Origin of the sequence: Paenibacillus polymyxa, assembly GCF_018614975.1 — a bacterium.
In the GTDB taxonomy this organism is placed as follows: domain Bacteria; phylum Bacillota; class Bacilli; order Paenibacillales; family Paenibacillaceae; genus Paenibacillus; species Paenibacillus polymyxa_E.
This window is the reverse complement of sequence record NZ_JAGGNR010000027.1, coordinates 1-57,644: the sequence shown is the minus strand read 5'-3', so window position 1 is coordinate 57,644 and position 57,644 is coordinate 1. Positions and strand designations below refer to the sequence as shown.

Here is a 57,644-nt window from a genome sequence, read left to right as displayed (position 1 = left end):
CAACCACTCTGAAATGTAAGCACAGCTATGCGTTTGGTGGCGATGGCGGAGGGGTTCCACACGTACCCATCCCGAACACGACCGTTAAGTCCTCTAGCGCCGATGGTACTTGGACCGCAGGGTCCTGGGAGAGTAGGACGCCGCCAAGCAATAGGAAGACACACTTGAATGATTTCGAGTGTGTCTTTTTTATTTTTCCTAAATGCTTATATAAACCTTAACAGCCTTAGTTATTTACCAGGGCTGTTTTTTTTACAATATTTATGAGAATGTTAAGAATGAGCTGTCTATAAAAAACGCATTTAATTAAGGCATTCTTCATGTTAGTCAAGGGATGTCCACAATTCTTCATCAAAAATGCATGCCATCGTTTGTATTACTCTGGGTAATAGAATGAAGTGATCGCTTAAAATAAACAACTAACGAAAAAATAAATATTTTATAAAATTAGTACCAAGTACTAATACTTAGTGCTATAATAATAAAAAACAAATGAGGTGACTACCGGTATGAATCATCAATCAAAGGCAACCATTACGGCAATGGGGACGTATGTACCGGATCGAATATTAACGAATGCTGATCTGGAGAAATTAGTCGAGACAAGTGACGAATGGATTGTGCAACGTACAGGCATGAGAGAACGGCGAATTGCAGCGGAAGATCAATTTGTATCTGACCTGGCTACGAAGGCTGTAGAAGATATGATATATCGTTATGAAGTAACTGTAGAAGATGTGGATATGATCCTTGTGGCTACCAGCACACCTGAATATGCTTTCCCAAGTACCGCATCCAGAGTACAGGCTAATCTTAAGATCCCACACACGGGCGTACTGGATTTAAATGCGGCATGCGCAGGTTTTACCTACGGGCTACAGCTGGCTGACAGTCTGGTGACCAGTGGAATGTACCGCAAAGTACTGGTTATAGGAGCAGAGACATTATCCAAAATTACGGATTACACAGACCGTACGACTTGTGTACTGTTTGGGGACGGAGCCGGAGCCTTCTTGGTGGAGAGATCAGCAGCTGGAGAAGGTGACTTTATGGCAGCCATATCAGGTACACATGGAGAAGGCGGTGTACATCTCTATAAGAGTGGTCTGTCTTCGGAGATGAATGGTGTGCCTTTACAGGGCGAAGGTTGTTTAGTTCAGAATGGGCGAGAGATTTATAAGTGGGCTGTACGGACGATTCCAGATCAATTGGATAAGCTGATAACAAAAGCTGAATTAAGCCGTGACCAGATTGACTGGTTTGTCCCGCATAGTGCCAACATGAGAATGATTGAGGCTGTTTGCGAACGTGGTCCGGTTCCTTTGGAACGTACTTTAACCAGTGTGGAGTATCGTGGTAACACATCTGCTGCTTCCATTCCGCTTGCTTTACAGCTTGCAGTGGATGAAGGGAAATTAAAAGAAGGACAGACTGTAGCTCTCTTTGGTTTTGGTGGTGGTCTGACTTACGCAGGTCTGGTGCTGAAATGGGGCGTGCCGGACAAGGTTCAGGAATGAGTAACATACGAGTGTATCCAACACCAAAATAAATAGAGAAATTAAAAGAGACCACCCAAACTTCATGCAGTCATGAAGAGGGTGGTCTCTTTAGTGGGTTAACTCGTTTCAAAAAAGTGATATGATTGCATCTATTTTTGTGTTAACCGGAATTTCTTAATCCCGTAAATATTTTACGGCGTAAGCTTAGGCGCTTGGCGGTGATGAGTTCCTTGTTCGTAGCTGTAAGCCAGCTTGATCAAGGTTCCTTCATCAAAGGCACGACCCAGGAATTCCATACCTACAGGCAGACCATCAGATGTGAAACCGGCAGGTACAGTGATCGCCGGGAAACCGGAGAAAGGACTCAGACGGTTGTTACCACCGGATGTTTGACCCTCGCCGATTACGCCAGCGGCCTGTGTAGATGTAGGATAGATGACGGCATCCAGATTATTGTCTGCCATAACTTTCAGCAAGGACTCACGGGTTACTTTAGTACGTTTCAGGACGATGTCCTTATATTCGGTAGTCTCGAGGGTTTGGCGTGCATCCCGCGTTTTCATGGATTGCTCCTGAGACTTGTCGAACTCTCCGGAAGCGATGATCTCAGACAAACTGTGATATGGAGCATCTGCACCCAATGAGTCCAGATAGTCATTCAGTTGGAACTTGAATTCATATCCACTAAGGCTTGGATATTTGTTGATCTCAGCCAAGTTCGGGATGGAAATGGGAACTGCAGTAGCGCCCAGTGACTTCAATTCTTCCACAGCGGTGTTGATCACGTCAGCTACGGCTTTTTCTTCAGCTTTGGTACTTGGGATGAGTTCTGTGGCCACACCAATGCGTGCACCTTTCAACCCGTTTACATCCAAGAAGTCCTTATAGCTGGAAGGTATTTTCCCAACTGCGTAAGCTGTAGCAACATCCTTTTTGTCATATCCGGCTGTAGCATCCAACATGATTGCAGCGTCACTAACCGTACGAGCCATAGGTCCACCTACATCCTGTGTCAAAGCCAATGGGATAATGCCTTCACGGCTGGACAGTCCGATGGTTGGGCGGATACCCACAAGGCTGTTGAAGCTGGATGGGATTCGGATCGAACCGCCAGTGTCTGTACCCATGCCGGCTGCGGCAAAGTTAGATGCAATGGCTGCACCTGTTCCACCGCTTGAGCCACCTGGATAGTGATCCAGGGCGTAAGGATTCAGTGTTTGTCCACCCAATGAGCTGGATGTCGTGATGCCAAATGCGAATTCATGCAGGTTTGTTTTACCCAAAATAATGGCGCCAGCTGCTTTGAGCTTCTTCACTTGTTCAGCATCATGGGCAGGAATGGAATCTTTCAGACAGATACAGCCTGCGGTTGTTGGCATGTCATTGGTATCGTAATTGTCTTTTACCAGGACCGGAACGCCGTGCAGAGGACTGCGAGCACCTTGAGCTGCACGTTCTTCATCCAATCGCTCCGCAATTTGGAGCGCATCCGGGTTCAGGGTTAATACGGCGTTGATGCTTACACCTTGATCATCGTATTTTTCAATGCGGTCCAGGTATTTCTGAACCAGCTCTTTTGATGTCAGTTTTCCTTGCGTCATTGCGGCCTGAAGATCCATAATAGTTGCTTCCTCCAGGACAAACGGTTTTATGTAGTTATAAATGCGGTCTTTCAATACAGATAGATCATTCTCCGTAAGTACAGCGTTTGGAAGGAAGAGGGATTCCGTATAACCTTTCATCAATCCCGCAGTGTTCAATGCACCAACAGCACCTGCGAAAGTGGCTTTATCCGGGACATCCTTGAATGATTCGGTAGTCGAATCCAGCTTGAGCCATTGTTGCAAGGCGACCGCAGCATCTTTACGTTGTACGGTTGTGCCGGAGAGCTTGTCCATTTTAAAAGGAACACCAGCAAGTGTTGCCGCTTCTTCCATAGCCTGAATAAATGCAGTCGGTGTAGCAGGCGCTTTGCCTTTGGATACAGCAGCTACTGTTGTTTTACTCGTAGGCGTTGCCGTTGCGGCTGATGCCGAAGGTAACGTTCCTCCCCATGTTGTGGCAACAACAGCTCCCGCCAGTAACAAAGCCCCACTTTTTTTCAATACAGATCCATGATAAGTCATGCATCCACGCTCCCTTCCTGTGTCTCATTGATGTGTGTTAGCAGCGATTCTGTTTCTATGCTTTTGACACATTGTATAGTTATGTCAGGTAATCTTACAAGGTTTATATTTATCCAAAAAAACGTATACATCAATACTGCACAGTATTAATACTTATTCATGCTTCTATTTACATGTACTCAGAAAAACTATTACATATTTTAATGTGAATAAATATAACATCACTTTGATAAGTTGATTAAACATGAGGTTACAGGATGCGAGTAGATTAGGAAGTAGAGATGACAGAGCATACCTTTAGTGTGAAATGATATAATGAAAAGATAGGAATAAAAGAGACATAACGTTCTACCAGAGAGGAAGAGATATGAAGTGAAGACATTGGTGCTCGCAGAAAAACCATCTGTAGCACGCGAAATAGCCAGAGTTATGGGTGCGCGTGATAAACATAAAAGTTATATGGAGGGCCCGAAATATATCGTTACCTGGGCGCTTGGACATCTGGTTGGATTAGCTGAACCCGAGGATTACGACAAAAAGTATGCAACATGGAATCTGGAGGACCTGCCCATTCTGCCAGATCGTACGAAACTGAAAGTACTTAGAGAGACCAACCATCAATATAAAGCGGTGCAGCAGCTGATGAAGCGTCAGGATGTGGGTGAGCTGGTCATTGCGACGGATGCGGCCCGTGAGGGAGAATTGCTGGCCCGTTGGATCATGCAGATGGCGGGGTGGAAAAAACCTTTTAAACGCCTGTGGATTTCATCCCAGACAGATAAGGCGATCAAAGACGGATTTGCTTCGCTGAAACCAGGCGGTCAGTTTGACCGTCTCTATGAATCCGCGCGTTGCCGGGCAGAGGCCGACTGGATGATTGGACTTAACGTGACCCGTGCGTTAACCGTTCGTTTCAATGCGCAGTTGTCTGCTGGACGGGTCCAAACGCCGACCTTGGGCATGATTATGGATAGGGAAAATGAAATTAATGGTTTCCGCTCGCAGGAGTATGAGACGTTAACGGCAGATTTGGGAGGTTTTCAGGCTGTGTGGCGGGCAGCTGGGGGAGATTCACGAATTTTCGACCCTCAAGAAACGCAAAAATTGAAGGAACGGGTAGACGGGCGCAAGGGCGCGATTGCCCAGGTGAAGAAAAGCGAGAAAGTAGAGCCGCATCCACTGGCATATGACCTGACGGAGCTGCAAAGGGATGCCAACCGGAAATATGGTTTCTCTGCAAAGCAAACATCAAATGTCCTGCAGCGTCTGTATGAACAGCACAAACTCGTAACGTACCCACGTACGGACAGCCGATACCTGACTTCCGATATGACAGCTACATTGAAAGAACGTCTGGACAGTGTAGCCATTGGGCCTTATGCGTCTTTGGCACGTCCTTTGCTACGCAAAAATCTGAATATCACCAAACGTATTGTGGATGACAGCAAAGTTACGGATCACCATGCGATTATCCCCACGGAGCAAACAGTGCTTCTGAATCAACTGAATCCGGAGGAACGCAAACTGTACGATCTGATCGTACGTCGTTTTATCAGCCTGTTCTATCCGGCAGCGAAGTACGATTCGGTTGCGATCACGGTTCAGGTAGGGAATGATTCCTTCCATGTCAAAGGTACAACGGTGAAAGAAAGTGGATGGCGTGAAGTATACGGCGGCGATTACAGCGATGATGACGATGACCGTGCTGACGATGCAGCAGACCATGAGCGTGCGCTTTTGCCAGATGTGCAGCAAGGACAGTCGGTGACGGTTCAGCGTTGCCATATTAAAAGTGGACGGACGATGCCGCCCAAACGGTATACCGAAGCTGCTTTGCTTTCCCAGATGGAAAAGCATGGACTCGGCACTCCGGCTACACGGGCGGATATTATCGAGAAGCTGGTCAGTTCCGATACAATAGATCGCCAAGGTAACAGTATGCATCCGACCGGTAAAGGTAAACAGTTGATTGAACTGGCTGCTCCGCAGCTTCGTACACCAGATCTGACTGCTCGCTGGGAGGCTGAGTTGGAGCGGATTGCCCGTGGGCAAGGGAAACCGGGACCGTTCCTGGATGGTATTCGTTCAATGGCCAAAGAGCTGGTGTCTACAGTCAAAGGCAGCAAAGCAGAGTACAAGCCACATAATGTGTCCAATAGCCATTGCCCGGACTGTAACGCACGGTTGTTGGAGAAGAAGGGCAAGCGCGGCAAGTTTCTTGTATGTCCTACGGAGGACTGTGGATATCGTCGTTCTGCAGAGAAAAGATTGTCCAATCGTCGTTGTGCGCAGTGTCACAAAAAGATGGAAATCAAAGAAGGCAAGGCGGGGCTATACGTACAATGTCTACCTTGTGGTATTACAGAAACGTTGGATAAGGACAAACAGCATGTGAACAAACGCGATCAGCAAAAATTGGTGAAACAATATGCGAAGCAAGAGTCCATTGGGTCTAACCTTGGAGATTTGCTGAAGGCGGCTATGGAGAAAAAGGGAGAGTAACACGCTTGAGGTAGTTGAAGTCGTATAAGATCCTCCGTTTTCAGGCAACGTAAGCCAAGGAGGTGATACCTATATGCCGCATAACAAACCAGAGAAAATCCATAACCAGCAAAACAAAGACAGTATTCGGGAAGAGAGTATCGCTGTGCGCCCGGACAAAGCAGCCAAAAGAGCACCAAGCCTGAACGGTATTCCAAAACAGGAGTCCTAGGTCAGAGCTAGGTTAGTGTTATTACACAAATTTCCGGTTCCCTACCCGGTGCGTTGAACATGTCTCTGATGAGGACTATAATGGAGACAGGGAGATGTCCCGGGACAGGGGGATCGCTAGAATTATATGCAAACCGGACTTATATTGTGGTTTCTATTTATTAATGTAGTTGGTTATCTGGTGATGTCGGATGATAAGAGGCGTGCACAACAGCGTCGTGACCGTACACCCGAACGGACGTTATTTTTGCTTGCGTTTATTGGCGGTGCTTTGGGAGTCTGGATCGCGATGTATCGGAAAAGGCATAAAACCAAACATCCCAGCTTCACCATTGGCATTCCGTTGTTGTTGTTCCTGAATGCGGTAATCTATGGTTACTTTATTCAATGAATTCATGAGATGAATGTTAGTTGAAGTAAAATGGTAGTCGTTAGCCTGCAAAATATGTAAATATATTCGTATAAATGGTTCATGGTGGCTCCCGAACGTTTAAGGAGTTATATGGTTCTGTTATTTTATCTGTTCGTTTATTGGATGTCAGACCGAAGCTTGCTCCGCGTGTTCTACATATAAAGGAAGGGACGGGATTCACATGTTATTTTCCAAAATACTAGTCGCTTATGATGGTTCCAAAGCTTCAAATAAAGCACTTGATCGCGCAATTGAGCTAGCCAAAGTGTCCCCGGACGCTGTATTGGATGTCATTCATGCTTTTGATTTCCCGCGTGTATTCATTGGTGAGGGGCTGGCTCCACTACCACCTTCACTTAATAATGATTATTACAATCTGGCGGTGCAGACGACAGATGAAGCGAAAGAGCGAATTCAGGCTGCTGGTGTATCGGCCAATGTGGATCTGATTCAAGGGGCGGCTGCAGAAGTGCTGCTTGATTTTGCCAAAGAGAATGATTCCGATATCATTATTATTGGTAGCCGCGGACTGGGTGGTATTCGGGAATTTGTCCTGGGTAGTGTCAGTCATAATGTGGTGCAGCATGCTCGGGTTCCAGTGCTAGTTGTAAAATAATGGATGAAGTGTGTGTAGACACACTAAAAAGCAGGAAGCCGGTTGTCTTCGAGAGATTGAAGAGGAGCCGGCTTTCTTTTATGGAATGAAATGGATGGTTACACGAATTTAAAGAAGTAATTCCCGAACATTATATTTGTCAATATGTTAAATGTTCGTCTTTAAGTTGACATTAGCTGTAGGGGATTGTTAGAATGTTAGATGTGTCGATCAGGTAAGAATAAGGTCGAGTAGGAACGAAATGTGTAACAAGATAGAACAAAACGAATCAAGATGGTTTGAATAGATGTTTGCTCGTATAACGCCGGGAATAGGGCCCGGAAGTATCTACCCGGGAACCGTAAATTTCCGGACTACGAGGAGATACGGCTGAGAGTCGCATGCAACCAGATGCGGACAGCAAGCCCCCTTTTGGTATGCCCAAATGAGGGATACGTATTTCTTGGAGTCCGGTGTCCGAAGAAAATGTGATGTTTTCGCGGGTAGCGGATTTTTTCATTTCACACGTAAAATGAATTCATTAATACCAGATGTAATCAAAAAAGCTCAGACGGGAGTTGGATGTATTCATGTCACTGCAAGTCGCTGTAATTATGGGCAGCAAGTCGGATTGGGAAACGATGAAACATGCGTGCGAGGTACTGGATGAACTGGAAATCGGATATGAGAAAAAAGTTGTCTCCGCCCATCGTACACCGGATTTGATGTTTGAATACGCAGAGCAGGCGATTGATCGAGGATTCAAGGTGATCATTGCAGGGGCAGGCGGGGCAGCACATCTACCCGGTATGGTTGCCGCCAAAACGATGCTTCCGGTCATTGGTGTTCCGGTTCAATCCAAAGCATTGAACGGCCTCGATTCCTTGTTGTCCATTGTTCAGATGCCTGGCGGAATTCCCGTTGCAACCGTTGCAATTGGTAAGGCGGGGGCTACCAATGCAGGGCTGCTCGCAGCTCAGATGATCGGTGCTTTTGACCCAGATGTCCAACGTCGTTCTGAAGCTCGAAGAGAGCGCATCAAACAAGAAGTACTCGAAAGCAGTGAAGAACTATGAGTAGAGCCGGGAACCAATCCGGTATAGCAGGAGAGTTGAAAAATGTCTTGCTGCCCGGGAAAACAACCATCGGCATTCTTGGAGGCGGACAGCTCGGACGTATGATGACGCTCGCAGGAACGGCAATGGGGTATCGATTCGTTACTCTTGATCCCGCTGCGGACGCACCTTGTGGTCAAGTTGCTCGTCAGATTGAAGCTGGATATGACGATGCCAAAGCTGCACTCGAACTGGCTCGGCAATGCGATGTCATTACGTATGAATTCGAAAATGTGGATGCAGAAGTCGCTGGATTGCTCGAACGTGAGTCCTACGTTCCGCAAGGAAGCGCGTTATTGTACACCACACAACATCGGTTGCGTGAAAAACGTGCAATCGAAGCTGCTGGAGTAAGAGTCGCGCCTTATCGTGAGATCACAAGTGCGGATACGATGCTTGCTGCTGTAAGCGAACTTGGAGTGCCATGTGTACTGAAGACGGTGACTGGAGGTTACGATGGCAAAGGTCAACGGGTCATCCGGGAAGCAAGTCAGGCTGTTGACGCATACGAAGAACTTGCAGCTACTGGTGCGGAACTGGTGCTGGAACAATTCATCAAGTTTGAATGCGAGATATCAGTCGTTGTAGCGCGTAGTACAAACGGGGAGATCAAAACGTTCCCGCCAGCGGAGAACATTCATGTGAATAACATTTTGCATGCGTCAATTGTACCGGCTAGAGTTGCCGCAGACATCCAGATTGAAGCGCAAAAGCTGGCAGCAGCAGTGGCAGAATCGATGAAGGCTGTTGGGCTGCTGGCTGTGGAACTGTTTGTAGCGGCGGATGGAAGACTGTACGTCAACGAACTGGCACCAAGACCGCATAATTCTGGTCACTATACGATGGAAGCCTGTGCGACTTCTCAGTTCGAACAACATATCCGTGCCATCTGCGGATTACCACTCGGGGACACTTCGTTATTGAGTCCGGTTGTTATGGTCAATGTGCTTGGAGAACATCTGGAAGGCATTATCGCCAGAACAGGGCAACCTGATGCGGAAGCGATAGAACTCGGTGTGATTCCCAAGCTTCACATATATGGTAAAGCCGAAGCGAAAACAGGACGGAAGATGGGGCATGTGAATCTGCTCTGTCAGGATGTTGAAGAAGGATTGCAATGGATTGAACAAACTAATCTCTGGAGGAATACAAATTCATGATTGAACGTTATAGCAGACCCGAAATGAGAGCCATCTGGACCGAAGAAAACAAATTCCAATCGTGGCTGGAAGTTGAAATTTGTGCATGTGAGGCGTGGGCCGAACTGGGTGTGATCCCGAAAGAGGAAGCAGCATTGCTTCGTCAGAACGCATCTTTTGACATCGACCGTATCTATGAGATTGAAAAAGAAACACGTCATGACGTGATCGCATTTACACGTACAGTATCTGAAAGTCTGGGTGCAGAGCGGAAATGGGTGCATTACGGACTGACTTCCACAGATGTTGTGGATACGGCTCTGGGTTATGTACTGCGTCAAGCGAATGAGATTCTGGAAAAAGATATCGTGAATTTTATTGAAATTCTTCGTGAAAAAGCACTAGCTTATCAGCACACACCAATGATGGGACGTACGCACGGCGTGCATGCAGAGCCAACAACATTTGGACTGAAAATGGCGTTGTGGCATGAAGAGATGAAACGGAACCTGGAGCGTTTCCGCCACGCGGCAGACAATGTGCAATACGGCAAAATTTCAGGCGCAGTAGGAACGTATGCGAACATCGATCCTTTTGTCGAAGAGTTTGTCTGCGAGAAGCTGGGCACAAAGCCTGCGCCAATCTCGACTCAAACATTGCAACGTGACCGTCACGCGGAGTATATGGCTACTCTGGCGTTGATCGCAACTTCCCTGGACAAGTTTGCTACAGAGGTACGTGCGCTGCAGAAGAGTGAGTTCCGTGAAGTGGAAGAAGCTTTTGCTAAAGGTCAAAAAGGATCTTCCGCGATGCCGCACAAGCGTAACCCGATTGGTAGCGAAAACATCTCCGGCCTGTCCCGCGTCATTCGCGGACACATGGTATCGGCATACGAGAACGTAACGCTCTGGCATGAGCGCGACATCTCGCATTCTTCCGTAGAACGTATCATTCTGCCAGATGCAACGATGCTGCTGAACTACATGCTGAACCGGTTTGGTAACATCGTGAAGAACCTGACGGTATTCCCTGAGAACATGAAACGCAACATGGAGCGCACCTACGGGGTACCATTCTCCGGTCGCATCATGACAAAGCTGATCGACAAAGGTTTCAGCCGCGAGCAAGCGTACGACACCGTTCAACCACGTGCGATGCAAGCATGGGAAGAACAACGCCAGTTCCAGGATATCGTGAAATCCACACCGGAAATTACGGAAGTGCTTAACGAAGAAGAAATCGCAGATGCGTTCAACCCGTCATGGCACCTGAAGCACGTAGACACCATCTTCAAAAAGCTCGGCTTGAACGACTAATATATAAGGCTTTGAATTATTCTACTCCCTAAAAGTATAGGTTGATTATGTGTTCACGCTGGAACGGAGAAGGCAGAAAAAACCTGAAGAAGCAAAGCGCTCGCCTTTATCCCCGGATTTTCACTTTGCAAAAGTGGAATCAAAAAATCTGGGGATAACAGCGATCGGAAGGTTGTTCTGCATTCGTAGTGGACCCGCGTGAAGAGGGGAATTGGACGTATACTTTACATCTCCTGAAAGAAGGTGAGCCCATGGCACTGTCCACTGCGGCAGATCTCGTTAAAGCACCTCTGTTATATAAAGGAAAAGTACGTGAATTGTATGATCTGGGTGAACATTTTCTGATCGTGGTTACCGACCGAATCTCGGCATTTGATTACGTGCTGGACCCGGCGGTTCCCGAGAAAGGAAACGTACTGAATAAACTCAGCAGTTTCTGGTTTGAACTGACAGGTGACATGATGGAGAACCATGTCGTTCATACCGATGTGAATCAACTGGGTGATCTCATCACAGACCCTGAATTGCTCAAAGACCGCATCATGGTAACCCGCAAAGCAGAACGCATTGATATTGAATGTGTCGTACGTGGTTACATCACTGGTGGTGGATGGAGACAATATGAGACAAGCGCTGAAGTCAACGGTATCAAGCTGCCTGAAGGACTTCGCAAAAACGCCAAGCTCGAAGTTCCCATTTTCACCCCGGCAGCCAAAAACGATGTAGGGCACGACGAGGACATTCCAATGGATCGCATGAAAGAACTGGTGGGAGACGCACTCGCAGTTGAGCTTCAGGAAAAAAGCTTGCGCCTCTACGAATTTGCCCGTGATTACTGTGATCAGCGTGGCATCATTCTGGCAGATTGCAAATTCGAGTTCGGCATTGTGGATGGCAAGGTCATCCTGATTGACGAAATCTTCACCCCAGACGCTTCACGCTTCTGGGCCAAAGAGAATTATGAGCTGGATATCGAGATCGACAGCATGGATAAAGAGCCAGTGCGCACCTATCTCGCCGGAACCGATTGGGACAAGAACAGCAAACCTGATCCACTCCCACAAGAGGTAGTGGAGGCAACAACCGCAAGATACGTCGATATTTATAACCGTTTAACGAGATAATAAAGTGTAACGTTTGAGCGCCGGCTACGGGAAAGTTTGGCTTTCGATCGCTGTTGCCCCCGGAATGTTTTGATTGAATCCTTTTTTCAAAAGGAAACATTCCGGTTGCAAAGGCGAACGCTTCGCTTCTCTAGCTCAAATCTTTCCCTCCGCCAGTGTTCAAACTGGTGGGTGAGGCAATTAAAGAACAAAGACTTCTATTAAACAGGAAGTCTATAAATAGTAAAACAGTATAGTTACTCATGTAACGTAAAGACCATTCACCGTTTTCACGTAATGGTCAGGCTAGACCATTACCCACCGTGCAACGTAAAAGGTTTAGGCATTTAAAAACGTCGTATGGACTAGCGGAGAGGCGGAATTGTTCTTAAAGGAGCGAAGCGTTCACCTTTGTCCCCGGGTTTTGACCGCAGAGCGGACCAAAACAATCAAAAAACCTGGGGACAGCAAGCGACCGGAAAGAACAATCCGCCCCGGAGCAAGCACTAGACCATTACCCACCGTGCAACGTAAAAGGTTTAGGCCTTTAAAAAAACGTCGCATGGACTAGCGGAGAGGCGGAATTGTTCTTAAAGGAGCGAAGCGTTCGCCTTTGTCCCCGGGTTTTGACCGCAGAGCGGGCCAAAACAATCAAAAAACCTGGGGACAACAAGCGACCGGAAAGGACAATCCGCCCCGGAGCAAGCTCCAAAAGCCCCTTTTTAACAGCATAAAGCATTTATCCCGTTCATTACTGAGGAGGAACATAAGGATCATGATCAAAGCAACCGTATATGTCACTATTAAGCAAAGCGTACTCGACCCGCAAGGCGTAGCTGTTCAAGGAGCCCTGCATTCCATGGGATTCAACGAAGTGGAAAGTGTACGGATCGGTAAAGTCATGGAATTGAACCTGGATACAACAGATCGTGCGGAAGCGGAGAAACGATTGAAAGTCATGTGTGAAAAGCTGCTGGCCAACACCGTTGTTGAAGATTACCGCTACGAATTGGAGGGTTAATCTCATGAAATTTGCAGTTCTTGTGTTCCCTGGCTCCAACTGCGACATCGACTGTTACAAGGCAGTGGAAGATGCGATTGGACAAGAGGTTGACTATGTATGGCACACGGCTACAGATCTATCGGCTTATGATTGTATTTTAGTTCCGGGTGGTTTCTCTTATGGTGACTACTTGCGTTGCGGAGCGATTTCCCGCTTTGCACCGGTAATGAACGAGGTAGCGAAAGCTGCTGAACAAGGTAAATATATTTTGGGTATTTGCAACGGATTCCAGATCCTGACGGAAGCAGGATTGCTTCCAGGCGCATTGATCCGTAACACTTCCTTGAAATTCCGTTGTCACGATACGGTATTGAAAGTGGCAAACGCAGATACACCATTTACACGTGACTATGCACTGGGCGAAGAGATTATCATCCCGATTGCTCACGGTGAAGGAAACTATTATTGCGATGAGGAGACGCTGGCGAGTCTGCAAGCGAACAACCAGATCGTATTTACTTACGGGACTAACCCGAACGGCTCTCTGGGTGATATTGCAGGAGTATGTAACGAGGCTGGAAACGTGGTCGGCATGATGCCGCATCCAGAGCGTGCAGTGGATTCACTGTTTGGTTCGGAAGACGGCAAACGTATGTTTACATCTATTTTGAAAGCATGGAGGGATCGGCATGACGCAGCAGCTATCCGCTAAGGAACCAACAGCAGAACAGGTCGCAGAACATAAACTTTACGCACAAATGGGCGTATCTGACAGCGAGTATGAGCTGATCTGTGAGTTCATGGGGCGTAAGCCAAACTACACGGAAATTGGTGTGTTCAGTGTAATGTGGTCCGAGCATTGTGCTTACAAAAACTCCAAGCCATTGCTGCGCCGTTTCCCAACCACTGGACCACGTGTCCTGATGGGACCTGGTGAAGGTGCCGGTATCGTGGATATCGGTGATAACCAGGCCGTTGTTTTCAAAATTGAAAGCCATAACCATCCTTCCGCCGTTGAGCCTTATCAAGGTGCGGCAACAGGTGTGGGTGGCATTATCCGTGATATTTTCTCCATGGGCGCAAGACCGGTTGCATTGCTGAACTCCCTTCGTTTCGGCAAGCTGGAGAGCGATCGTGTTAAATATTTGTTCGAACATGTGGTAGCAGGTATTGCCGGATACGGGAACTGTATCGGTATTCCTACCGTTGGTGGCGAAGTGATGTTTGATGAGAGCTATGAAGGCAACCCGCTGGTTAACGCGATGTGTGTGGGTCTGATTGATCATGACAAGATCCAGCGCGGTGTGGCCAAAGGTGTAGGTAACCCTGTGTATTATGTTGGGCCACCTACAGGCCGGGATGGTATTCATGGAGCAACCTTTGCATCGGTGGAACTGACGGAAGAATCCGAGTCTCAACGGACAGCGGTTCAGGTTGGTGATCCGTTTATGGAGAAACTGGTGATGGAATCCTGTCTGGAATTGATTGATACGGGCATCGTGCTCGGAATTCAGGATATGGGTGCTGCGGGTCTGACATGTTCTAGTGCGGAGATGGCAAGTAAAGCGGGTAACGGTCTGGAGCTGTATCTGGATCAGGTGCCACAGCGTGAAGAAGGCATGACGCCTTACGAGATGATGTTGTCCGAGTCCCAGGAGCGGATGTTGTTCGTTGTTGAGCCGAAGGATGAGGCGCAGGCGATGGAAATCTTTGAACGTTGGGGAGTCATCTGTGCCAAAGTCGGTAAAGTAACGGATGACGGTCGTCTGAAATTGATCCACCACGGCGAAGTGGTCGGAGATATGCCGGTAACGGCTTTGGTTGACGAATGCCCAGTGTATGACAAACCTTCTTCTGTACCTGCTTATTATGAGCAAAGTGCTTCCATCGACACGCTTCGTTACGACGAAGTGTCGGATCTCGGCGGAGCGCTGAAACAAGTGCTGGCTTCACCAACAGTAGCAAGTAAAAAATGGGTGTACGATCAATATGACTACATGGTGCGTACAAGCACTGCCGTTCGTCCAGGTTCGGATGCAGCCGTAGTCACGATTCGTGGAACACGCAAAGGCCTTGCGATGACAACGGACTGTAATGGACGTTATGTGTACCTTGATCCTGAAGTTGGTGGACGGATTGCCGTAAGTGAAGCAGCGCGTAACATTGTATGTTCCGGAGCAGAGCCGCTGGCGATTACGGACAACCTGAACTTCGGTAACCCGGAGAAGCCGGATATTTTCTGGCAAATGGAGAAAGCGGTAGACGGTATGGCGGAAGCTTGTCGTGTGCTGGATACGCCGGTCATCGGTGGTAACGTAAGTCTGTATAATGAAAACGCCAAAGGCTCCATCTATCCAACGCCAGTTGTCGGTATGGTAGGTCTCGTTCATGACACGGATCATATCACGACGCAAGCATTCAAATCCGAAGGTGATGTTATCATCCTCCTCGGTGAAACAAAAGCTGAACTGGGTGGCAGCGAGCTGCAATACGCGGTTCATGGTGAGACGGAAGGTCGTCCACCAGAACTGAACTTGCAAACGGAAAAAGCGTTGCTCAGCACCGTGCTGGAAGCTATTCAATCCGGTCTCGTTCGCTCTGCACATGACTTGTCTGAAGGTGGCTTGGCTGTAGCACTCGCAGAGTCTTGTATCAGCGGTAACGTAGGAGCACAGGTGAATGTGGAGACTGCACTACGCGGCGATCATGCCTTGTTCAGTGAGAGCCAATCCCGTATCTTGCTGTCGGCTTCTCCGGAGCAAGCGGGTAAGCTTGAAGCATTTGTACGTGAGCGCGGTGTACCTGTAGCTGTAATTGGACGTGTAGAAGGACGTAACCTGACGATTGAATTAAACGGAACATCAGCCGTGAGCGAACCAGTAGGAGGCTTGGCTCAGGTCTGGGAGGATGCGATTCCATGTCTCATGAACTGACGACAGGACCGTTGTGGACAGGCGATTATTATAATGAAGGGTCCGGTAAGGAAGGACTCGACAAATTGAAGGAAGAATGCGGCGTGTTCGGGGTGTTCAGACACCCTGACGCGGCTTCGCTCTCCTATTATGGACTGCATGCGCTGCAACATCGGGGCGAAGAAAGTGCAGGCATGTGTGTGAGTGATGGCAGCCAGTTTAACTATCACCGCGGCATGGGTTTGGTGAAGGAAGTGTTCACCAAAGACCTGATGCAGACATTGACCGGGGATATTTCCATTGGACATGTCCGTTATTCAACAAGTGGTGACAGTAAACTGACAAACGCCCAGCCATTGGTATTCAAATACCGTGATGGTGATCTGGCAGTAGCGACTAACGGAAACATTGTGAATGCACCAACGATTCGGCGTGAGCTGGAGCAGAGCGGTTCCATTTTCCAAACAACGAGTGATACCGAGGTTATTGCGCATCTGATTGCACGATCCTCCAAAGGGCTTGTGGAAGCGGCAAAAGAGGCATTCCAGCGCATTGTGGGCGGTTATGCATTTTTGATCATGACCAATGACAAGCTGATCGTGGCTTCCGATCCGCACGGACTTCGTCCGCTGACGATGGGGAAGCTGGGAGATGCGTATCTGTTTGCATCTGAGACCTGTGCACTGGAAACAATCGGCGCAGAGTTGATTCGTGATATTGAACCGGGTGAGCTGCTTGTGCTTGATGCAGAGGGTCTACACGAGGATCGCTTTGATCATCACAAACACCGCAAGGCATTATGCGCGATGGAATATATATATTTTGCTCGTCCGGATAGTGATATGAATGGTGCGAATCAGCATGCTGCCCGTAAACGGATGGGAAGCCGGATGGCGATTGAGTCGTTTGTGGATGCGGACTTGGTTACGGGGGTACCAGATTCCAGCATCTCGGCGGCGATTGGATACGCTGAACAGACAGGTATTCCGTATGAGATGGGTATGATCAAGAATAAATACACCGGACGTACGTTCATCCAGCCAAGCCAGGAATTGCGCGAGCAGGGCGTCAAGATGAAGCTGAGCGCAGTGCGTCGTGTTGTGGAAGGCAAACGTGTGGTTATGATTGACGACTCTATCGTACGGGGAACAACCTCCCGGCGGATCGTGAACATGCTGCGTGACGCAGGAGCAACGGAAGTTCATGTCCGTATTACATCGCCACCGTTCAAAAACCCATGTTTCTATGGCATTGATACACCGGATAGCCGCGAATTGATCGCCTCACAGCTGTCGGTGGAAGAAATTTGCCGTGAAATTAATGCAGATTCCCTGGAGTTCCTCAGTCCCGATGGACTGATTGCATCGATTCAGGGAGATAATCAGGATGATCCTAAGGGCGGACTATGTCTCGCATGTTTTGATCATGATTATCCAACCCGCCTGGACTTCAACGGCGAAGAAAAATTTGGCTGCAGCTGTTAGCCCTCAAGCCCCGCCTTGCGGAGCAACAGGGGCAAGAACAGCCGAGCGAAGCAGCTGCCCCCGGGCATAGCCCGAGCCCTTAAGCCCCGCCTTGCGGAGCAACAGGGGCAAGGGCAGCCAGGCGAAGCAGCTGCCCGCGGGCGCAGCCCGAGCCCTTAAGCCCCGCCTTGCGGAGCAACAGGGGCAAGAACAGCCGAGCGAAGCAGCTGCCCGCGGGCGCAGCCCGAGCCCTCAAGCCCCGCCTTGCGGAGCAACAGGGGCTAGGCAGCCAGGCGAAGCAGCTGCCCCGGGCACAGCCCGAGCCCTTAAGCCCCGCCTTGCGGAGCAACAGGGGCAAGGGCAGCCGAGCGAAGCAGCTGCCCCGGGCACAGCCCGAGCCCTTAAGCCCCGCCTTGCGGAGCAACAGGGGCAAGGGCGGCCGAGCGAAGCAGCTGCCCCCGGGCGCAGCCCGAGCCCTTAAGCCCCGCCTTGCGGAGCAACAGGGGCAAGGGCAGCCGGGCGAAGCAGCTGCCCCCGGGCGCAGCCCGAGCCCTCAAGCCCCGCCTTGCGGAGCAACAGGGGCTAGGCAGCCAGGCGAAGCAGCTGCCCAGCGGGCTTGCCCCGCAGCGTAGCTGAGCGGGGTTCGCCGACCGATGGCTTGCAGCCAACGGAATCGGCGAACCATCCCGCGAGATCACGCACGAATCAACCATAGCAAGATCACACCAACCACCTCTGCACCGCTTTTTTGGCGGGTGTCCAGAGGGCCTGCCAAGGTCCTCTGGGGTCCTCCCGGGCGGGAGGATTTAGGTGGGGCGAAAAAAAAGGAGATGATTCCACTTGTCTGAAGCATATAAAAAGGCCGGCGTCGATATCGCGGCAGGTAATGAAGCGGTTGAACGGATGAAAAAACACGTGAAGCGTACCTTCCGTCCGGAAGTGATGACAGATCTGGGTGGATTTGGTGCCCTGTTCGGTTTGAACAAAGATAAATACGATGAGCCTGTACTTGTATCCGGTACGGATGGCGTAGGCACCAAGCTGAAAATTGCATTTGCCATGGACCGTCACGATACCATCGGAATCGACGCGGTAGCGATGTGTGTGAACGACATTGTGGTACAGGGTGCAGAACCACTCTTCTTCCTTGACTATCTGGCATGTGACAAAGTCATTCCTGAGAAGATTGAAGCTATTGTTGCGGGTATTGCTGAAGGCTGTCATCAATCTGGTTGTGCGCTGATCGGTGGCGAAACGGCGGAGATGCCGGGCATGTACAGTGAAGGCGAATACGATATTGCCGGATTCACGGTGGGTATCGTGGACAAAGCAAAGATCATCAACGGCACAACCATCGCCCCTGGCGACACAGTAATTGGATTGGCCTCTAGCGGTGTGCACAGTAACGGATTCTCGCTGGTACGCAGACTTTTGTTGGAAGATGCGGGACTTGATCTGCATGATGAAGTAGCCGAACTGGGTGGTAAGCTGGGTGATTCCCTGCTGGAACCTACGAAGATCTATGTTAAACCTCTGTTGTCCTTGCTGGAAAAGGTAAAAGTAAAAGGCATGGCACACATTACAGGTGGTGGATTCATCGAAAATATCCCACGTATGTTGCCGAGCAACGTGAATGTGGATATTGACTACGGCTCTTGGCCGATCCTGCCGATCTTCAACCTGTTACAGGAAAAGGGAACTGTCTCGAACCGTGACATGTTCACCACATTTAACATGGGTGTCGGACTTGTACTGGTCGTTAATGAAGCAGATGCAACGGAAGCTCTGCAACAACTGAAAGCATCTGGTGAAGAAGCGTATATCATTGGCCGTGTTACTGAAGGAGATGCGCGAGTAACCTTCACGGGAGCGGATGTTTAATGGCGAACTACCGCATAGCTGTATTTGCCTCGGGTGAAGGGTCTAACTTTCAATCATTGGTCGATGCAGTACGGAACGGTGGGCTGGATGCATCCGTTGATCTGCTCGTGTGTGATAAACCATCTGCACGTGTTGTGCAGCGGGCACAGGACGCAGGCGTGGATTGTCATCTGTTTACTCCGAAAAATTATGCTTCCCGTGAAGCCTATGAGGCAGAGATCGTGGAAGTGCTTGAATCCAAAAAGATCGACCTGGTTGTTCTTGCGGGATATATGAGATTGCTGACTTCGGTTATGGTGGATCGTTACGCAGGGCGGTTGATTAACATTCATCCGTCCTTGCTACCGGCATTTGCAGGTAAGGACGCGATTGGACAGGCACTTGACTATGGCGTGAAAGTAACGGGCGTGACTGTGCATTTTGTGGATGGAGGCATGGATACTGGACCGATTATTGCCCAGCATCCTGTTCCCATTTTGCCAGAGGATACGCCTGAGTCAATCAGCCGCTCCATTCATGCAGCCGAACAGCAGTTATACCCTGAGGTTGTTTCGTGGTTCGCTCAAGGTCTGGTTCAATTAGACGGACGTCACGTCACTGTTAACAAGCCGGTTTGATATAGTTTTAAACTTTTTCACACATTAACGGAGAGGACAGAAATAAGCTGGAGAAGCAAAGCGCTCGCCTAAAAGCTTTCTGAAAGAAAGCTGCTTCGGAAGCATAGGCTATTACTGGATTTTTACCATTGAGAAATTGTTCAAAAAATCTTGGAATAACAGCGATCGGAAGATTATTCTGGACTCGTAGTTTTTTAGTGTGACAATCCATTTATCAACTGTATAACAGAAGTCGAATATTGGTACGCATTTTGTGATATTTCTCGGGAAATAAATCGGCTGTGTTTCGTCAGGAAACGCGAAGCCATGGGACATTAAAGGAGGAGCATATTGTGAGTATCAAAAGAGCGCTGGTCAGCGTATCGGATAAAACAGGCATCGTGGACTTTTGCCGCGAGCTGTCGCAAATGGGTGTGGAGATTATTTCGACAGGAGGTACAAGCAGCCTGTTGTCGAAGGAAGGCGTACCTGTCATCGGAATTTCGGATGTGACCGGATTCCCGGAAATTATGGACGGACGTGTAAAAACACTTCATCCGGCGGTTCACAGTGGATTGCTCGCTGTGCGTGACAACGAAGAGCACACACGCCAGATGGAAGAACTCGGTCTCGGCTATATCGATCTGGTTGTCGTGAACCTCTATCCATTCCAAGAGACTATTGCGAAACCGGACGTGGAATACGAGGATGCCATCGAGAACATCGATATTGGCGGTCCAACGATGCTTCGTTCGGCAGCCAAAAATCATGCTTTTGTCAGTGTCGTTGTAGACGCATCTGATTACAGCCAAGTGCTGGAGGAAGTGCGCAACAGTGGCGATACCACCCTCGAAACACGCAAACGGCTTGCGGCAAAAGTGTTCCGCCATACAGCGGCTTACGATGCACTCATCTCCGACTACCTGTCCAACGTAAATGGCGATCCATTGCCAGAGCGTCTGACGGTTACTTACGAAAAACTCCAGGATTTGCGTTACGGCGAAAATCCACACCAGCAGGCGGCATTCTACCGCAAACCGCTGGCTGCTCAAGATACGTTGACAACAGCCGAGCAATTGCATGGCAAAGAGTTGTCTTACAATAACATTAATGATGCGAACGCAGCATTGCAGATTGTCAAAGAATTTGAAGAACCGGCGGTTGTCGCGGTTAAACATATGAACCCATGCGGCGTAGGCATTGGCGCAAGTATCTATGAAGCCTACAGCAAGGCATATGCAGCAGATCCAACGTCTATCTTTGGTGGCATTGTGGCAGCGAACCGCATTATCGACAGCGATACAGCAGCTAAATTGAGCGAGATTTTCCTGGAAATCGTACTTGCTCCTGACTTTACACAAGAGGCTCTCGATATTCTGACGAAGAAGAAAAACATTCGTTTGCTCAAAACAGGCGAACTGAATGCTGCTCGTAAACGGGAGAGCCAATTCGTGGTTACGTCCATCGACGGCGGTATGATCGTGCAACAGTCCGATGTTCACTCCATTGAAGCGAGCGAGCTGAACGTGGTAACGGATCGTGCGCCATCGGAAGAAGAACTGAAACAGCTGTTGTTTGGCTGGAAAGTAGTTAAACACGTGAAATCCAACGCGATTGTACTTGCTGCGAATGACATGACGGTAGGTGTGGGCGCTGGACAAATGAACCGTGTAGGTGCAGCCAAAATTGCGATTGAACAAGCTGGCGAGCAAGCAAAAGGTGCTATCCTAGCATCTGATGCGTTCTTCCCAATGGGGGATACACTGGAACTGGCAGCAAAAGCCGGAATTACAGCAGTGATTCAACCTGGTGGTTCGATCAAAGATGAAGAATCCATCAAAGTAGCCAATGAATACGGAATTGCCATGGTCTTCACAGGCGTTCGTCACTTCAAACACTAGAGCGAAAAAGGTTTATATAAGGGGTGTCGCCAGTCATACTTATGACTTATGGTACACCCCCTCTTTTTTAGGTTTTTCAACACGCATTAACGTAACAAATCCAGTTATGCACGGAGGGGGAACAGAACGAATGGATATTCTAGTAGTAGGCGGCGGTGGCCGGGAGCATGCAATCATCTGGGCGCTGGCAAAGAGTCCAAAGGTAGACAAGATTCACTGTGCACCGGGAAATGCAGGTATTGCTCAGCTCGCTGAGTGTCATGCCATTGCGGTGAATGAATTCGATAAACTAACGGCGCTTGCCGTGGAACTTCAAGTGGGTCTAGTGGTGATTGGGCCAGATGATCCATTGGCAGACGGAATTGTGGATGCATTTGACAGGGCAGGCATCCCGGTATTTGGACCCCGTCGTAATGCAGCAGAGATCGAGGGAAGTAAAACGTTTATGAAGGATCTGCTGCACAAATACAACATTCCAACCGCAGCCTATGAGAAATTCGACAATTACGAGCAGGCTCAAGCATACCTGAGTGAGCAAGCGATTCCGGTTGTCATCAAGGCAGATGGACTGGCAGCGGGCAAAGGTGTGACAGTAGCATACTCCCGTGAAGAGGCTGATCAGGCACTTCGCAGTATCATGGTGGAGAAAGTATTTGGTGAAGCAGGAGCCAAAGTGATCATCGAGGAATTCCTCGCAGGACAGGAAATGTCGATTTTGGCCTTTGTCGATGGTGAGACAGTTCGTCCAATGGCCGCAGCACAGGATCATAAACCTGTATTCGATAATGACCAGGGGCCAAACACAGGGGGGATGGGGACATATTCACCATTGCCACATATCCCTTCATCCATTATTGAAGAAGCCGTGGAGACGATCATCAAACCAACAGCCAAGGCAATGGTGTCCGAGGGACGTCCATTCCAGGGTGTATTGTTTGCCGGGCTGATGATATCACCCGATGGTAAACCCAAAACGATTGAGTTCAATGCACGTTTTGGTGATCCCGAGACACAGGTTGTTTTGCCACGGTTAAAGAGTGACTTGTTTGATATCTTTTGGGCGACTGTTCATGGCAAGCTGGCTGATATTGAGATTGAATGGAGTAATGAAGCCGCAGTATGTGTGGTGCTTGCTTCAGGAGGTTATCCGGGTCCTTATGCCAAAGGCGTAGTCATTGAAGGTCTGGATCAAGTGCAAGATGCCGTGGTATTCCACGCAGGTACAGCGCGTAGTGAAGCAGGAGACTGGGTCACCAATGGTGGACGGATCCTGGGCGTAGTTGGCCTTGGTGCGGATATTGCCGAAGCTAGAAACAAAGCCTATGAACAGGCGGAGCGTATCCATTTTGATGGTAAACATCAGCGTTCAGACATTGCTGCCAAAGCACTCGTATAGAATGAATATAAGAGCTCGTAGAGATGTATACCAGAAAGGTATTTGCATCTTGCGGGCTCTTTGCTACATATATAGATGTATCTTGTGCAAACGGCCGGACTTGTCTATACGAGAAAGAACATGGGAAAGATACGAAACAGGATTAAATCAGGCATGTTTAATGCCCTAAAGTAAGGGGGAGTATTTTTATAAATTGGACTATACTAAACATGTGAACAATATCCCATTATGAGGTAATATCAATCATATTATATAAAGTGTTTAACATACATAGAGACTAATTTGTGAACATTATACTATAAGCTTATGGCAAACCATAACGTGAAACTGGATGGTTGAGCGGGAAACATGGTATACTTTTCGGAAACAGGAATGAGTACGAGGGGAGGTGGATATCTATTGGGTAGGCGATATTGTAAATTGTCCAAATGGCGAATCTAGGTGGAGTTAAGCAAGGAACAATTGACAGCATGAGGGGTAACCCGATTTGAATGAAGAAGTTTCTGCATGTCATTGACTTCATCTTGAATTCCTGTTTTGGTTTTACAAGGTCAAACACGTACAACATATACAAATAGGATCATTATTCGATTTCATATAAGGCATACGCCATGATGAACGACAAACAGCGGATGAATGGTTAACGTAGTTAACGGATCACGCTGTAACTATCTCTGGAGGTGAATCCCTGAGAACCGGGGAAATCATTGGACATAATTACCATATTGAATATCGTTTTACTTATTATCTTGATTGCATTGACTGCATTTTTCGTAGCATCGGAGTTCGCTGTAGTCAAAATTCGTACATCAAGAGTAGATCAACTGGTTGCCGAAGGCAATAAAAAGGCTGTACTCGCTAAAAAAGTTGTCTCGGACCTGGATTATTATCTGTCAGCCTGTCAGCTCGGTATTACGGTCACTGCTCTAGGACTGGGAGCGCTCGGAAAGCCGACCGTTGAGAGGTTGTTATACCCGGTATTTGAATACCTGAACGTATCATCATCAGTCTCATCAATTGCTTCCTATGCGATTGCCTTTATCCTCGTCACGTTTTTGCACGTTGTTGTTGGTGAGATGGCACCGAAAACGCTGGCGATTCAATTTTCAGAAAAACTGACATTAATGCTTGCCCCATCACTATACTGGTTTGGTAAAATCATGTATCCGTTCATCTGGGCGCTTAATGGAACCTCTCGTGTCCTTCTGCGAGGATTCGGTGTAAAGCCTGCCAAACATGATCAAGCCTACTCGGAAGACGAGATCAAAATCATCATGAACCAGAGTTATGAAGGTGACGAGAACAACAAGACCAAGCTTTCATATCTGGAAAATGTATTTGTGTTCGATGAACGTGATGCCAAAGACATCATGGTCCCGCGTACGGAACTGGTGACGTTAGATCAGGAAATGACCTATGACGATATTATTCCTATATTGGATGAACATAACTATTCACGTTACCCTGTTATCGAGGGTGGGGACAAGGACCGCATTGTTGGCCTCGTGAATGTGAAAAAGATTTTGCCTGACATGGTTGCCGCAAGATCGTATCAATTGAGCGAGTTCGTTCGTGAGATCCCGTTCGTTTCTGAAGTTACAAGTATCCAGGATGCGATGATTAAAATGCAGCAGGAACGTGTACACATGGCCGTGGTCGTGGATGAATACGGCGGTACTTCGGGAATCATTACGATGGAGGATATTCTGGAGGAACTTGTCGGTGAGATTCGTGATGAATTCGATGCCGATGAGGTGGCTGATATTCAGGAGACCGGAGAGAATCAATATCTCATCAACGGCAGGGTACTTTTGGATGAAGTGGAGCGGCAGTTCGGGCTTATCTTCGAAGGTAATGAAGAGATGGATACCGTGGCCGGATGGATTCAGTACCAGAAGGGTGTAGGTGTGGAAAAAGGAGACAGGGTAGAACACGGCGATTATGTCTGGACCGTTGTGGACACTGAAAACTATCACATCAAGCAAGTTCTTCTGGAACGCATAAGCGGGGCTCAGGTCCAGGAAGCTACTAGCGATCTGGCATGATCTTGTCCGGAAATCTTTTAAAAATTTAAATATTTTTGCGATAACGGAGAGGGCAGAATAGACTGAAGAAGCGAAGCGTCCGCCTTTATCCCCGGATTTCCCCCTTTTATATAAGGAATAAAAAAATCTGGGGATAACAGCGGTCGGAAGGTTATTCTGTCATCGGAGTGGTCTGAGCAACCTTAATATAAATTTTACTTGGAGGTGAATCCCTCAACCTGAGGGAAATCATTGGACGGAATAATAGCCTTGAATTTATTTTTAGTAGCCGTATTTATAGGTCTGACAGCCTTTTTTGTTGGAGCCGAATTTGCAATTCTTAAAGTACGGATGTCCCGAATCGATCAATTGATCTCGGAAGGGAACAAAAAGGCAGTACTAGCCAAAAAAGTGGCGCACAACTTGGATTATTATCTGTCAGCATGTCAATTGGGGATTACGATCACGGCGCTGGTATTGGGAGCCTTGGGTGAACCTACTGTTGAGAAAATGCTGCATCCGCTGTTTGAGCGATTGGAAGTGCCGGCGGCATTGTCTACCGTGCTGTCCTATGGTATTGCTCTAGCGATTATTACGTTCCTGCACGTGGTTATTGGTGAATTAGCACCAAAAACACTGGCGATTCAGTTTGCAGAAAAAATGACGCTGTTGCTGGCACCACCACTGTACTGGTTTGGTAAAATCATGAATCCGTTCATTTATGCATTAAATGGAGCTGCTCGTCTGTTGCTTGGCATATTTGGTGTAAAACCTGCCGGGCATGATACCGTTCACTCCGAAGAAGAGCTGAAGCTGATTATGGCACAGAGCTTCGAGAGTGGCGAGATCAACCAGACGGAGCTGGACTATCTCAAAAACATTTTTGCTTTTGATGAGCGTCTGCTTCAGGAGATCATGATTCCACGAGATAAAATCGTTACGCTGAATAAGGAAATGCCGCTTGATCAGATCATTGAGATACTGAATCGACACGAATACACGCGATACCCTGTTATTGCGAATGGGGATCAGGCTCATTTTGTCGGCTTCATTAACACAAAAGAAATGCTGACGAGTGTGGCTGCGGGCAGAGACTTTAATATGGAGACTTTTGTTCACAATACGCCGAGTTTCTTCGAGCGTTCTCCAATCAAGGATGTACTGATCCAGATGCAGCAAAGCCGTGTACACATTGCAACCGTGAAAAACGAGGCAGGTGCTACGGTAGGTATGGTTACGATGGAGGATATCCTTGAAGAGATTGTCGGAGATATCAAGGATGAATACGAGCATAAAGATTTGGTGAATCCACCAAAAAGAATGAAATTGGTTTAAGAGTAGTAATACAAAGGTAATGCAGATTAACGAAGCTACGTAATCGTTCTAATGCTAAGCAGGTTCCCGATGTGATTGGGGCCTGCTTTTTGTATTAAATCTTAATTTTAAAATAAAAGCTTGCATAATGTAGTCCAATCGACTAATATAAATTTAAAGAATCTTAATTTAAAGATAGATGACGAAAATTAAAACAATAAAACAAGCTAAATAAGTCGAACTTATAACTTACACGTAGAAGAGGACAGAAAAGGGAGTGGAGATTATGTTCAGAACTTCAGGGATTCATCATATCACAGCTTTTGTTGACGATGCGCAGAAAAACGTTGATTTTTACGCAGGCGTGTTGGCGCTTAGACTGGTGAAAAAAACAATTAACTTTGATGCACCAGACGTGTATCACTTGTATTATGGGAATGAGCAGGGTGCACCGGGCACAATTATCACCTTTTTCCCACAGCAGAATTCAAGAAGAGGTGTTATTGGTTCAGGTCAGACTGGAGTTACCGTATATGCGGTACCTGTAGGAAGCCTGTCTTTCTGGAAAGAACGTCTTGCTTCCTTCGACATTCCATATGAAAATAAAACCAGATTTGGTGAGCAGTACATTCGTTTCTTCGACAAAGGGGGTCTGCTGCTTGAACTGGTTGAGCGTGAAGGCGGTCAGCCAAGCAACTGGAGTTTCAACGGTGTGACCCCGGAGCATGCCATCAAAGGATTTGGCGGAGCCGTATTGTTTAGCCACGTTCCTGAAAAAACCATGGACGTCTTGGTGAGCAAACTGGGTCTGGAGCAGGTCGGTGAAGAGAACGGACTCCTTCGTCTTCAGGCAAGCGGCGATATTGGTCAGATCATCGATATTCAGTCTACAGGCATCCAACGCGGGATTGGCGGAGCCGGAACGGTTCACCATATTGCATGGCGTGCGAAAGATTACGTGGAGCATGAACAAATTCAGCAGGATCTTGAACAATCCGGGTATCATCCAACGCCAGTCATTGACCGTCAATACTTCAACGCTGTGTATTTCCGGGAGCCGGGAGGTATACTGTTCGAACTGGCTACGGATCCTCCGGGATTTGCACGGGATGAACCAGCAGAGAGCATGGGTGAGAAGCTGATGTTGCCTGAATGGTATGAACCACAGCGCGAACAGATTGAACAATTGTTGCCACGAATTGAAGTACGTGAATGGAAAGGGGAGTCCAAATCATGACCACAACCAATACAATGAAACATATCTATAAAGCAGGTGCTCAGCCGGATGCGCCAACAATCCTGTTGCTTCATGGCACAGGGGGAACCGAGAACGATCTGATCGGTCTGGCGGAGATGATCGCACCAGGAGCCGGCATACTTGGGGTGCGGGGTAATGTATCGGAGAACGGGATGCCCCGTTTCTTCCGCCGTCTAGCCGAAGGCATTTTTGACGAAGAAGATCTGATTGCTCGTACGGCAGAGCTCGGATCTTTTGTAGATGCAGCTGCGGTGGAATACGGTTTTGATCGGTCTAACGTGTACGCACTGGGTTACTCTAACGGTGCCAACATTGCGGCAAGTTTGATCTTCCATCAAGCAGATGTATTCAAAGGTGCAATTCTGCATCATCCAATGGTACCGCTGCGCGGACTGGAATTGCCAGATCTGAAAGGTCTGCCTGTGTTCATTGGTGCAGGCGAGAACGATCCGATTGTACCAAGACGTGAAACGGAGGAACTTGCTTCGCTGCTGAGCGGTGCAGGTGCCGATGTAAACACGCATTGGGAGCGTCAGGGTCATCAGTTGACTCGTACCGAGGCAGAGGCTGCGGCAGCTTGGTTTAAGACACAGGCGTAAGTTGGTTGTTTCCTTATTGAATGAGCGGTATGATTAATCCAAAGTATTATGAAGCTAAAGCATTTAAAAACAGCCCTGATGGAAATTGAAATCGGGCTGTTTTTTTATATTTTTTATTGTTGGGTTGTGAAGCAAATAAAGAGCCGCTGTTATGTAAGCGTGACGAGTGGGGTAAACATTTGAATATGCAACAGTTGACGATGTATTCTTGTTATATTACTTAAATCCAACTAAAGATTTACATGATAACGGAGAAGACAGAAAAAAACTTGAAGAACGAAGTGTTCTGTCATCGGAGTGAAGTGTAAATTGTACTAACATCATGAACTGGAGGGGTTAATGTGGAACGTAACATTAAGGAACTGGTACAGCGGATGACACTGGAAGAAAAAGCGGGTATGTGCTCGGGACTGGACTTTTGGCATCTGAAAGGGGTGGAGCGTCTTGGCATTCCTTCCATCATGGTGACAGACGGACCTCATGGACTACGCAAGCAGGATGGAAGTGCAGATCATCTGGGTCTGACGTCGAGTGTTCCTGCAACCTGTTTCCCGTCTGCGGCAGGACTGGCTAGTTCATGGGACAAAGAGCTGGCGCGTCAGGTTGGGGTGGCCCTGGGTGAGGAATGTCAGGCCGAGGATGTAGCGGTATTGCTTGGTCCGGGTGTGAATATTAAACGTTCCCCACTGGGCGGACGTAATTTTGAATACTTTTCCGAAGATCCGTTGTTATCCACGCAGATGGCTACCGGTCATATTCAGGGTGTGCAGAGTCAGGGTGTGGGTACATCTCTCAAGCACTTTGCAGTCAATAATCAGGAAGAACGGCGCATGTCGATTGATGCGGTAGTAGATGAACGGACGCTTCGTGAGATCTATCTGGCGAGCTTTGAAGGTGCGGTGAAGGATGGACAGCCGTGGACGGTGATGTGTTCTTACAATAAGGTGAACGGTACGTATGCTGGTGAGAATGAATGGTTGCTTACCGACATCCTGAAGGACGAATGGGGACACGAAGGTCTTGTGGTATCAGACTGGGGCGCGGTCAATGAACGTGCAGACGCCCTTGCAGCAGGACTGGAACTGGAGATGCCAACAAGCGGTGGAATTGGTGAGCGTAAAGTGATTGACGCCGTGGAGAGTGGACAACTGCCGCTGGACAAGCTGGATCGGGCGGTGGAGCGTCTGCTTACGCTGATCTTCAATGCCGTTGATCAAAAGCAAGAAGGGGCTACATATAATAAGGAAGAGCACCATCAACTTGCGCGCAAGGTGGCAGCCGAGAGTATGGTTTTGCTGAAAAATGAGGAAGGTCTCCTGCCGCTGGGGCGTGAAGGCGAAGTGGCGTTAATCGGGGCATTTGCGCGGAAACCCCGCTTCCAGGGTGGCGGCAGTTCCCACATTAATCCGACCAAAGTGGATGATATTGTGGAAGAGATGACACAGGTGGCTGGCGAAGGTGTAACATTCTCCTATGCCCCAGGTTATCGGATTGAAGCCGATGATGTGGATGAAACGTTAATGCATGAGGCTGTTCAGGCAGCGCAATCAGCAGATACCGCCGTAGTGTTTGTTGGATTGCCGGATCGTTATGAATCCGAAGGGTATGATCGTGCCCATCTGCGTCTGCCTGACAATCATATTCGACTGATTGAAGAGATTGCGAAGGTTCAATCCCGAGTGGTCGTTGTGCTGAGCAACGGATCTCCAGTGGAGATGCCTTGGCTGCCTCAAGTACAAGCCGTGCTTGAAGCTTACCTTGGTGGACAGGCCGTTGGTGGAGCGATAGCTGATCTGTTGTATGGAGAGGTGAATCCGTCCGGTAAGCTGGCGGAGACGTTCCCTGCCAAGCTCAGCCATAATCCATCCTATCTGAATTTCCCGGGCGAGGGCGATCGTGTCGATTATCGGGAAGGCATTTTTGTCGGATATCGCTACTATGACAAAAAAGAGCTGGAGCCCCTGTTCCCGTTTGGCTATGGACTGAGTTATACAACATTTGAATATGCTGACTTGAAGGTAGACCGCACGGAACTGACCGATCAGGATGAAGTGAATGTACATTTCCGGGTCACCAATACCGGAGACAGAGCGGGCAAGGAGATTGTACAGCTGTACGTCAGCGACGTAGAGAGCACAGTTATTCGTCCCGTCAAAGAACTGAAAGCTTTTGCCAAAGTTGCTCTTGAACCTGGAGAGTCAAAAGTAGTGAGTTTTACACTGAATAAGCGTTCATTCGCCTATTACAATGTAGATATGAAGGACTGGCATGTGGAGACAGGGGAGTTCGAGCTTCAGGTGGGCAGCTCTTCCCGGGACATTCATGTGCATACACGTGTGAATGTCGAGTCTACAGCGACAATCCTTCCAACTTATACGCGTAATAGCACATTGGGTGATATCCAGCGTGATCCAGCCCATAAGAAGCTATTGGAACAGGCTCTGCAACAGTTCCAGGAAGCCAGCGGGTTCGGTGGTGAAGATGCCGGTGATCATGCGGATATGATGGATGCAATGATGAAATATATGCCGCTGCGTGCACTGGTTGCGTTTAGCGGTGGGGCCATGACGGAAGAAGCGATGAATGAACTTCTGGAGCAGCTGAACAAGAAGGATCATGGTATTCGGGGATAAGGCGCTACAGCCTTAAACCGAGTATTTGTTCTTCCTTGGATTAAGCGATTGTGCAATCCGTGCAGGAACTGCGCACGAAGCAACAAAATGTATATATGAGGACCAGCCGTATAGTGGCTGGTACAGTTACCCGATCTAATTATGGATCGGGTTTTCTTTTTGCATAAGGGAAAAGAGGGAGAAAGAACGGTGGGATGGGTGATGATCCTTGCAACGTGACATAAAGCGATAGAAACGACAGGACGGCTGTAATTTGATGAAGCAACATGGTTGTCGTAAAGGATGGATTATTCTATAATGAAGTAATTGATAATCATTTTCAATTAGATTCGGTGAAAGATGTCTATGCACGTAATCAGGAGGGGAATATGAATCCTAACCCTAGCTCACATACATTTGGTTCAAGTGCGTTTGTTCAGACCCGCGATGGTCGCAAACTACATTATATGTCCAGAGGAACAGGGGAACTTACGGTTGTATTTGAATCCGGCATGGGCGCCTCCAGATCGAACTGGGGACTGGTTGCACCCGCCATTGCTGAGCATGTACGGGCAGTTGTGTATGACAGGGCAGGGGCGGGACGAAGCGATGTGGACTCGGCTTCACGCAGCCTTGAACGCATTGCAGGGGACCTTGGGGAACTGCTGACAGCTCTGGGCCCGGGCCCATTCATTCTGGTTGGACATAGCTGGGGCGGTCCGATTGTACGGGCTGCGGCAGCTGCACATCTATCTCGATTACGTGGCATTATCCTGGTAGATCCATCAGACGAGCATTGTGAATTGTATTTTTCCAAGCTTACTAGAAAGAGCTTTGCCATCAATGGTTTCATTATTCCAATCATGGTGCGTACAGGCTTATACCGGTTGCTCGGCAGCAAAGCTGGACGTGTTCAGCCTGACGATGTGGCGGCGGATCACCTCAAGGAGGATTTCACTGCACAGGCAGCCAGCACGATGCTTGCGGAAGGTAAAACATTTCTGAATGACATGGCAGCGTTGTTGGAGCATCCCCCAGCTCTGGGAGATCTGGAAGTTAGCGTGATCTCGGGTACGAAACCGGGTAAGGGAGAGGGGAAAATCAGACCTGCCCTCATCACGGCGCATCGCCAGACGGTGAGCAAGCTATCCAATGCAAGATGGATTGGGGCTGATCAATCGGGACATATGGTTATGTATACAGACCCTCAGGTCATTATTGATGAGATTTTACGAATGATAAATGATGTGAGCTCAGGCGCAAGAATAGATCAAAAGTGATACAATACAAAGAAAAGCAGTGCGCGACATTGCTAGATAAGTTGAATTAATGATTTACACGATAACGGAGAGGACAGAAAGAACCTGAAAAAGCGAAGCGTGCGCCTAAAAGCTTTCTGAAAGAAAGCTGCATCGGAAGCATACGCTATCACCGGATTTTCCCCTTTAGAAAAGGGAATCGAAAAATCTGGGGATAACAGCGATTGGAGGGTTATTCTGTCATCGTAGTGTCAGTGTAAATAAACTTTAGTTCAACTTATTAACTTATATAGACCATAAAAGCGGAGTGTGGAGACAACATGAAACCAGTTGAACAAGAACCAACGGGAACCACAAGTCCCGGTCGTGCCAGTGTTGGCATGGAAGATATCGTGCGCGCACATCATGTGCTGCGTGAGGTCATTGTAAGAACGCCGTTGCAGCGGGACGCTGTATTGTCGGCCAAATATAACTGTAATGTGTATCTGAAAAGGGAAGACCTTCAAGTGGTGCGTTCCTTCAAAATACGGGGCGCCTATAATATGATTCGCAGTCTGACACCAGTCGAGATGGAGAAGGGGATTGTCTGTGCAAGTGCGGGCAACCATGCTCAGGGTGTTGCTTTTAGCTGTAATGCGCTCGGAATTAACGGCAAAATCTTCATGCCGAGTACCACGCCGAACCAGAAGGTGAAGCAAGTGAGACGTTTTGGCGGCAGCAACGTTGAAGTGGTGCTGATCGGAGATACGTATGATGATGCTTATGCAGAGGCCATGCGTGCATGTGATGAACAGGGCATGACGTTCATCCATCCTTTTGATCAACCGAAGATTATTGCAGGTAATGGTACGGTAGCGATGGAGATCATGGAAAGTCTCGATGAGAATGCCGACTATGTATTCGTGACGATTGGTGGCGGAGGGCTGGCAGCCGGCGTGGGAACCTACATGAAGACCGTGAGTCCAGAGACACGCATCATTGGAGTTGAGCCACTTGGGGCAGCTTCCATGAGTGAGGCGATGTTCCGCAAACAGGTTGTGACGTTGCATGATATAGATAAATTCGTGGATGGCGCAGCGGTGAAACGTGTTGGTGATCTCACCTTTGAGATCTGCAATAGTATACTTGATGACATTGTGAAAGTGCCAGAAGGCAAAGCCTGCACCACTATTCTGGAGTTATATAATGAAAATGCAATCGTGGTTGAGCCTGCCGGTTCCTTGGCTGTTGCGGCGCTGGAGCAGTACCGTGAACAAATTGTGGGCAAGACGGTGGTCTGCGTTATTAGCGGCGGGAACAACGATATCGACCGGATGCAGGAGATCAAGGAACGTTCCCTCATCTATGAAGGTCTGAAGTATTATTTCATGGTTAATTTCCCGCAGCGTGCAGGAGCTTTACGTGAATTCCTGGAGGAAGTTCTAGGGAAGAATGATGATATTACCCGATTTGAATATACGAAAAAGCATGATAAGGAAAATGGCCCTGCCTTGGTGGGGATCGAACTGATGTACAAGGAAGATTACCAACCGCTCATTGAACGCATGAACCGCAAAGGTATCGCCTATACCGAGCTGAACAAAAATTTAAATCTGTTCAACATGTTAATCTGATGAAACATTCCAGTATGCAGTCAGATCACCAAGAAACATCTCCTCTGATCAGACCTGCGCGCATAGAAGATGCAGATCAGGTCATTCCGTTACTGTATCAGGCGATCGGGGACATTGCTTACTCGCTAGCGGGTGAGGCGGATCATGAGAAGGCGATGCAGATTTTGCAGGAGTTTTATGTGCAGGAAAACAACCGGATTAGCTATCGTCATGTGACGGTAATGGAGCAGGATGGGCTGATTGCGGGGATTCTGGTAGCCTATGATGGCGGAGAAGCAGATCGTCTGGACCAGCCGATTCTGGATCGACCTGGACGAAGCCGGGAAGAGAAGTATGCATTGGTCAAAGAGACCCGTCCGGGTGAGTATTATCTGGATACTCTCTCGGTAAGTGAAGCTTATCAGGGGCAGGGCATCGGCCGGGCATTGATGGCTGCTTTTGAGCAGCAGGGCAGAGATCTGGATCACTCGCAGGTATCCCTGATTGTAGAACGAGACAACGGCCGTGCGCTAATGCTGTATGAACGGCAGGGATATGTCAAAGACGATGTGATTGTCATCGCAGGACATGAGTACAATCATATGGTCAAGCCACTTCAATAGAGCAAGGAGCTGACGGGTTAAGTCAGTTTTTACGATTGAAGCAAGAAGAAACCGCGACAGGGGTGAATCCTGTAGCGGTTTTTGTCGTGGTTAACTGTTGGAATGTAGCCTGAATGCTGGCCCTTATTAACTCTGGGAACAGATTAACTTAATAATTCGCATAGTCGCTGACCGGCACATTCTGCTCAAGCCACTTCTCGACAGCGGGCGTTTTCTCGAATTTGGCTTCGGTTACGATGTCCATGAACTTTTCGAGTTTGGTCAGGAAGGCACTGTCTTCGGATGAGTTACGTTGTAAGACAGCTTTGTAACCTTTCTGGGCATTGGCTGTCATTTTGTTCGTTTCATAGTCAAAAAGAGGTGTGTTGTTCAGGCCATAAAACGTATACAAGGTATAGTTATTCATCAGGTTGTTCACTTGTTTTACCCGATTGGACTTCGGATATTCGTTCAGGAATCGTTCCTGATTCAAAGCGCGATTGAGTATATCCTGATAGCCAATGACCAGTGCACCATCATCGGCGGCAAGGTTGCTGGTTTCGACTGCCATAATATTAATGTATTGTTTGATGTCTGGTTTCACGTACGAGATATATTTTTGAAAAGCCATATAATTCATGATCGGATAGAGGGAACCTTCCAGCATAACCAGGCGATAACCGCTATCCCGTGCCTGCTGGAGCAGTGCACGCAGACTGGTGTCGTTGTTGCGAGACATGAGTTGGGTGAAGCTATCATTCAACTTGTAAGCCTTGATCATCTTGTCCTGAACATTAGGAACGAGCAGGCGGTCTGTCATGGCGCTTAGCGCCTTCAGGCGAGCATTCTCCAATTGAAGCACCATCAGGGTGGCGTGATGCTTTGTTACTTTTTTGATATGAGATTCGAGATAAGTATCCGCGGCAGGCAAGCCGTTCTTTTTGTAGAGCATGGACTGAAATGTTTTATATATCGTTGTTGAACTGGCAGTCGTGACTTTGGGTTCTGTACTGGAAGATGCGGCAGCAGCGACTCCGGATAATGGAGCGATAGCCGTTTGGAGCAGCATGAGGATGGCGGTGGCTGTAATGAAGGTGCGCATGCCTTTACGTGTGACAGAGTGGAACGATGATGTCATAGATATGAACCTCCCGTAGTTAAGAAAATGATAGGCGTTGTTCACTAGTCACTATACATTAACGCAATTGGGGCAGGATGTGGTTGCGGAATGATGACAAATTCTTCTGTTATTTTTAACTTTTGGAGGGTGGAAGATAGAGGGAGATTTCTGAGAAAATATTTTTTGTACAACTGGAAACTTTTAAGCTGATCGGAACGTCTTAAATGTGCATAGGTAAATACAGGAATTAATGAAAAGAACAGCGAATCTATTTCGATGTTAACTACAGGTGAGAATGGGGATATGGGATATGAGGAAAGCGGGAGGAAAACAAGTGAAGAAGGTCATGTCAGCGCTGGCTGTATCGGCCATGCTGATGTCCGCACTTCCAACGTCGGTTATGGATGCAGCTGCGAGGATCAGCATATATATTAATGATGCAGAGTTATCATCTGCTCAGGCACCTGTGATGAAAGGTGGACGCGTACTGGTTCCGCTTCGGTCGATTTTTGAAGGATTGGACGCGAAGGTACAGTACACGAACAGAACCAAAACGATTGTTGCAACTCGCGACGATCAGGAAGTTACTTTGAAACTTGGTTCCAAAACGGCATACATCAACGGGGAAGCGATATCGCTGGATGTACCTGCGAACACGATTAAGGGCAACACGATGGTTCCGATTCGTTTTGTCAGTGAAGCTTTTGGAGAAAAAGTATTCTGGAACTCACGTAATCAACGTGTAGATATCAAGACAACGGCCACACCTCCAGTGGATGAGACACAATATGCTGCATGGAACATCTACGGGGCGGTATCTGGAAGTAATGGAGATGGTCGTGACCTGACCGTGAGCTTCACACGTCCAACTTCAGAGAAGGCGGTATCTGCTTACCGGATTATGCTGGTGAAGACTCGCGATGTGAATAGCTTTACGGAGTCCTCAGCAACTGCCGTACCTTCTGCGAACTATACATCTGTTACACCAAATGGCAGCAACCCGAAACTGACACTTAACGCACAGACACGTGACGTGAACGGGGATCTGCTCAATAGTAATGAAACGTATCGTCTGTATGTACTGACTGTTGGAAACAGCAGCAATAATTATAAAAATGCATTGAATTGGTCTTCCCAAGCCTTGAAGCTCAATAATGTGAAATCCACAGTACAGGCGGTTACAAGTCTGCGTGCCGCAGATATTAGTGACTATGGCGATGGCCGCGATCTGGAGATTAACTTCACGCAGCCGAGCACGACATCGAACATTACATATTATCGTGCTTTTGTTGTTAAAGCGAAGGACTCTTCTGCGTTTAATCTGGCTGCAGCGAACAAAGTATCCAGTGCAAACTCCACGATCATATACAAAGGAAACAGTACCGCAGTGAAAAGCCAGCTAACTTCTTCGACACGGGATACGTCCGGCGAATTGATCAAAAGCGGTACAGCATATGTAGTGTATATCTTGTCGGTAAGCACTAATACAATAACAGACAGCAAGCTGTCCGCAGCATCATCTTCACTTACGCTGTCCGTGAACACAGCAACGTCTCCAGTAATTACGCAAGTGAGAGACAACTCGGATTATGGAGATGGTCGTGACATTCAGGTGAGCTTCAACCGTTCATCGGATGAATCCAAGGTGGCGAATTATCGCGTCTTTGTGGTGCGCAACTCGGTTGCCAGCAGCTTCAATCTGACAAACGCGAGTAACCTGTCCTCCAGTCTGTACTATACGGTGAATAAAACAGGTAACAATATTACAACGACTTTGCCTTCATCCATGAAGGACACAAGTGGTTATAATGTAACGAATCTGCAAGATTATCGCATCTTTGTGATGGCGGTGGGCAATCAGCAAAATGGATACACCAATGCACTGTCAGCTTCCTCCACTGTGCTGAGACTGACAACGAACGGTAACGCGGGAGTTATTAGTAACCTGGCTGTTGCGGATATTGGTGACTACGGTGATGGGCGCGATCTGAGGGTTTCGTTCAACAAAGCCGCGGATGAATCTAAAATCTCTGCCTACCGAGTATATGTAGTTCGTTCCGCTAACGTAGGTAGCTTCACGCTGAGCGCCGCTAATGCGTCGAACAACTATACACAGGTGAACAAAACGGGTGGTAACCTGTCCGTGACGCTTCCAAACTATGCGGTAGATACCAATGGTTACACCATTACCAATAACGTTGCTTATCGGGTATTCGTGCTGTCGGTGAACAACAACGGAAACTCCAGTCAGAATGCTTTGTCTGGTTACTCTTCCCAAATTACGCTGACACAAAACGCGGCTGTTACGGCTCCGAGCAATGTAGTACCATCTGATATTGGGGATACTGGAAATGGTAGTGATCTGCGTGTGACGTTTAATAAATCCGCAGATGAGACAAATGTAAGAGAATATCGATTGTTTGTAGTGAAGGCGGGTAGCACGTTTAATCTGAACACAGCGAATGCAGTGAACAGCGCGTATTACAGAACCGTCAGCAAAACGGGAGCTAATCAGACTGTTAATTTTACAAGTACTTCGAGAACAGTGAATAACGAACCGATTCTTAATGATGTGGCATACCAAGTATATGTAATGGCTGTGAATAACAATGCTTCTCTGACGAATGCATTGTCATCGCCTTCCGGTGCCATTACTCTAACTTCAGCTACTGCCGTGGCAGCAGTGAGTAATGTGAATGTGACCGTCAAAGATCAGGGACAACAGGCAGGTAACCCTTCCGATGTAACTATCAATTTTGCCAAAGCATCGAATGAAACGGGAATTGCTAAATATCGTATTTTCATCGTGCCCACAAATCAGGTAAGTGGTTTCACTACAAGTACAGCACTTGGCATTAATTTCTATACTGATCTGGAGACAAGTAGTGCAGGTACTTCAATCGTATTGAACAGTGGATACCGTGATATTAACGACCGTGCGCTTTCCGTTGGACAGAAATACAAAGTGTTTGTTATGTCGCTGTCCAATAGTACATCTCGCGCATCCAATCTATCACCAGCTTCCAATGAGTTTAATATCTTTGCACAAGCAACTGCGGTTCAAACTGCCACTATAACAGGCCTTCAAAATACAAGTACTGTAGACGAGGCAAGTTATAAGCTTACCTTTACTAAACCATCTCCTGAAACTGGAATTTCTGAATACCGACTCTTTATTGTTAAAGGAAAAGATAATTTGGATATTACTACAGCAAGCTCTAACACTAGCTACCCAATTGGAAATCCTGCAGCGGTTGAAGTTACTTTAACGAAATCAGCTATAGATTCAACTGGAGCCAATCTGGTGGAAGGAGGCGAGTACAAGGTGTATATTCTTTCAGTTGCTGCAAATACAACAACGAATAAACATACACCTTCAGGCCCATCGGATACATTCAAGCTTGAAAAAGCTCAGCCTACGCCTACACAGGAGCAGACGTCTACTACCAATCCACCAGCCTCAAGTGAGGGGCAAACACCTCCACAGGGGTGAATATAAAAATTTACACTGAAACAAACTCGAACACCCTTTCCATCCGGAAAGGGTGTTTTCATTATGTATGAACGACAATCGTCTGGCGTGAATTTCAAACTCGCTTTTTGAAAATCTTGTCGTCAAAAAGGTTCCTTAGACCAATGTTGCATTTGAACCAATTATTGGATAATAAAGGGAAGTTGGCTATATAGATTGAACTAACATTTACATGAAACGGAGTGGCCAGTGTAAATATCTTTAGTTCACCTTATGTAGAAGCCTATGAGCCGAAAGGAATGATGGAATGCTTGCGTTTCGTTTGACGGGCCTGCCGGATTCCCGGTTGCCGTTGTACCTGTATTGTGTGGGCACGCAGGAAGAGAAAGTTCTGCATAGACCGGATGGATTTCCGGTGTATCAGTTGTTTTTGTCACGCCATGGAGAAGGGCAGTTCAAGATACCGGGAAAAGGGACATGGACGATGGGAGCAGGGCAGTTATTCATCGTGGAACCTGAGATTGCGCATGAGTATGTGCCTCATTCCAAATCCAAAGGAGAACTGGGTTATATCGGTATTGGCGGTGCATCGGCTGGATCAGTACTACAATCCACGGGTTTGCTTCAGAACGAGGCGTACCATATCTCAGGTTTTGAAATCATCTGGTCACGCATGACCAATCTCTGGCATGCGCTGGATCAAGGAGCAACGGAGATGTGGAACACATCAGCCCTCATCTACCAGCTCATTTTGGATCTAGCACAATCGAAAATACCATCTGATGTCGGCATCGGAGGTATTGGATCATCTAGGGCACAGGACGGCACTGTAACACGTTCTAATCGGGAGACCGATCCGAGCAAGGATGCACTCGTCCGAGCAGTAGCATTGATGCATACTCACTACCAGGACGATCTGTTATTGAAGCACATCGCTGACGCAGTGGGATATTCGGTGCAGCATCTCAACCGACTATTTCACCAGCATTATGGCGTGACAGGACATCAATATATGCAGCGATTACGTTTGCAGAAGGCTTCGGACTGGATGGACAAGCATCCACGAGCAAGTGTACGAGAGGCGGCAGAGACCGTAGGCATGGAAGTGAACTATTTTATCCGGATGTTCAAGCGGGAGTTTGGAGAGACACCGGGCAAAGGAATCAAACATCGGAACCAGCTCCAAATGGAAAAAGACCTCACGAGTTCGTGAAGTCCCTTAATCGATTATATAACGTGTTATGCTGTTTTCTTTTGTCCAAATAAAGGCCTTAACGTTGCAAGCCCGAAAATGCCGATCACCGCACTCACCCACGGAGCCAGTGCAAATACCGGAAGATTATCACGAAGTGGATACCCTACAAACAGCACAAGGACTACGATGACGATGTAGATGATGATTCCCTTAAGGTTAACCTTAGGTACGGTGTTCTTGTCTGTTCCTTCATCGTCCGGTCGCTCAGCAAGGCGGCGAAGCATTTCCACCAATGCAATCCCGCCAACTGCCGCAACGATCAGAGAGAACAGACTGATGTGTTGGAACGGTTCCGTATCTCCGCCAGTCCAACCCACGAACAATCCCACACCTCCTTGAATCAACATGACAAAAGACAAAGCCGCCCAAGCGATCATGACATACCACTTTGGTGTCCGTTTCACAGGCTCTGGATTCTCAGTTGGCTGTGGTTCTAAAGCGTTGGCTTTCTTTTTCGATGAAGCTGCTGGACTATTACCACGAGTTGGACTGGATTTACCCACCTCAACGACAGCCGTTTTCTCCGGTGCTGTATTTGTAATCCCAAGCTGTGCAAGGATGTCTTGTTCCAGATCAGGTCCGTATAACTCGCGAGCGGATTTGTTATCTCGCTGAGCCTGTACGATCGCTTTTCCTGCGGAGAGTATCCACTCTTCCTGTGTTCTCTCGTCGGCTGGCGCATGACGCGCAATTGTACTGATCTCGTCATACAGTTTCACATGTTCAGGTGTCATTCGACTCATCTCGGTGATTTGCCGATTCTGTATTTCTTTAAGCTTCTTATAGGAAATCCCCAATGATTGCTCCCCCTGTCTACACACGTTCTGATCTTCCAATTGTCTGAAGACCCTGACGGTATTTTAGTATACGGGAAGGGCTCTCGTTTCGCAAAGTCATTCCTTATAAAAAAGCTGCTCATGGTGGACCCATATCCATACACAGGCCAGTATAACACAGGTGCATAACAGCACCAGTTTACCGTGATGTTGAATCCATTCGAGTAGATGTTCCATGAATTCATTCCTTTCGGTAGAAGGATTCCGAGGCATGCTGCCTATGATTGTTCGTTTATTTTCCCCCGTACATGTGAAAAAATACCCTTACGCCTCACAGATCTAACGATTGTGTGAAGGATGCATAAATAGCAGTCGATTCCATCACAATAGTAGCATTTCCAACAGAAATCCAAGATTGGAGAGTGCTTGTTATGGATAAACAAACAGAATTGACGCGGAAGCTGCTACTGAACAGCAACTCCCGTGGAGTCGTGGACGAAGTTGTATCCTTTGAAGAGAACCTGGAGGATACGGAGTATGCAGAAGAACTGACAGATGGCAATTTGAAGGGAAGAAGTTTCTGGGACAATAGTGATTCGGGTCATGAGCATGAGTGGAATGGACGGGTGGAGACCCACGAGATGTTCCGCAGAAGCTACGAATAGCGATCCTGCAACCCTTGGTTGGAATTCCAAAAGATAAAAGATATCCGGGCCAGCTGTCATCAGCGTGGCTCATTTTTTTTGCGCTTATCATCCGATAAAATGCAGACTAGCATTCGACGTAGACAGGGTTCTTACTTACGTTGACTTGCAGGTTACGGGATGATAATATATGAATAACATCTTAATACACACTAAACTTATCGGATTATATATATATATTTAATAAATGAAGCTTAACAGGCTAAGCCTGGAAAGGGGAAAACGTATGGAACGTCAGATCAGTATCCGTCATGGACAGGAAGAATTAACAGCCACGATTCATTATCCGGTTGTGAAAGATATTAAGGAGGGGAAGAGTCAGCAACGCGTACCTCTGGCAGTGATCTGCCACGGCTTCGTTGGTAGTCGGATCGGCGTGGACCGTTTGTTTGTAAAGACTGCACGGGAGCTGGCTGAAGACGGTTATCTGGTGCTGCGTTTCGATTATATCGGTTGCGGAGAGAGCAGCGGGGAGTATGGAGCGGAGGGACTGGAGTCCATGGTGCTGCAGACCCGTTCGGTGCTGGATTACGCGGTGAATTGCAGTGATGTAGATCCTACGCGTGTTACACTGATTGGTCATAGTCTGGGTGGTGCCGTTGCATTGCTAACTGCTGTACGTGACAAACGTGTTAAAAACCTGGTGATGTGGTCCTCCGTGGGTTATCCATTCAATGATATTGTGAAGATTACGGGACGGGAAGTATACGACGAAGGGGTCAAACAGGGTGCGGCTGATTATCTCGGATACAAATTCACACCGACGTTCTTCGAGTCTCTTGCTGAACATCAGCCATTCCAGGAAGCAGTTAAGTTTAGCGGAGATGTACTCGTCGTACATGGCACCTCAGATGAGATCATTCCAGTAGACTACGCATTCCTGTATCAAAAGGTATTCTGGATGCGCCAAGAGGGCCGCTGTGACAAGGAGATCATCTTCCAGGGCGATCACACCTTCTCTTCAGGTAAAGAGCGGGAACAGCTCATTACGCGTACCAGAGAGTGGCTTGGCGAACGTCAGAAGATCGAGCAGGATTGGCAGCACTGGATGATATAGGTGGCAGGATTACAACTGCTTGGGGATGTCGGCTTGGAAAAGCGCCTTCTTAAGGGTAAAATAGAGGAGTAAGCATTCTATCCGTGTCTGGAGGTTGGCAGCAATGACATTACCCGCACTTTTCATTGCGCATGGTTCTCCCGCTCTGGCGGTGGAGAGCAATGACTACACTCACTTCTTGAACCAGCTTGGAGACAGGCTGCCGGCTCCGAAAGCCATTGTTGTATTTACGGCGCATTGGGATTGTCCTGAACCGTCCGTGACGATGGATGATACACATCAGACCTTGCATGATTTTTACGGATTTCCTTCTACGATGTATACGATGGAGTACCCTGCATCTGGGCAGCCAGATTTAGCAAACGAGATATGTGCTCTGTTCACCCGCAGCAATCTGGCACATCAGAAGATTCGAGGCCGAGGGCTGGATCATGGTGTATGGGTACCGTTGCTCCATATGTATCCCGAGGCTAATATCCCTGTGATCGCTGTATCTGTAGACTCGCTGCGTACGCCGCAGGAACAGTATGATATTGGCCGAATGCTGGAACAGCTGCGTCATGATGATGTGCTGATCATTGGCAGTGGTGGAACGGTTCACAATTTACGATTGTTGGGCAATACGGATGAACCGCAAGAGTGGGCGGTTGAATTTGATAACTGGATCGGGGAGCGCTTGGAGCAGTGGAACACAAGAGAGCTGTTTCAATATGAGAAAAAAGCCCCTCATGCACGCACGGCAGTTCCGTCGTATGGTACAGAACACCTTGCACCTTTGTTCTACGCCATGGGTACAGCGGATATGTCCCGATCAGCGAAGCGTCTATTCCAGTCTTACCCTTATGGAACACTAAGTTTGAACTGCTGGCAGTTTGGAGACGGCGTGTAACTTGGAACAGACAAGAGCCTGATTATGGCGTTTGAAGCCAGTTGGGTACGGGTAACATGTGTAAATGTATACAATTACAATATATAAACAAAAGAAGGTTCCTGTACACCCTTAATGGGGCTAAAGGAACCTTCTTTCAATCGAGGACTTATTCATGCAATAGATCTTTATTTGCGGATTTCGAACAATTCACAGTCTGTACGGGAATGATAAGCGAGCTCACTGACACTGGATTGTACAACTACGGTGTTGCTGTCAAAACGGATAATGATGCCACCGGAGTCAATCTGGTGATTATCTTTAAAAACTCGAACCTTATACTTCATATTCATGGCTTCCTGGAAGTCCGCATCGGTCTCGAGACGTCGCTGGGTCGGCATATCGTGTACTCCTTTGAAGTTCAACTTTATTTCATCATAATACGGTTTTCTGTCGATGGGCAAGTCAGGCAGAGCATCCAGGCTATTTTTTAAAAGTAAAAAGCCCTGCTCTCCAGGGGGATTGGGAGCAGGGCCGAGAATTCTATGAATGATTGCTTAAGCTGTTTTTTGAGTTGGGCTAATGGTTGGTGTGTCTTTAGGATGATTACCTTTGTTGCGAGTGATCAATCCGCGAAGGTAAGGCAGTACCCAGTGATCCAAACCGATTTTACCTGCATTCGCACCAGCAACAACCAGGAAGATTTGCATCAGAACCAGTTGAGCGTTCGTGCTTACTGTACCCGAGAAGAGGAACGCGAAGTTCATTACGAGAGCCATCAGGGCAGCCAGTGTTGTGAAGCAGCCAAGTATGAGCCCGACACCTACAAGGAATTCACCAAGAGGGATAATGAAGTCGAACAATCCGGCATTCGGTACAGCGAATTTTTCAAGGAAGGTTCCCCACCATGCTTGCACTGTAGGGTTTTCACCTGTTGCTTTTCCGACTGCTCCGGCGAGGAACCCGCCAGCTTGGAATCCGCCAGTCAATTTGCTCCATCCGTGAGTCATCCAATCATAACCGATATACACCCGAAGCACTGTCAAAATCCACATTGCTACTTTGTTTTCTCTAAGCCATTGGTTGAAGCTGAACATATGAACCACTCCTTCATGGAATCTAGTGTGTGTTGTTTTTGTTTTTCTAAGTGATCACCTTTGATGTCTTTATTGTATAGTTCAAAAGTTGTTTTGTTTGTGATTAAAATCACAATCTAGTTCAAATTTTAAGTAAGGTTTGAGAAGTTCACATTTAGTACATATTTTTCTCGCATTCCGCTGTTTCAAATGTGTATTTCAAGCTGTATCAAGGCCTTCTGGGCGCAGACAAATCGGATGGGGTGTGATTAAATGGAAAGAAATACGTGAAATGGTTGCCTACATGAGACATATATCACAACTTAGAACCAGGCCATATCGTTCAGGAGGTCCTATATTGAAGCTTTTTAAATGGAACAAAGTAGCATCGGCTGCATCCCTGTGTATTCTCGCATTGAGTCTTGTTGCCTGCCAAAACCAGGAGGCGACTCAAATGCCACTTCAGCCAGAACCGACACCTGCACCTGTACAAGAAGAACAGAACGTGGAGGAATCTAACACCTCTCTCTATACAGCACCTCTGACGGGGCTGCCTGTAGATGCAGCGATTACGCGTCGACCACTCGCCGTAATGATTAATAATGCACCAGCAGCTCGGCCCCAATCGGGTCTAAGCTCAGCCGATATCATTCTTGAAGTTCTCGCTGAGGGAGGCATTACCCGTTTCATAGCCATCTTCCAGAGTGAAGGTGGTGCGGAGACGGTTGGACCCGTTCGTAGTATACGTCCATATTTGATTGAGCTAGGCGAGAGTTATGATGGGATACTTGTTCACGCCGGAGGCAGTCCGGAGGCGTATTCCATTTTGCAAAGGCAGCAGAAACAGCATATGGATGAGATTTCGAATGGTGGGCCGTATTTCTGGCGTTCCTCGGATCGTAAAGCACCACATAATCTGTATACTTCAGCGGACAAGCTGAGAGAAGGAGCCGATATCAAGGGCTATAGCCATGATTTCAAGTCTCCCGTATACATCTATAATGAAGAAGGCGCGACATCCGCAGGAGAGGCAGTGAAACAATTCGATATCCATTATTTATTGGATAGTTACCGGGTAACGTATGATTATGATGAAGTTAGCGGACGATATATGAGAATGGTGAATGGTAAGGCAGATCAGGATTTGGATAATGGGACTCAACTTGGCACAGCGAACATCATTGTGGCAGGTGCAGATCACAAGGTGCTCGATAGTGTAGGACGGTTGTCCGTTAATGTGGAACAGGGCGGAGAAGCCATGTTGTTTCAGAAGGGCAAGATGATTCGTGGGCAGTGGGTCAAGAAGCAGGGGGACATTATACGGTTTGTTCAAGGTGGCAGTGAAGTTGCTCTTGTGCCGGGTAAAACCTTTATCAGCATTGTTCCTAATCAACCGGAATTTTCTAGTCATGTGAAGCTGGCTGTGCAATAAAAGGATGTAATGAAAGAAAACGATGAAACATGTAACCATTTTGTCGTCGAAAAGGCATTATATTGTACATTAACGTAAAAAGTAGAATCGTGTCGATTTCATAATTCGATGTCGAATTGTAAACGTAGTGTAAAATCTTAACTTGAATTTACCATTATTCCAAATAATTAAGATTCATTTCAGATTAATGTGATAAGAATATAAAAAAGGATCACACCTTTTGTACAAACCATGAAACAAATATGATAAGATATCAAAGGTTGTCATTTCATGTTTCATCGGTTATCGGCAATTTCTCGTAAAGGGGATAGGGGTATGAAGTTTAAGAAGAAGAAGGATATATTTTTTGAAACACTGGAGAACATGGCAGATACGGTTGTTCAAGCGGCAGATTATTTCTCCCAGCAAATCTCCAACCTTCAGGATGTGACTCTTTTTGCCAATGAAATGAAGAAGTACGAGTCGAAATGTGATGATTACGTGCATACGATTATTACAGAACTCAACAAAACATTTATCACGCCGATCGAACGCGATGATATTATGGAGCTGACAACGACACTTGATGACGTATTGGACGGACTCGAAGCAACGGCTTCCCGTTTCTATATGTACCAACTGACAGATCCGGACGAATATATCGTTCAATTCGCTGAAATTTTGCGCCAATCGGCTTACGAAATTCAGAAGGCCATTCATTTGCTGTCTCAGAAAAAATTGCTGGCGATTCGTGAGTACACGATTCGATTGAATGATCTGGAAAATCAGGGCGATGAAGTGTTGCGCATGTGTATCAAGAACCTTTTCGCTACCGTGCCTGATCCGATTGAATTGATCAAACGTAAGGAAATTTACGAACGTCTTGAGACAACAACGGATGCTTGTGAACACGTAGCGAATGTGCTCGAATCCATCATCATGCGTAATTCTTAAGGAGCCAGAGAATAATGGAAACAACGATTTGGGTATTAGGTTTAGTCGTCTTCCTTGCACTGGCGTTTGACTTCATCAACGGTTTTCACGACACGGCCAATGCCATTGCCACTTCAGTATCGACACGAGCACTAACGCCACGTCGCGCGATCCTATTGGCAGCGGTAATGAACTTTGTCGGTGCGATGATGTTTACAGGCGTTGCGAAGACGATTGGGGGGAGTGTGACAGACCCCAGCACGCTGGATAACGGGATCGAGGTCGTCATAGTCACCTTGATCGCTGCGATTATCTGGAACCTGGTTACATGGTGGTTTGGTATTCCGTCTTCCTCATCACACGCACTTATCGGAGCCCTTGCAGGTGCCGTGCTCGTTGGCGCAGGAGCTGAAAAAGTGAAGTGGAGCGGATTCATTGATATCGTTGGAGGTTTGCTATTATCACCTCTGATCGCATTTGCTATCGGTTATGCGGTCATGACGATTCTCAAATACATTTTCGCCAAGCGCAGTCCGCATAACGTGAATAAAGGTTTCCGTACGGTACAGATTTTCACGGCTGCACTGCAAGCCTTCACACATGGTACGAATGATGCACAGAAAGCGATGGGTATTATTACGTTTGCTTTGGTTGCAGCAGGTGTACAAGATCATCTGGAAGTGCCGCTGTGGGTTAAAATTTCAGCAGCAACCGCGATGGCTCTGGGTACATCCATTGGTGGTTGGAAAATCATCAAAACGATGGGTACCAAAATCTTTAAAATTGAACCGATTAACGGATTTGCCGCGGATCTGTCAGCTGCTTCCGTTATTTTCACAGCAACGTTGCTTCACCTTCCAGTTAGTACAACGCACGCCATCACATCAGCTATTCTGGGTGTAGGTTCCGCGAAACGTTTCTCTGCTGTGAAATGGGGACTTGCTGGACGTATCATTATTACGTGGTTCATTACAATTCCGATTACTGCGGGACTGGCAGGATTGCTCTACTGGATTATTTTCTAAAAAGAGATCCGGAACGAATTCGGGGTTAACAGACAATCTGTTCATAACTGTGTGAATATCGGGATATGTGGATAATTATACAACCAAAATCAAGAGACGCCTGTGCATGAACGTGTGGACAGGCTGGATATGTGGATAGCCATCCGTGGAATGATAAACCAAAATAAGATATTCCTGTGGATACAGGAAACTGTGGATAGGGAAATGAGAGAAGCCAACAGGGTTGGCTTTTTTTGTTGTCGAGTTTGAAGGTACCTGTGTACAATAACGTAAAGATACAGGACAAGGATGTGATCTGATTTATGATTCGTACACTCGCCATTACACGAGAGCATCAAGTCTCCGTTAACGTACCACTTACACAGTTGGATCTGAACGATTACGCCTGGGTATGGGCCGATTTTAACGAGCCAACGGAAGAGGAAAGCCGTTTGCTGGATACATATTTTAATTTTCACCCATTAGCTATAGAGGACTGTATGCATATATTGCAACGGCCCAAGCTTGATTATTATGATAATTTGCAGTTTCTTGTGCTGCATGCACTGAACCCATCCACACTGGAAGCCGAGGAGGTTGACTTGTTTCTCGGATCAAACTTCCTAGTGTCTTTTCATCATGGCGTACTGGAGGAAGTGGATGAAGCGTGGGAACGCTTGTTGCACCATGCACATGAACGAACCATCTGGGCGCGAGGTCCGGTGGCAGCAGCCTATACGGTGATGGATAAGCTGGTCGATCATTATTTTCCGTCTCTATTTGCGATTGAGGATGAACTGGCTGAACTGGAGAACCGGGGGGGACAAGAGTCGGTTGAAGACTTGATGAACCAGGTGTTTGATCTGCGGACTCGATTGCTGAAGCTCAGACGAACGGTAGTACCGATGCGGGATCTGCTCTATCGGGTGGTTAACTCCCAGCATGTGCAGCGAACAGGTGAACATACGGCTTATTTTACCGATATCTATGACCATTTATTGAAGCTGACGGACATGATTGAAGCCGATCGGGAGATGACCGCTGATCTGCGCGACAGTTATATTTCCCTGAACTCCAACCGGATGAATCAGATCATGAAGACACTCACGGTAATAACGACGGTATTTATGCCGCTCACACTGATCGCGGGTATCTATGGCATGAACTTTGCCTATATGCCTGAGCTTCAATGGAAGTTTGGGTATGGTGCGGTGCTGTTGTTAATGTTTGTGCTTGGCGGCAGCATGGTGGCCTGGTTTGTGAAGCGGGGATGGTTTAAGTAAGAAAATGAAATGTTACATCTTACTGCTCTGAACGCCGCTTTTTTCCAGAAAGCTTAGAGTCAGGCGTTTCAGTCTTCATGAAAAAGGCCACTGAGCAATGATCTCAGGCAGGAATGGAATAACCTGTCGGTAGATGATGTTGCCTAGGTGGCCTTTCTGATCCTTGTGTAGATGTCTAGAAATATTCTATCCACATGTGAATAAGTTTTCGCTGAAACGAGCTGTGTATAACTTACGACGATTTCCTGTTACTCCACTTCAAGGACAAAAGAAGTTGTTGCCGCCGCTTGACCATTCACAACAATCGTTAGCGTATGTAGTCCAGCATAGTATTTCCTCGTTGTAATGATTTTGAACGATTGTTTGGTGGCTACCTTGGTTCTGCCTGTCGGGTACATTTTATCGGAGCATTTGAACCGTTTGGGTGCCTGCTTGCCGTTTGCCTTCATATAACCCATCTCATATTCAATTCGCAGCATCTGTGACTCGCCGCTCTTATTAACGACATCAAACGAAAAATGAAGATCTTCGCCAATAGCGACTGTATCATGAGCAAGCTGAAGCTGCTCAATGTGAATCGAATCCTGCTCGTTATAACCAAAAAGACTTAGTGCTTGACTATGTCCTTTCTTCAGTAATGACCTGCTGGCATGCCGGACAATCCAGTCTGTGTGTACATGTTGTCCGTACCAGGTCGTGGCCAGATCCATAACCAGTTCAGGGTGGTCCTTGGAGATGTCATTCAGATGATTGGCGACACTTTTGCGAACATAGAGGGACTCGTCCTGTTTCAATGCATGCAGAATCGGAAGTACAGGTGTTGGATCAGTAATAAAGTTCTGGAGTTTGGCACCCCATGGCAAACGTGGCCGGCTGCCCTCACTGGCAAGTCTGCGGATATGCTCGTTGTTGCTCTCTGCCCACGCCATCATATGTTTCATCGTTTGAATTGGATAACGTTCAATAAACGGGCGTACCGCGAACTCGGAGCTGGAATAAGGTGTGAAGACGGTCAGATACTTCATGGATAATTCGTAATCTTCTAGGTCAAGTCCATTCACTTCGATAAAATCCGGCACAAAAAGATATTCAACGCCTCTCATATTGGGGGCTGCTTGTTCGATGATAGGTAATGCTTCCTCATAATTGTCGGGGAGTACTGCAGTCAAGGCCAGTGTGATTCTGCGAATGCGTGCTTTGAATTCCAACTGTTCCCAGCCTTCAGCGAAAACCAATTCATGAAATTGCTGTGTATCCAGCTTCGGGTAGAATTGACGCAACTGTTCGCCGGTCCGACCGATTAATGCGGGAGTGTATTTGTCTTTGATAAGTTCCATGGTCCGCCTCCTTTAGTTACTATCCAGTATACCTCAAATTACAGGGATAAGAACGTAAGTTCCTAAACTTTATTTGTATACGGATGAACGTTGTTAAGGCACCCGCCTTCTGTAAGGGGGTGCCTGAATTTTTTTAACCTTTGCGACTTTTGGGACGGCGCTTCGTGGAATTGGATTTGCGACGGACTGGAGTTGTATTGCGGCGACGTGGCACATTCGTTGTTTTATTCTGACGCTTACGCGTACGTTTTCGGGACGGCTTATATTCTTCATAGTCTGCATCAGCTGCGCTGTTATTTGATTTTCCTTTTCCAAAAGGCAGAATGCCCATAACGAGCTTCATCATCGGAGCCATCTGCTGGATGCCACCAACGACCTTTTGCATTTTGCCTATTCCACTCATGATCCCATCAATACCGCCGAAGCGGTCGATCATTCCTTTTAACTCACCGATGTTGGCTAATGAAAAGCCGGTACTGCCAGTAGCAGGCGCCGTTACCGGAGCTGGGGGAACAACCTGAGCTGCACCTCCATAAAAGTTCCCGCCAGCCACACCCTGCCCATAGGGTACGACTGCAGAAGCTTCGACTTCACCAAAGCCCGGGTAGTGTGGTTCTACGCCAGGATACATCGGTTGAATCTGAGTTTCATTTAAAGACCGCGGAACCACACCGGGCGGCATATAGGCAGAAGTATGTGCCTGCCGATGAGCATGAGAAGACGGACGCTGCCCTGGTGCTGGCTGGCGGTGATAATAATGCTGTGGCATGAACAATCACGTTCCTTCTATTGGATTTCGGAATTGCGTTCCATGAGTTGCATGACAGATGTACATCATAGACCCTTGTGGAACTCCCTTTTGTTATACTGTATGTCATTCGCGGAGAGACGGCGTAGGCGGGTATCCCGGAAAACGGGATATTTGCGGATTTGGGCGCATGTAAGTTGGCAGGTTCACGAAGAGTAAAATGCAGTTTGGACACAAAATTGTCACATTTAGGGGGATTGAAAACCTACATAAGTAATCGGATATATACAGGTGAAAACTGGGAAAAAGCGTGGGAATTTCGCCCGATGTGCGTGAGGGGAGGACAATAGTACCTTTTGTAAGCGGTAACATGTATTTTTATTCTGTAGTGCGTGAAATCGGTAACGCTTGAAATACCAACTCAGGGTGAGTACAATGTAGGTACACAGTAACCGCTAGGGGATGATGATGAAATGCAGCTGAAAAAGCTAAATGATAAAAGCATTGAACAACTATTTGAGGCTATTTTGACTCTAAAAGATATTGAAGAGTGTTATGTTTTCTTTGATGACCTCTGCACGGTAAACGAGATCCAATCCATGTCCCAGCGGCTGGAAGTGGCACGAATGTTGGGTAAAGGCAATACGTATAACCAGATTGAAGCAGAGACAGGCGCGAGTACAGCCACGATTTCACGTGTGAAACGCTGCCTGAATTACGGCAATGATGGTTATAAAATGACGCTGGAACGCCTGGGACGCTAACATGAAGAAGCCGGGTGTACTCATCATTAGTCACGGTTCACAGGAGCAGACCTGGGTGGAATCCGTCGATGACGCGATCTCCCGGTTGAATCTGCCTGTTCCATTACCAGTTGAAGCCGGTTTTCTTGAACTTGTGGAAGGACGTCTAATCCAGGACGGTATCAACCGACTGGAAGCACAAGGCGTAACGGATATTCTGGTCGTACCTCTATTTGTTTCGTCTGGAAGTACTCATGTAGATGAAATTGAATTTGCCATTGGTGCAAAGGCAGCACCTGAGCGAGAAACGGATCTGGAACCTTTCGAGGTCACAGCCCGGGTTCATTTTGGTTATCCAGTGGATAACGATCCGGATATTGCCGTAATGGTGTGGGACAAAGTTCGATTGCTGTCACAGCAACCCGAGGAAGAAACCATTCTGCTGGTAGGACATGGAAGTATTCATGATGGTTTTCGCGACCGTTGGGAAGCCGGAATTTCTTCCCTCGCAGAGCGTGTGCAGGAAGTTAGTGGTGTAGCCCATACAGATTATGCATTGCTGAATCCGGAGAGTCTGTACGATAAAGTGAAGTACTGGAACGAAGAGCGGGGGAACCGAGTCATTGTGGCGCCGCTGTTTTTGAGTGCCGGTTATTTCACGAGGAATGTTATCCCGGATCGGTTGCAGGAACTGGACTATGTGTACAGCGGTGAGACACTGTTGCCACATCCATTGCTTGGGCAGTGGCTAGAGCGCCAGATCCAGATTTTGCTGGAGAGATGTAATGAGGTTAAAGCTTCTTCTTGAAGTGATCGCTTTGGCATAGGTGTGTGATCGCATCGCTCGCAGTAATGTCGCATCAATTGATTTGAACTCCATAGCTTCATCAATCATCAAACCACGTCCTTTGACGTGGTTTTTTGTGAGTGGAGGCCGGAAAAGGAGCGCATGTTATCCATCGGTGGAGGAAGTGGGCAGATGGTGATTGGCAGTCTGGACGGTGAGATAAGCTTTAAACCTTTGCTGGATCAAGCTTTCCAACATGTGAAATACAAGTTGAATGTTCTAAGCGATATTGATGCCTGGCTGAAAAGTCATATCATCCCCATTCTGATGCTTAATGCGGTGAGCTTTAATCAGGAGCGTGAGTTGATCAAGTTGGACGGGAACAGAAAGCAAATTCAACATATGATTAGGGCGATGGATGAGGGCTTCAAGGTGCTTGAGGCTATGGACATAACGATTACACCGGAGATTCAGGCTAAACTGATTGCGGGTTCTTTTGGAGAGATTGAGGCGTTAAATAATGCTAACATATGAAAATCCCCTCAAGTGAACTGTTCACTTGAAGGGGATTTTTTTATCTAAACCAGGCTTTGTTTAAATTGTTGGTGAAATTGTTATCGTTGAAAGGTACGTTGGCGCTGCCAAAGTTTGTCGTGTTGAGTGCATTTCGTGCCGCAGAAGTCAGATCGTCCCATCCGATTAAAGGTTGTGTTCCCCCAACAGCGTTGGTAACGCCAAGCTCATGGTTCAGCGGCCAGGTACTATTATAGGAAATCAACGGATGGTTACCTTGTGTATTGTTATTGCTCGGTGTGACTTTGGTGAACTGGCCGTGACCGGAATATGCGATAGAGAGGATTTTTGGAGTGGGAGCTGCCGGATTATCGACCCATACGACGATTCCTTCCCAATCATGACGATGACCGAGTCCGGAGGAAGGGGAGTCTTTGGGGAAATACCACGAATACATGATAGCCCACACCCCATTGTGCCATGCGGAGCGGGAGTAGATCTGCCCTGTACTTGAGCTGCAGTTTCCATTCGATGACCCGGACGTATTCAAGCCCGCACTGGTATTGCCCTGCTGATCCACTGCGGGGAAAGGCACGCATCCATGATAGACTTTTAGAAATGGCTGAAAACGCTTGGCTGCTTGTTGTGTCACGGTAACTGGTGAGACTTCCTGAAATCCAACAACCTGATCATGATTAATTTCTGCTGCTTCAACAATGGTGACCCAAGGAATACATGCCATAAGAAAGACCAGGAGCATTAACACGATTTTCTTCATTCACAATTCTCCTTCACGGGTATGATGTGGTGCTAAGCTGAGGGTGCACTAAGACTATAGTGGAAAAAGGTTTATGTTATTTATCTTTTCATCTTAAGATTTGTAAATTTGTAGCATATCTATGTCTTAATCATATGAAGGTAAGCGAAATCGAAGACTAATTCCTGTCCAAGCGGGCAGAATGGTTGATTAATGAGACTTATTTTACATAAAAGGTAGTGGGGAAGATTCAGGATCGGTGCAGGAGGTTTATTGGGTAATGGATGGATTAGTGGATACATATATGTAAAAATATACTTATAGATTACAGGCTAGGACATCTTTACATTTGATGATATGATAGGAGTTAAAGGCTTTGGAATGAGACGTAATTCCTGATGCATAGATATAGGTAAGACGAAGGATTAGAGCAACATTAACGGAAGTTCATTGTTGTGTTAAAAATATGCCCTTTTGTGGACTGATGCAACGTAAGAATATGTGGTCGTTCAGACTCATGGATAATGTGGAATAGGTGGCGTATGAGATGAAAAAAGCTCGTTTAATATATAATCCGACCTCAGGCCGGGAAGAAATGAAGAAACGTCTGGCTGATATTTTGCAGCGTTTGGATCAAGGTGGTATTGAAGCTTCATGTCACGCAACAACGGGTGAAGGTGACGCAACCCGGGAAGCTGAACTTGCAATTGAGCGCGGCTATGACATGATTATTGCTGCTGGTGGCGATGGCACGTTGTACGAGGTTATTAACGGTATGGCCGAGCGGGAGAACCGTCCTCCGCTGGGTGTGTTTCCTTTGGGAACAACAAATGATTTTGCACGTGCACTCAGCATTCCGAGACAGTGGGAAGATTACGTGGATCTGGTCATTAACCAGCAGCTTCGTCCGCTCGATCTGGGCAAAGCGAATGATAAATATTTTATCAACATCGCCGGTGGCGGCTCACTGACTGAACTGACCTATGAAGTACCGAGTCGTCTGAAAACGATGATTGGGCAACTGGCCTATTATATGAAGGGTATTGAGAAAATGGCGAGCCTGTCTCCTCAGGAGCTGATTATTCGCGCCGACGGTCAGGAAGAGATCCATGATGAATTCATGTTATTCCTCATCGCCAATACCAATTCGGTAGGAGGTTTCGAGAAGTTGGCTCCGGGTGCAACTATTGATGATGGTCTGTTCGATGTGATCGGTGTCCGCAAATGTAATCTGGCTGACATGATCCGCCTCGTAACGCTTGCGCTGCGTGGGGAGCATCTGAACGACAAGAAGGTCGTTCATTTCCAGACGAGTCATATGGAAGTTACGTCGCCGGGCTATGTGCAACTGAACCTCGATGGAGAGTTGGGCGGCACGCTGCCAGCTACGTTTACGAATTTGCGTCATCATCTGATGTTGTATCGTTAAATACTAAAAAGAAAGAAGTGAATGTACGTTGTCTAATACGAACCGCAGCGGTCGTGGAAAAAACCGCCGGAATTCGGCTGCCTCTCAGGGGCTAGGGAACGCTTCAGCGTCCCGTCAGCCAAGTCAATCATCTCGTCCATCACCACGTCAGCAGGGAAAAGAGGTGCGGCCACAAGGCGCATCTCTTTCTGCCGTTCGTCCTAAGGGGAGAACGCGTGAATCTGCACCAATCGAAGGACTGCCCGTTAGTAAAAATGAAGAGACCGTCATCGACATCATTGGCATGAACCATGACGGTGAGGGAGTAGGTCGTGCGAATGGATACACGCTCTTTGTGCAGGGTGCGCTTCCAGGTGAAACCGTTCGTGTGCGTGTAATGAAAACCAAGAAGCAGTACGGCTACGCCAAATTGCTGGAGATCGTGAAAGCAAGCCCGGATCGTGTGTTCGCGCCTTGCCCGATCTACGATCAGTGCGGCGGCTGCCAGATCCAGCATATGAGCTATTCCGGTCAGCTTGCGTGGAAACGCCAGTTGGTGGTCGATAATTTGCAACGTATTGGCAAGCTGAACGTGATGGTGGAGGATGCGGAGACGCTGGCATCCAACGTGCAGGAAGATGAAGAGGGAGCCGAACAGCGTGTGCAGGATGACGCTTCAGTTGGTGATGCGAATCAGACAACTGAACTGGCTACTTCTGAAGTACAAATGATCGGCAGCAATCGTATTCGACTTCGCCTCGAAGGTGTTATGAACGAAGAAGATACGGAGCAGGGCATTCGCGTACTGCCTACGATGGGCATGGACGAGCCATGGCGCTATCGGAATAAGGCACAGGTGCCGATTGGAGCAGCTGAGGGTGGTCTGGTAGGTGGTTTTTACGCAAAAGGAAGTCATCGGATCATCGATATGGAGAGCTGCCTCATTCAGCATGAGCATAATGACGAAGTGGTCGCGAAGGTTAAGGAGATCGGCAGTCATTTGGGAATCAGCGCATATAACGAAGAGACAGGCCGGGGTCTGCTCCGTCACGTGGTCGTGAAGAAGGCGTTCCGTACAGGCGAGATGATGCTTGTTCTGGTTACGAATGGTCGAGACATTCCGTACAAAGACGAATGGATTGGCAGTATCCGTGAAGCCATTCCGCATGTGGCGAGCATCTGCCAGAACGTGAACAAGAAACAGACCAACGTCATCTTTGGCGATGAGACCCGCGTCCTGTGGGGACGTGATGTAATCTATGATTATATCGGTGATGTGCAGTTTGCGATCTCTGCGCGTTCGTTCTATCAGGTGAATCCGGTGCAGACGGAAGTACTGTATGGGAAGACGGTAGAGTACGCAGGACTGAGTGGCAAAGAGACCGTAATTGATGCCTATTGCGGCATCGGGACGATTTCTCTTTTCCTCGCTCAACATGCGGATCAGGTGTATGGGGTCGAGATCGTGCCTGAAGCGATTGAGGATGCGCGTAGCAATGCTCTATTGAACGAGATGCGCAACGTCAAGTTCGAAGTTGGTGCATCCGAGGACGTAATCCCACGCTGGAAAGAACAAGGCATCGAAGCTGACGTGATCGTTGTCGATCCACCGCGCAAGGGCTGTGATCCACGTTTGCTGGATACAATCCTGGAGATGAAGCCGGAGCGAGTGGTGTACGTGAGCTGTAATCCGAGTACGTTGGCACGTGATCTTCGTGTGCTGGAGGATGGCGGATATCGAACGGTTGAGGTAACGCCAGTGGATATGTTCCCGCATACAGTACATGTGGAGAGTGTAGCGATGTTGGTTAGGGAGTAGTGTTTTGAAGCTACATTTACCTGTTTGCGCGCCTAGCCAAGCTAGACACAACTAGCCGGTGAAAGTCCGGTCGAGGTAAGAGCCAAGTCGCCTCGTAGCTGACGGGCAGCTGGTGGAGAAATCCTAAGGTTGAAGCCCCGTGAC

General features: G+C 47.6%; 48 protein-coding genes, 1 rRNA gene and 1 riboswitch. Of the genes, 40 read left to right on the top strand and 9 right to left on the bottom strand.

The features are described 5' to 3' along the window. The first annotated feature begins 32 nt into the window (after positions 1–32). Positions 33–149: ribosomal RNA gene (rrf, locus tag J7E78_RS20855) — 5S ribosomal RNA — on the top strand. A gap of 360 nt (positions 150–509) precedes the next feature. Further along, a complete protein-coding gene (locus J7E78_RS20850) occupies positions 510–1,517 on the top strand; it encodes a ketoacyl-ACP synthase III (protein WP_215078028.1) in 1,008 nt (335 codons plus the stop codon). A gap of 173 nt (positions 1,518–1,690) precedes the next feature. Here the strand turns inward: J7E78_RS20850 and J7E78_RS20845 are convergent, their stop codons facing one another. Continuing rightward, positions 1,691–3,625, bottom strand: coding sequence for an amidase family protein (locus J7E78_RS20845; protein WP_215078027.1), 1,935 nt, complete (start codon positions 3,623–3,625; stop codon positions 1,691–1,693). Between the two features lie 372 nt (positions 3,626–3,997). Between J7E78_RS20845 and J7E78_RS20840 the strand changes: the two genes are divergently transcribed. The 12 genes from J7E78_RS20840 to purF all read left to right on the top strand — a co-directional run bounded on the left by J7E78_RS20840 (position 3,998) and on the right by purF (position 17,416). Then, positions 3,998–6,127 (top strand): DNA topoisomerase III, encoded by a 2,130-nt coding sequence (locus J7E78_RS20840; RefSeq protein WP_215078026.1) that lies wholly within the window; start codon positions 3,998–4,000, stop codon positions 6,125–6,127. 73 nt (positions 6,128–6,200) lie between these two features. Continuing rightward, the gene (locus J7E78_RS20835) at positions 6,201–6,338 is read left to right on the top strand and encodes a hypothetical protein (protein WP_017690703.1); all 138 of its coding nucleotides are present in this window, start codon (positions 6,201–6,203) and stop codon (positions 6,336–6,338) included. 126 nt (positions 6,339–6,464) lie between these two features. Further along, positions 6,465–6,728, top strand: a complete 264-nt coding sequence (locus J7E78_RS20830) for a DUF1294 domain-containing protein (protein WP_017690702.1) — start codon at positions 6,465–6,467, stop codon at positions 6,726–6,728. A 202-nt stretch (positions 6,729–6,930) separates the two neighbouring features. Then, a complete protein-coding gene (locus J7E78_RS20825) occupies positions 6,931–7,365 on the top strand; it encodes a universal stress protein (RefSeq protein ID WP_215078025.1) in 435 nt (144 codons plus the stop codon). A gap of 274 nt (positions 7,366–7,639) precedes the next feature. Then, positions 7,640–7,741, top strand: a riboswitch (purine riboswitch). 193 nt (positions 7,742–7,934) lie between these two features. After that, complete coding sequence (gene purE, locus J7E78_RS20820; RefSeq protein WP_017690699.1) at positions 7,935–8,420, top strand: 5-(carboxyamino)imidazole ribonucleotide mutase; 486 nt, start codon at positions 7,935–7,937, stop codon at positions 8,418–8,420. Then, complete coding sequence (purK, locus tag J7E78_RS20815) at positions 8,417–9,619, top strand: 5-(carboxyamino)imidazole ribonucleotide synthase (RefSeq protein ID WP_215078024.1); 1,203 nt, start codon at positions 8,417–8,419, stop codon at positions 9,617–9,619. Before purE ends, purK begins: the two co-directional genes overlap by 4 nt. Continuing rightward, positions 9,616–10,914, top strand: coding sequence for an adenylosuccinate lyase (gene purB, locus J7E78_RS20810; protein WP_036668399.1), 1,299 nt, complete (start codon positions 9,616–9,618; stop codon positions 10,912–10,914). Before purK ends, purB begins: the two co-directional genes overlap by 4 nt. Positions 10,915–11,165: 251 nt before the next feature. Beyond that, positions 11,166–12,038, top strand: a complete 873-nt coding sequence (locus J7E78_RS20805) for a phosphoribosylaminoimidazolesuccinocarboxamide synthase (RefSeq protein ID WP_215078023.1) — start codon at positions 11,166–11,168, stop codon at positions 12,036–12,038. A 754-nt stretch (positions 12,039–12,792) separates the two neighbouring features. Further along, a complete protein-coding gene (gene purS, locus J7E78_RS20800) occupies positions 12,793–13,038 on the top strand; it encodes a phosphoribosylformylglycinamidine synthase subunit PurS (RefSeq protein WP_017690695.1) in 246 nt (81 codons plus the stop codon). Positions 13,039–13,042: 4 nt separating this feature from the next. Further along, positions 13,043–13,732, top strand: a complete 690-nt coding sequence (purQ, locus tag J7E78_RS20795; protein WP_215078022.1) for a phosphoribosylformylglycinamidine synthase subunit PurQ — start codon at positions 13,043–13,045, stop codon at positions 13,730–13,732. Then, complete coding sequence (gene purL / locus J7E78_RS20790; protein ID WP_215078021.1) at positions 13,710–15,953, top strand: phosphoribosylformylglycinamidine synthase subunit PurL; 2,244 nt, start codon at positions 13,710–13,712, stop codon at positions 15,951–15,953. Before purQ ends, purL begins: the two co-directional genes overlap by 23 nt. Further along, the gene (gene purF, locus J7E78_RS20785) at positions 15,938–17,416 is read left to right on the top strand and encodes an amidophosphoribosyltransferase (protein WP_215078020.1); all 1,479 of its coding nucleotides are present in this window, start codon (positions 15,938–15,940) and stop codon (positions 17,414–17,416) included. Before purL ends, purF begins: the two co-directional genes overlap by 16 nt. 532 nt (positions 17,417–17,948) lie before the next feature. Here the strand turns inward: purF and J7E78_RS29725 are convergent. Beyond that, the gene (locus J7E78_RS29725) at positions 17,949–18,080 is read right to left on the bottom strand and encodes a hypothetical protein (RefSeq protein ID WP_285229457.1); all 132 of its coding nucleotides are present in this window, start codon (positions 18,078–18,080) and stop codon (positions 17,949–17,951) included. 155 nt (positions 18,081–18,235) lie between these two features. Here J7E78_RS29725 and purM point away from each other — a divergent pair, with 155 nt between their 5' ends. The 12 genes from purM to J7E78_RS20725 all read left to right on the top strand — a co-directional run bounded on the left by purM (position 18,236) and on the right by J7E78_RS20725 (position 34,450). Beyond that, complete coding sequence (gene purM, locus J7E78_RS20780) at positions 18,236–19,276, top strand: phosphoribosylformylglycinamidine cyclo-ligase (protein ID WP_215078019.1); 1,041 nt, start codon at positions 18,236–18,238, stop codon at positions 19,274–19,276. Then, positions 19,276–19,893, top strand: coding sequence for a phosphoribosylglycinamide formyltransferase (gene purN, locus J7E78_RS20775; RefSeq protein WP_215078018.1), 618 nt, complete (start codon positions 19,276–19,278; stop codon positions 19,891–19,893). The genes purM and purN overlap by 1 nt, the downstream gene beginning before the upstream one ends. A gap of 332 nt (positions 19,894–20,225) precedes the next feature. Continuing rightward, positions 20,226–21,773, top strand: a complete 1,548-nt coding sequence (gene purH / locus J7E78_RS20770) for a bifunctional phosphoribosylaminoimidazolecarboxamide formyltransferase/IMP cyclohydrolase (RefSeq protein WP_215078017.1) — start codon at positions 20,226–20,228, stop codon at positions 21,771–21,773. 130 nt (positions 21,774–21,903) lie between these two features. Then, entirely contained in the window at positions 21,904–23,169 is a 1,266-nt protein-coding gene (purD, locus tag J7E78_RS20765) for a phosphoribosylamine--glycine ligase (RefSeq protein WP_215078016.1), read from the top strand. Positions 23,170–23,876: 707 nt separating this feature from the next. Then, positions 23,877–25,214: a hemolysin family protein gene (locus J7E78_RS20760; protein WP_215078015.1), complete on the top strand. Its 1,338-nt coding sequence runs from the start codon at positions 23,877–23,879 to the stop codon at positions 25,212–25,214. A 231-nt stretch (positions 25,215–25,445) separates the two neighbouring features. Further along, positions 25,446–26,528: a hemolysin family protein gene (locus J7E78_RS20755; RefSeq protein WP_215078014.1), complete on the top strand. Its 1,083-nt coding sequence runs from the start codon at positions 25,446–25,448 to the stop codon at positions 26,526–26,528. Between the two features lie 265 nt (positions 26,529–26,793). Beyond that, a complete protein-coding gene (locus tag J7E78_RS20750; protein WP_251035167.1) occupies positions 26,794–27,744 on the top strand; it encodes a ring-cleaving dioxygenase in 951 nt (316 codons plus the stop codon). 14 nt (positions 27,745–27,758) lie between these two features. Next, entirely contained in the window at positions 27,759–28,364 is a 606-nt protein-coding gene (locus J7E78_RS20745) for an alpha/beta hydrolase (protein WP_036668429.1), read from the top strand. A gap of 341 nt (positions 28,365–28,705) precedes the next feature. Beyond that, positions 28,706–30,997, top strand: a complete 2,292-nt coding sequence (locus J7E78_RS20740; protein WP_215078013.1) for a beta-glucosidase family protein — start codon at positions 28,706–28,708, stop codon at positions 30,995–30,997. A gap of 368 nt (positions 30,998–31,365) precedes the next feature. Continuing rightward, positions 31,366–32,256 carry an alpha/beta fold hydrolase gene (locus J7E78_RS20735; protein ID WP_215078012.1) on the top strand — a complete coding sequence of 297 codons (891 nt, stop codon included), beginning with the start codon at positions 31,366–31,368 and terminating at the stop codon, positions 32,254–32,256. Positions 32,257–32,555: 299 nt separating this feature from the next. Next, positions 32,556–33,848, top strand: a complete 1,293-nt coding sequence (gene ilvA / locus J7E78_RS20730) for a threonine ammonia-lyase IlvA (RefSeq protein WP_215078011.1) — start codon at positions 32,556–32,558, stop codon at positions 33,846–33,848. A gap of 14 nt (positions 33,849–33,862) precedes the next feature. After that, the gene (locus tag J7E78_RS20725; protein ID WP_215078010.1) at positions 33,863–34,450 is read left to right on the top strand and encodes a GNAT family N-acetyltransferase; all 588 of its coding nucleotides are present in this window, start codon (positions 33,863–33,865) and stop codon (positions 34,448–34,450) included. A 148-nt stretch (positions 34,451–34,598) separates the two neighbouring features. Here the strand turns inward: J7E78_RS20725 and J7E78_RS20720 are convergent, their stop codons facing one another. Continuing rightward, positions 34,599–35,567, bottom strand: coding sequence for a hypothetical protein (locus tag J7E78_RS20720; RefSeq protein ID WP_215078009.1), 969 nt, complete (start codon positions 35,565–35,567; stop codon positions 34,599–34,601). Between the two features lie 316 nt (positions 35,568–35,883). On the opposite strand from J7E78_RS20720, the gene J7E78_RS20715 reads away from it, so the two are divergent. Together J7E78_RS20715 and J7E78_RS20710 are read left to right on the top strand one after the other, a co-directional pair. Then, positions 35,884–39,042, top strand: coding sequence for a copper amine oxidase N-terminal domain-containing protein (locus tag J7E78_RS20715; RefSeq protein ID WP_215078008.1), 3,159 nt, complete (start codon positions 35,884–35,886; stop codon positions 39,040–39,042). 286 nt (positions 39,043–39,328) lie between these two features. Then, positions 39,329–40,234 (top strand): AraC family transcriptional regulator, encoded by a 906-nt coding sequence (locus tag J7E78_RS20710; RefSeq protein ID WP_215078007.1) that lies wholly within the window; start codon positions 39,329–39,331, stop codon positions 40,232–40,234. Between the two features lie 26 nt (positions 40,235–40,260). Here J7E78_RS20710 and J7E78_RS20705 read toward each other — a convergent pair whose 3' ends face one another. Next, positions 40,261–41,073 carry a hypothetical protein gene (locus tag J7E78_RS20705; RefSeq protein ID WP_215078006.1) on the bottom strand — a complete coding sequence of 271 codons (813 nt, stop codon included), beginning with the start codon at positions 41,071–41,073 and terminating at the stop codon, positions 40,261–40,263. Between the two features lie 410 nt (positions 41,074–41,483). Here J7E78_RS20705 and J7E78_RS20700 point away from each other — a divergent pair, with 410 nt between their 5' ends. From J7E78_RS20700 to J7E78_RS20690, 3 genes are all read left to right on the top strand, one after another. Continuing rightward, the gene (locus J7E78_RS20700; protein ID WP_047840502.1) at positions 41,484–41,717 is read left to right on the top strand and encodes a hypothetical protein; all 234 of its coding nucleotides are present in this window, start codon (positions 41,484–41,486) and stop codon (positions 41,715–41,717) included. A 265-nt stretch (positions 41,718–41,982) separates the two neighbouring features. Next, positions 41,983–42,813: an alpha/beta hydrolase gene (locus J7E78_RS20695; protein WP_215078005.1), complete on the top strand. Its 831-nt coding sequence runs from the start codon at positions 41,983–41,985 to the stop codon at positions 42,811–42,813. Between the two features lie 103 nt (positions 42,814–42,916). After that, positions 42,917–43,702, top strand: a complete 786-nt coding sequence (locus J7E78_RS20690; RefSeq protein WP_215078004.1) for a DODA-type extradiol aromatic ring-opening family dioxygenase — start codon at positions 42,917–42,919, stop codon at positions 43,700–43,702. A 167-nt stretch (positions 43,703–43,869) separates the two neighbouring features. Here J7E78_RS20690 and J7E78_RS20685 read toward each other — a convergent pair whose 3' ends face one another. Together J7E78_RS20685 and J7E78_RS20680 are read right to left on the bottom strand one after the other, a co-directional pair. Continuing rightward, positions 43,870–44,082 carry a hypothetical protein gene (locus tag J7E78_RS20685; protein WP_017690673.1) on the bottom strand — a complete coding sequence of 71 codons (213 nt, stop codon included), beginning with the start codon at positions 44,080–44,082 and terminating at the stop codon, positions 43,870–43,872. A gap of 156 nt (positions 44,083–44,238) precedes the next feature. Then, positions 44,239–44,778, bottom strand: coding sequence for a DoxX family protein (locus J7E78_RS20680; protein ID WP_215078003.1), 540 nt, complete (start codon positions 44,776–44,778; stop codon positions 44,239–44,241). Positions 44,779–45,115: 337 nt separating this feature from the next. Between J7E78_RS20680 and J7E78_RS20675 the strand changes: the two genes are divergently transcribed. From J7E78_RS20675 to corA, 4 genes are all read left to right on the top strand, one after another. After that, complete coding sequence (locus tag J7E78_RS20675) at positions 45,116–46,189, top strand: DUF3048 domain-containing protein (RefSeq protein ID WP_215078002.1); 1,074 nt, start codon at positions 45,116–45,118, stop codon at positions 46,187–46,189. Between the two features lie 315 nt (positions 46,190–46,504). Further along, on the top strand, positions 46,505–47,122 hold the full coding sequence (locus J7E78_RS20670) for a DUF47 domain-containing protein (protein WP_215078001.1): 618 nt from the start codon (positions 46,505–46,507) through the stop codon (positions 47,120–47,122). Between the two features lie 14 nt (positions 47,123–47,136). After that, on the top strand, positions 47,137–48,126 hold the full coding sequence (locus tag J7E78_RS20665) for an inorganic phosphate transporter (RefSeq protein WP_215078000.1): 990 nt from the start codon (positions 47,137–47,139) through the stop codon (positions 48,124–48,126). A 302-nt stretch (positions 48,127–48,428) separates the two neighbouring features. Further along, a complete protein-coding gene (gene corA, locus J7E78_RS20660; protein ID WP_215077999.1) occupies positions 48,429–49,388 on the top strand; it encodes a magnesium/cobalt transporter CorA in 960 nt (319 codons plus the stop codon). A 248-nt stretch (positions 49,389–49,636) separates the two neighbouring features. On the opposite strand, the gene J7E78_RS20655 is transcribed toward corA, so the two are convergent. Together J7E78_RS20655 and J7E78_RS20650 are read right to left on the bottom strand one after the other, a co-directional pair. Further along, a complete protein-coding gene (locus J7E78_RS20655; RefSeq protein ID WP_215077998.1) occupies positions 49,637–50,725 on the bottom strand; it encodes a DNA alkylation repair protein in 1,089 nt (362 codons plus the stop codon). A 133-nt stretch (positions 50,726–50,858) separates the two neighbouring features. Next, entirely contained in the window at positions 50,859–51,494 is a 636-nt protein-coding gene (locus J7E78_RS20650; protein WP_215077997.1) for a tyrosine protein kinase, read from the bottom strand. A gap of 452 nt (positions 51,495–51,946) precedes the next feature. On the opposite strand from J7E78_RS20650, the gene J7E78_RS20645 reads away from it, so the two are divergent. The 3 genes from J7E78_RS20645 to J7E78_RS20635 all read left to right on the top strand — a co-directional run bounded on the left by J7E78_RS20645 (position 51,947) and on the right by J7E78_RS20635 (position 53,537). Beyond that, positions 51,947–52,237 (top strand): YerC/YecD family TrpR-related protein, encoded by a 291-nt coding sequence (locus J7E78_RS20645; RefSeq protein WP_017690665.1) that lies wholly within the window; start codon positions 51,947–51,949, stop codon positions 52,235–52,237. 1 nt (position 52,238) lies between these two features. Continuing rightward, positions 52,239–53,024: a sirohydrochlorin chelatase gene (locus tag J7E78_RS20640; RefSeq protein WP_215077996.1), complete on the top strand. Its 786-nt coding sequence runs from the start codon at positions 52,239–52,241 to the stop codon at positions 53,022–53,024. Between the two features lie 141 nt (positions 53,025–53,165). Further along, a complete protein-coding gene (locus tag J7E78_RS20635; protein WP_215077995.1) occupies positions 53,166–53,537 on the top strand; it encodes a hypothetical protein in 372 nt (123 codons plus the stop codon). Between the two features lie 40 nt (positions 53,538–53,577). On the opposite strand, the gene J7E78_RS20630 is transcribed toward J7E78_RS20635, so the two are convergent. Continuing rightward, positions 53,578–54,294 carry an NPP1 family protein gene (locus tag J7E78_RS20630; RefSeq protein ID WP_215077994.1) on the bottom strand — a complete coding sequence of 239 codons (717 nt, stop codon included), beginning with the start codon at positions 54,292–54,294 and terminating at the stop codon, positions 53,578–53,580. A gap of 526 nt (positions 54,295–54,820) precedes the next feature. Here J7E78_RS20630 and J7E78_RS20625 point away from each other — a divergent pair. Further along, positions 54,821–55,702: a diacylglycerol kinase gene (locus J7E78_RS20625; RefSeq protein WP_215077993.1), complete on the top strand. Its 882-nt coding sequence runs from the start codon at positions 54,821–54,823 to the stop codon at positions 55,700–55,702. Between the two features lie 28 nt (positions 55,703–55,730). Continuing rightward, on the top strand, positions 55,731–57,500 hold the full coding sequence (gene rlmD / locus J7E78_RS20620; protein ID WP_215077992.1) for a 23S rRNA (uracil(1939)-C(5))-methyltransferase RlmD: 1,770 nt from the start codon (positions 55,731–55,733) through the stop codon (positions 57,498–57,500). Positions 57,501–57,644 lie beyond the last annotated feature (144 nt).

Coding starts and splice junctions, on each gene's coding strand:
- J7E78_RS20850 (WP_215078028.1), top strand. CDS start 510: ATGAATCATCAATCAAAGGCAACCATTACGGCAATGGGGACGTATGTA.
- J7E78_RS20650 (WP_215077997.1), bottom strand. CDS start 51,494: ATGCCACAGCATTATTATCACCGCCAGCCAGCACCAGGGCAGCGTCCG.
- J7E78_RS20825 (WP_215078025.1), top strand. CDS start 6,931: ATGTTATTTTCCAAAATACTAGTCGCTTATGATGGTTCCAAAGCTTCA.
- J7E78_RS20690 (WP_215078004.1), top strand. CDS start 42,917: ATGACATTACCCGCACTTTTCATTGCGCATGGTTCTCCCGCTCTGGCG.
- J7E78_RS20830 (WP_017690702.1), top strand. CDS start 6,465: ATGCAAACCGGACTTATATTGTGGTTTCTATTTATTAATGTAGTTGGT.
- J7E78_RS20805 (WP_215078023.1), top strand. CDS start 11,166: ATGGCACTGTCCACTGCGGCAGATCTCGTTAAAGCACCTCTGTTATAT.
- J7E78_RS20710 (WP_215078007.1), top strand. CDS start 39,329: ATGCTTGCGTTTCGTTTGACGGGCCTGCCGGATTCCCGGTTGCCGTTG.
- J7E78_RS20625 (WP_215077993.1), top strand. CDS start 54,821: ATGAAAAAAGCTCGTTTAATATATAATCCGACCTCAGGCCGGGAAGAA.
- J7E78_RS20745 (WP_036668429.1), top strand. CDS start 27,759: ATGAAACATATCTATAAAGCAGGTGCTCAGCCGGATGCGCCAACAATC.
- J7E78_RS20750 (WP_251035167.1), top strand. CDS start 26,794: ATGTTCAGAACTTCAGGGATTCATCATATCACAGCTTTTGTTGACGAT.
- J7E78_RS20725 (WP_215078010.1), top strand. CDS start 33,863: ATGCAGTCAGATCACCAAGAAACATCTCCTCTGATCAGACCTGCGCGC.
- J7E78_RS20665 (WP_215078000.1), top strand. CDS start 47,137: ATGGAAACAACGATTTGGGTATTAGGTTTAGTCGTCTTCCTTGCACTG.
- J7E78_RS20635 (WP_215077995.1), top strand. CDS start 53,166: ATGTTATCCATCGGTGGAGGAAGTGGGCAGATGGTGATTGGCAGTCTG.
- purK (WP_215078024.1), top strand. CDS start 8,417: ATGAGTAGAGCCGGGAACCAATCCGGTATAGCAGGAGAGTTGAAAAAT.
- purQ (WP_215078022.1), top strand. CDS start 13,043: ATGAAATTTGCAGTTCTTGTGTTCCCTGGCTCCAACTGCGACATCGAC.
- purN (WP_215078018.1), top strand. CDS start 19,276: ATGGCGAACTACCGCATAGCTGTATTTGCCTCGGGTGAAGGGTCTAAC.
- purD (WP_215078016.1), top strand. CDS start 21,904: ATGGATATTCTAGTAGTAGGCGGCGGTGGCCGGGAGCATGCAATCATC.
- J7E78_RS20645 (WP_017690665.1), top strand. CDS start 51,947: ATGCAGCTGAAAAAGCTAAATGATAAAAGCATTGAACAACTATTTGAG.
- J7E78_RS20835 (WP_017690703.1), top strand. CDS start 6,201: ATGCCGCATAACAAACCAGAGAAAATCCATAACCAGCAAAACAAAGAC.
- corA (WP_215077999.1), top strand. CDS start 48,429: ATGATTCGTACACTCGCCATTACACGAGAGCATCAAGTCTCCGTTAAC.
- J7E78_RS20700 (WP_047840502.1), top strand. CDS start 41,484: ATGGATAAACAAACAGAATTGACGCGGAAGCTGCTACTGAACAGCAAC.
- purL (WP_215078021.1), top strand. CDS start 13,710: ATGACGCAGCAGCTATCCGCTAAGGAACCAACAGCAGAACAGGTCGCA.
- J7E78_RS20685 (WP_017690673.1), bottom strand. CDS start 44,082: ATGCCGACCCAGCGACGTCTCGAGACCGATGCGGACTTCCAGGAAGCC.
- J7E78_RS20680 (WP_215078003.1), bottom strand. CDS start 44,778: ATGTTCAGCTTCAACCAATGGCTTAGAGAAAACAAAGTAGCAATGTGG.
- purB (WP_036668399.1), top strand. CDS start 9,616: ATGATTGAACGTTATAGCAGACCCGAAATGAGAGCCATCTGGACCGAA.
- J7E78_RS29725 (WP_285229457.1), bottom strand. CDS start 18,080: ATGGTTCGCCGATTCCGTTGGCTGCAAGCCATCGGTCGGCGAACCCCG.
- purS (WP_017690695.1), top strand. CDS start 12,793: ATGATCAAAGCAACCGTATATGTCACTATTAAGCAAAGCGTACTCGAC.
- purE (WP_017690699.1), top strand. CDS start 7,935: ATGTCACTGCAAGTCGCTGTAATTATGGGCAGCAAGTCGGATTGGGAA.
- purF (WP_215078020.1), top strand. CDS start 15,938: ATGTCTCATGAACTGACGACAGGACCGTTGTGGACAGGCGATTATTAT.
- J7E78_RS20670 (WP_215078001.1), top strand. CDS start 46,505: ATGAAGTTTAAGAAGAAGAAGGATATATTTTTTGAAACACTGGAGAAC.
- J7E78_RS20630 (WP_215077994.1), bottom strand. CDS start 54,294: ATGAAGAAAATCGTGTTAATGCTCCTGGTCTTTCTTATGGCATGTATT.
- J7E78_RS20655 (WP_215077998.1), bottom strand. CDS start 50,725: ATGGAACTTATCAAAGACAAATACACTCCCGCATTAATCGGTCGGACC.
- J7E78_RS20695 (WP_215078005.1), top strand. CDS start 41,983: ATGGAACGTCAGATCAGTATCCGTCATGGACAGGAAGAATTAACAGCC.
- ilvA (WP_215078011.1), top strand. CDS start 32,556: ATGAAACCAGTTGAACAAGAACCAACGGGAACCACAAGTCCCGGTCGT.
- J7E78_RS20735 (WP_215078012.1), top strand. CDS start 31,366: ATGAATCCTAACCCTAGCTCACATACATTTGGTTCAAGTGCGTTTGTT.
- J7E78_RS20845 (WP_215078027.1), bottom strand. CDS start 3,625: ATGACTTATCATGGATCTGTATTGAAAAAAAGTGGGGCTTTGTTACTG.
- J7E78_RS20720 (WP_215078009.1), bottom strand. CDS start 35,567: ATGACATCATCGTTCCACTCTGTCACACGTAAAGGCATGCGCACCTTC.
- J7E78_RS20640 (WP_215077996.1), top strand. CDS start 52,239: ATGAAGAAGCCGGGTGTACTCATCATTAGTCACGGTTCACAGGAGCAG.